Source organism: Haloarchaeobius litoreus (genome assembly GCF_024495425.1).
In the GTDB taxonomy this organism is placed as follows: Archaea; Halobacteriota; Halobacteria; order Halobacteriales; family Natrialbaceae; genus Haloarchaeobius; species Haloarchaeobius litoreus.
Genome location: NZ_JANHJR010000004.1, coordinates 283,751 through 338,509 on the forward strand (window position 1 = coordinate 283,751; position 54,759 = coordinate 338,509).

The window sequence follows — 54,759 nt, forward strand, 5'->3', positions numbered from 1 at the left end:
CAGCCTCCAGCGAGAGATCGAGGACGCCCGGGCGGTCATCGACTCGGTCGACGGCGAACCGGTCGTATTCGGTCACTCGTTCGGCGGCCTCCAGGCCATCGAGGCGGCCCGAGACCGAGCCGTTCGGGCAGTCGTAGCGTACGAGCCCGCAATCCTCGTCGGCGAGTACCGCGAGCAGGCAGACCTCGCAGCACGGATGCAGGAACGACTCGACGCCGGGGACCCCGAGGGCGCGATGAAGCGCCACGTGAAGGAGGTCATCCACGGCGGCGAGCTCGAAGGTGCGGCGCTCGACGAGTGGCTGGAGGAGTGGCCGGTCTGGCCGGAGTACGTCACGTTCGTCGAGGACTCGGTGCGGATGAACCGGGCACTCGAGAGCTACGAACTCCCGGAACGGATCGACCTCGAAGCGCCCACGCTGCTCCTGACCGGGACCGAGGCACCGTCGCACCTCCGCGACGGGGTCCGGGCGGCACACGAGTCGCTCGTGGACAGTCGGCTGGTCGAGTTCGACGGCCTCAGCCATATGGGACCGAACGAGGCCCCCGAGCAGGTCGTCGAGACGGTCCGGTCGTTCCTCGCAGCCACCGACGCCGAGGCGACGACCGACTGAGCGGGTTCGACGGCTCCGTCTCGGGGGAGGTGCGCACCCGGCGGGTGACGTTCGCGTCGGGGGACGGGTCCGACGGGGACGGCGGCGAGTGACTCTCTCCGGGTGAGAATCGCGGGCCTGCTATATCTCCGCTGGGAGCGTACTAGAGGACGGTGACCAGCGATGACCAGAACGACCACCTACACCGAACCCACTGCGAACCGCTCGCTCACGGAGTACGACGACCGCACCGTCGCGGGCCTGCTGCTGTTCGTACTGGGTGCCGGGTTCATGACCGCACTCATGCTCGCCGCGGCCCTCGTCCCGGGCTACGACTTCCGTGGCGGAGTCATCAGCGACCTCGGCGTGTTCAGCGAGTCCGCACTGCTGTTCAACGGCGGCCTCCTCGTGGTCGGCGTGTTGAACCTCGCTGGCGGCTATCTGCTGTACCGTCGCCACGGCAAGACCTGGCTGCTCGCCATCTACGCCCTCGCGAGCGTCGGCGCCGTCGGCACGGGGCTGTTCCCGCTCAACACCGGTGACGCGCACTCGCTGTTCGCGCTCCTGGCCTTCCTGTTCTTCAACCTGGAGGCGATCGGGACCGCGACCCTGCTCCGCGGCGCGATGCGCGCGCTCTCCGTCCTCGCGGGCGTCCTGGGCATCGTCTTCCTCGTCCTCATGGCGGTCGGGGACGGTGGAAACACCGCCGCCTTCGGCCCCATCGGCCACGGTGGCACCGAGCGCATGATCGTCTACCCAGTGATGCTCTGGCTGGTCGCCTTCGGCGGCTCCCTGCTCGGGGGCGGCGCAGTCGGGGAGTAACCGCGGCTTACTGCGCGGAAAGACGTTCGTTCTCCGACCGAAATCTGGGAACCGGATGGCTCCGTAGCAAGTCGTCAGATGACGGACCCCGTCGGCCTGGATGGACGCGACGAACCGGCACGGTACGGCGAGGACCACTCGGAGCTACTACACCGTCGAGTTCACCAGCGAGGACTGCACGTACGTCGGCTTCGCGGTCGACAAGACCGTGAACTCGGAGTACGCCGACCGGGACGTGGTCGCGGCCTATCGCGTCCCCGAAGGCACGGTGGAACTGGAGGACCTGATGGGTGCCTATCGGCGACGCCACCCGTCTCGGTAGCCGGTCAGGCCCCGGTTCTCGTGCCCAACTCCACGTCGAGCGGGTCCTCTATCTCCCCCATCACCGCCTCCAGCGCGTCGGTGGCGGTGATGAGCCCGACCGTCGTGCCGTCCTCGACCACGAGCGCCAGCTCCTGGTGCTCGCGCTGGAAGGTGTCTACCGCGTCGCTGATCTTCGTCCCCGCGTCGATGACCAGCGGCTCGGCGGCCACGTCCTCCCAGCTCGCAGTCCCCGCCCGGAGGTCGTCGATGTGGTCGACGACCGCGGGGACGTAGACGATGCCGAGGAACTCGTCGGGGCCGTCACCGACGAGCGGGAACCGGGTGTGGGGGCTCGACCCGATCCGGCCGAGGTTCTCCTCGACGGTGGCGGTCCGCGAGAGGAACACGACCTCGTCCACGTCGGTCATCACCTCCCGGACCGACCGGCCACCGACGGTGAAGGCGTTGAGTATCTCCTGCTTGCGCTCGTCGCTGAGCCCGCCACGGTCCAGCAGCGAGCCGAGACGGTTCCGCAGTTCCGCGCGCGACTCCACCCGGTCGGACTCGGTCTCCAGCCACGCGCCGGTCATCTCGACGCCGAACAGACCGAGCGTCCACTTCGCGACACCGTCACCGACGTAGATGGCGGGCGAGACGAGCGTGGCGAACCAGTACAGTGGTCTCGCCCCGTACCGCGCCACGAACTTCGTCCGCTCGACGCCGAGGTAGGTCGGTGTCTGCTCGCCGTGGGTCAGGTGGAGCAGGTTGATGATGAGGAACGCGAGTGCGCCACCCGCACCGACCGAAGCCAGCGCGGTGTTCTCGAGGAACGGCTCGAAGAGGGCCGCGAGTGCGGGCTCGGCGACGATGCCGACCGCGATGCTCGACGCCGTGATACCGACCTGACAGCTCGTCAGGTAGATCTCCAGGTCGTTCGTCATCTCCCACGCACGGCGGAGTCCGGGGGTGTCGAACTCCGATTCGGGGTACTGTCGGACCCTCGTGAGCGCGAACTCGATAGCGACGAAGAAGCCGTTCGCGAGGATGAGCAGCAGGCCGGCGACGAGACGGCCCACCAGCTCGAACTCGTTCATGGTCGACGCTTCTCGTGCGGCCATCAAGGTTCTGCTGACAGTTCCCAGGTTCTGGGGTCGACGCGGGAACGGGTGGCGGGCTCCCAGCAGTCGGGAATCGACCGAAGTGGCTTATTTCCACGACACCTACATCCACACGATGTACGACAGAATCCTTCTTCCGACGGACGGTGACACCAGCACGACGGACGCCACCCGTCACGCCATCGACCTCGCTGCGGCCACCGGCGCGACGCTCTCGGTGCTGTACGTCGTCGACGAGGACATCTACGGTGCCTATCCGGGTGACGAGTACGTCCACGACCACGAGGGAGCCGAGGCCGGACTCGAGGAGGCCGGGCAGGCCGAACTCGACGCTGTTCGAGAGCGGGCCGAGGACGTCGGCGTGGCAGTCGAGACGGCGATGCGCTACGGCCACCCGCACGAGGAGATCCTGGACTTCGTCGCCGAGAGCGGAACCGACCTCGTGGTGATGGGGACGAAATCCCGTTCCGGCGAGTACCGACAGCTGCTCGGCAGCGTCACCGACCGCGTCGTCCGTCTCTCCGACGTGCCGGTGACCGTCGTCAAGACCGAGGCCGAGTAAACCCCGTCGAGAGGTCGGGTGACCCCTGTCGACGGTTCGGGTGGCGCAGCAGTCGGAGACCGGTCGTCCTGCGAACTGATTTTCTAGAGGCCTCGGGACCGATGACAAAACGATTATTACGAACCATCTCGAATCGAGATGCACCCCTTGGGGACGTTCGTATCCGTCGCTCGCTCCGGCAGCGACCCGGGCACAGTCCGCTGCCGAACGTGTGCGGAACTCTGGGCGGTGTTGCCGCCCCACGAACGCTCGCATGACACGGGGAGCATGGGGAAATAGGTGTCAGCTAATGCAAGACGATAGCCAAACGAACACGGGCAATACCGAACGCCAGCAGTACGATTTCGAGGGGACCAATCCTGCAGTGGCAGTCATCCAGACACTGGCCGACGCGACGGGCGAGGAGCCGACCGAACTGGAGTCGCTGTTCGACCACATCGATCCGGACGCCCTGAACACACTTCTGCTATCGAGCAACGGCTCGGGGCCAGTCACGACGGTCTCGTTCACCGTCGCGGACCGACGCGTGAAGGTCGGATGCGACGGCTTCGTCGTCGTCACGGAGACGGATTGAGAACGGTGTCCAGGTACCAGTGCGGGCTGCGTCCGGGAGCGGCCGCGCTACCGGGACGGAAGCGCCAGTACGGACCCGGCTAGCGGCCCGTCCGTCGGGCAGCCGCGACCAGTGCCACCGCGAGCACTGCGACCAGACCGAGGAGTACACCGAAGCCCGGCGAGCCGCCGTTTCCGTCAGTCGGGGTGGCGGTCGGTGCCGCGGTGGTCGAGGCGGGTCCGTCCGTCCCGGGCCCCGAGGTCTGCGTCGACGTTGGCGTCGGAGTGGCCGTCGCCGTGGGCGTCGGAGTCTCCGTGTTCGGGGAGGAGCCGGCGACCATGCTCTCGTTCACGACCACGAGATCGCTGACGGTCGTGGTCGAACCATCCTCGGCGAACGCGGTGACCGTGACACTCCGGAGGCCGGTCTGTTCGAACTCGTGGACGACGGTATCGGACATGGTCCGCTGGTCCGTCTGCCCGTCGCCGTTCCAGTCCCACTCGTACGCGGTGACGGAGCCGTTCGCGTGGCTCGCGTCGACCTGGAACTCCATCGCACCGCCGTTCTGGACGACCGTCCGGTCCATGGTGGCCATGGGTGAGACACCGTCCGGACAGCCACCGGCGCGCACGCGGACGTCGTTGTTCATACTGAGCTGCTGGACGCCGCCGTCGGCGGAGCGCAGGTACCAGGTCTCGGTCCGGTTCTCGCCGCGCGCCCAGCTCCAGCTCTCCCACTTGTCGGCAGCCTCGTTGAAACCGGGGTCGATGGTCAACCAGGAGCCGTTCGTGGCAGCTATCCCCCGGAAGGCTGCGCCGTCGTTGCGCTCGCCCGACCACTTCCAGTCGATGCTGGCCTCGGTGCCGTTCGCGAAGTAGTCGAAGTTGTCCTCGCTGCCCGGGTACCCGTCGTCCTCGACCGCCCACTCACCGCTCTGGGGCAGCCCGTAGATGTCGAACGTGATGGTACCGCCGTGGGCACCACCGATCCTGTCGTGGACCATGACCATGCTCGTTCCCTGGCTCCCCTCGTAGAACGCCAGAAGGGAGTCCTGGTTGTCCTGCATCGACCGGGTGCCGTAGGAGCCCCACTCGTCGCCGGGTGGGGTCGTGTTCGGGGTGCGGTAGTCGTAGAACTCGGACACTGTGGAACTGCCGTCACCGTAGGTCGAGACCTCCCAGCACTGGTCGCCCTGCGCGACCGCGACGGTCTCGCCGGGGGGTGCCGTGGCGACGGCGGCGACTGATACGCTCGTCATGACCATCGCACAGGTGAGCGCGACGGTCACGACGAATCGGCGTTTCGTTGGATCGTTCGGGGACATTCGCCTCGCACTTTCCCGAACGAAGGGTTTGTAATCGTGCGGTTACCTCGCTCCTCGCTGAACCTGGTCGAACCGCGACCGTCCCACTCGGAGGATAGGAGTCGACTAACCCGTTGTCGGTGGGGTCTCGCGAGGGAAGTCGGATGGATGCCACATCATGGCAGAAATTCAGTAATATTCTCGTGCGGGGGAGCAGCACCCTCCTCCTGCGGTTCGGTCGCCCAACAGTGCTTTATTTATGCGGTGTGTTTACTTATCATATGCGAGGACCGGAGAATCCAGCGGATGAGCATCGAGGGGATGACGGTCCCGGAGTGATACGAACGACGTTCGACTGGTCAGAGACACCGCCAGCGATAGCGGTGGTCGAGACCATCGCGGTCGCCACCGACACCGAGATCCTCGGTGTCGAACCCCTGCTCGACCATCTGGACCCGGACGCGCTGAACACGCTCATCGCCGACGAGCAGCGGGCCGACGCCGGGACGGTCGTGGTCTTCGCGATAGCCGGTCACGAGGTGGCCGTCCACGCCGACGGACGACTCGTACTCGTGCCGCTGGACGCCGACCGCTGACCGGTTGGACCGGCTTACTTCCGCATACGTATACGGCATCCGACAGTGGTACGGCTGTTCTCCTGGGAGCCCTGGAGTCCGAGCCGAGGGATATCCAACCGTCCCTGTATCCTCCGTATACCCCATTAGGAGCCTCCTATACGACCGTCCAGCGCTCGAAACGGACTCGCGCCTTTATGGTCGTCAGCGGGAATCCAGATGCTGATGGTTCCGAGCCAGCAGCCCAAGTCAGAGGAACGCACGAAACGACTAGCACTGCCCGACCAGTTGTCGACGGCACACTCGAAGCTGGTGTACCTCACGCTCGCGCAGGAGGGCGAACACACCGTTCGCCAGCTGTCGAACCGGCTGCAACTCGGGGCGAGCGAGATATATCCGGTGCTGCGCGTGCTGCGCGAGGGGGATCTCGTCACCCGGCAGGGGAAGCACTACGCGCTGAAGGGGGCCTGACGATGCCGGTCTGTAACAACTGCGAACGGTACGTCTCCCACGACTTCGTCCGCGTCTTCGGACGGGAGGGCGAGGTCGAGCACTGCATCGACTGCGCGAGGAACGCCGACCTCCACGCCGGGGCGGCCGCGCGCTGAGTACAGCCCACCTGACCGCCGCCGCCGACCGAACCCCGGTAGGTGGTCAATAGCAATGAGACGACAGCGTCACCCCGGAGTGCATGCAGACCGTCATCCTTGCCGCCGGTGACGGGACCCGTCTCAACCCGTTGACCGACGCGACGCCGAAGCCCCTGTTGCCGGTGGGGCCCGGCTCGCTCCTCGCCGAGACCGCACGGACTGCGGTCGAGGCGGGTGCTTCGGCCCTCTACATCGCCGTGCCACCCGACTACAGACGGTTCCACGACGAGCTGGGTGACACCATCGACGGGGTGCCCGTGACGTTCGCGGTGCAGCCCAGACCAGTCGGCACGGCCGACGCCGTCCAGCGAGCCACCAAGTACTTCGACGGACCGTTCGCGGTGCTTCCGGGTGATGCCCTGCTCGACCGGGCCTCCATCCGGACGCTGTTCGAGCGTGCCCCGGCGGTCGGTGTCGACCCGGAGAGCGAGCCCGTGACCACAGCTGTCGGCGACGGCGGGCAGCCGGACGCGATGCATCGGAGTCGGGAGTGGAACCTTCCAGGACGGCCCACCGGTGCCTGTGCGCTGCCTGCGCCAGCACACGACCGCCTCGAGGTCGGAATCTGCGAGACCGGCGAGCGGGAGTTCGCAGACGTGCTGTCGCGGCTGGTCGGCGAGGTCGACATGGAGCCGGTCGAACACCGCTACGTCGTCGATGTCGACCGACCCTGGGACCTCCTCTCGGCGGCCGAGGTCGGCCTCGAGACCTGGGCTGCAGAGACCCGGGAACCGCCACACGCGGGCACCGTCAGCGAGCGAGCGCGACTGACGGGGGCGGTCCGTGTCGCCACTGGTGCCCGGGTCGGCGACGGCGTCGTCGTCGACGGGCCCGTCATCATCGACGCGGGGACGACCGTCGCACCGAACGCCATTATCCGGGGGCCGAGCTACATCGGACCGGACGTCGAGATCGGACACGCCGCCGAGGTGACCCGAAGCGTCCTCCAGCGCGGTTCGAGCGTCGGCCACGCCGCCTTCGTCGCGGACAGCATCGTCGGTGCGAACGCGAGTCTGGCGCCCGGCACGACCGTCGCGAACCGTCGCCACGACGGCGAGACCGTCGTCGCACGTGCCGGCCAGGAGCGCGTACCCACCGGACGTGCAGCGTTCGGTGCCGTCGTCGGGCCGCGCGTCAGCACCGGCATCGACACGAGCATCGACGCGGGCGTCACGCTGTCGACCGGGAGCCACACGGAGCCCGACGAGTGCGTCCTGACCGACCGGTAAGCGGCCGCATGGTCGGCAGTCGCCCCCGAATGGTACACATAACAAAACGCTCGACACTGCGTCGTACCACACTATGCGCAGGACCACCAACTCGTTGCAGGAACTGGAACAGTTCGTCGACCGGATGTGGGAGCGCCTCGAGTCACAGGGCGCGTACCGGATGGAGTCCCTCCCGGTCGATATCGCAGAGACGGATGACGCCTTCGTCGTCACCGCCGACGTTCCAGGCTGCGAACGGGACGACCTCGAGGTGCGACTGCTCGATCCGCAGACGCTCCAGATCACCATGGACCACAGCGAGCACGTCGACGAGCGAGACGACCGGTACATCCGTCAGGAGCGACGGCATCGCACCGCCAGTCGCACACTGGAGCTACCGGGCATGATCGACGAGGACGAGGTGACCGCCGAGTTCAGACACGGGGTACTCACGGTTCGGCTCCCGCGCTCCGCCGCGCACGAAACGGGAACCGACATCGAGATCTCGGAGTGACGATGTACCGACACCTTCTCCTGGCGACCGACGGCAGCGACCGGGCGGACGACGCGGTCGCCCACGGACTGGACCTGGCCGAGCGAGACGACGCGACGGTCCACGTCATCCACGTCGTCGACACGTCACGTGATGGCGAGCCGGCGCTCTCCAGCGCGGAGCTCGTGCTCGACGACCTCGAAGACGAAGGATGGGAACACGTCGACGAGATCGAGCAGCTCGCCACGGACCGTGGACTCGAGGCGGTCACGAAGCTCTGTCACGGCCGACCGCACGAAGAGATACTGCGGTACGCCGACGAGGCCGACGTGGACCTGCTCGTCCTCGGATACAGCGGCGCCACCCACACCCGGACCGACAACATCGGTCACGTCTCCGAACGGGTGGTCAAGGCGTCCAACCGACCGGTACTGCTCGTCTGAGTCGGGTTCATCCGAGCCTAGTAACCGCACGTTCTCCATAACAAAGCCCGAACCTCGCCCAGATGCTCGCGTTACGACCCCGGACCGACCCCGGGAGAGCAGGGCAGACACATGCAGCTAACCGTCAAAGAACTTCGAGACGACACCGCTCGGAAGGGCCGGGCGACTGTCGACCTCGCCGCGATGTCCCGCCTCGGCCTGATGAGCGGCGAGCACGTCGAGGTCCGCGGGCCGGACGGAGTGGTACACCCCAGGGTGTGGCCGGCTCACGTCGAGGACGAGGGGACGAAGGTGATCCACCTCGGGGCGGCACACCGCCACGCAGTCGGGGTGTCCGTCGAGGACACCGTGGAACTCCACCCGACCGACGTCGACGAGGCCGAGGCACTCCTCCTCGGTATCCCCGAGAGCTGCGACCTGACGGAGCCACTCGCACGCGCCATCAAGGACCACCTCGTCGGCTGTGTCGTCGAGACGGGCGATACGGTCGCTACACCGACTAACGGGGAGGTCGCACAGGACCGCATCCCCGTCCGTGTCGCGGGGACCCGGCCCGGGAGCCCCGTCGCTGTCGTCGACTCCACCGGGATGAAGCTCCAGACCTACTGCGACCGGACCGAGTCGGTCGACGACGGGCCGACGTACGCCGATGTCGGTGGACTCGACGAGGCGCTCCACCGAGTCCGAGAGCTCGTCGAGCTCCCCCTCCGAAACCCGTCGCCGTTCGACGAGCTGGGTGTCGACCCGCCGACCGGTGTCCTCCTGCACGGGCCGCCGGGGACCGGGAAGACGCTCATCGCCGAGGCCGTCGCGAACGAGACGGAGGCGAGCTTCGTCTCGCTCTCCGGCCCGGAGATCGTCTCACGGTACTACGGCGAGAGCGAGGAACAGCTCCGTGAAGTGTTCGAGCACGCCGCCGAGAACGCACCAAGCGTGGTGTTCATCGACGAGATCGACGCAATCGCCCCGAAGCGCGGCGAGGCCAGCGGCGACGTCGAGCGCCGGATCGTCGCCCAGCTGCTCACGCTGATGGACGGCATGGAGGCGGCCGACGACGTCGTCGTCCTCGGCGCGACCAACCGACTGAACGCCGTCGACCCGGCGCTCAGGCGTGGCGGCCGCTTCGACCGGGAGGTGGAGGTGTCGGTTCCCTCGGCCGAGGAACGCCGCGACATCCTGGAGATTCACGCTCGCGGGATGCCACTTGCCGACGACGTGGACCTCGAGCGCTACGCGGAGCGGACACACGGCTTCGTCGGCGCGGACATCGCCGCCTTCACCCGTGAAGCCGCGATGCACGCACTGGAGCGTATCGACGGCGGTCCGGGAAGCGCCCTCGGAGCGACCATCCTCGGGACGCTCGAGGTGACCGACGAGGACCTCGACGCCGCACTGGCCGCCGTGGACCCGTCGGCGCTGCGCGAGCTCTCGGTCGAGGTCCCCGACGTCAGCTGGTCCGACGTGGGCGGCCTCGACCGCGTGAAGCGCGACCTTCGGGAGGCCGTGGAGTGGCCGCTGAGACACCCGGACGTGCTCACGCGCGCCGGGATCGACGGCGGACAGGGCCTTCTGCTGTACGGCGCACCCGGCACCGGGAAGACACTGCTGGCCAGGGCGGTTGCGAGCGAGTCCGACTGCAACCTGCTGTCGGTCCGCGGCCCGGAGCTGCTCTCGAAGTGGGTCGGGGAGTCCGAGCAGCGCGTCAGGGAGCTGTTCGAGCGCGCACGGGACAACGCACCCGCCATCGTCCTCTTCGACGAAATCGACGCCATCGCGGCTCAGCGGGGCCGAGCGACGGGTTCCGGCGTCGGCGAGCGGGTCGTCGGGCAGCTACTGACCGAGCTCGACGGCGTCGAACCGCTGTCCGACGTGCTGGTCCTGGCGACCACGAACCGGCCTGACCTCGTCGACGACGCGCTGGTCAGGCCGGGGCGACTCGACCGGGAGGTCCACGTTCCCCTCCCCGACAAGGCGGCTCGGCGGGAGATCTTCGCGGTCCACGCGGCTGACTCGCCGGTCGACCCGGCCGTCGACTTCGACCGCCTCGCGGGGCGGACCGCTGGCTACGTCGGCGCAGACATCGCGGCCATCTGCCGACGAGCCGCGACGTACGCGACCCGGGAGTACCTCCACGAGGGGCGGGAGTCACTCGTGATCGACATCGGGGACTTCGAACGTGCGCTCGATGCTGTCGACCCGAGTGTACGGTCGTCCACAGTTGACCAGTACGAGACCCGGTCCCAGGAGCGACCGACCACACAGGAGGGACCGAGTGGGTTCGAGTGACCGGTCGGGAACCGCGCAGTCTCAGTCGCCCTGCCTCGTCTTCACGACGAGTTCGTGGAGAATTGCCGCCGCCCGTTTGATGTCTGCCGTGAGCTCGTCCGCAGAGCCGGCGAGAGTGACTGACTGATTCTCGGGGTCGTACTCCACCAGCCCGGCGGCTTCGAGTTTCGGCAGGTGCGTGTGGTGGAGTTCGAGCCGCGCGCGCTCGACCTGGGTCTCGTCCACGTCCGACAACAGTTCGGAGAGTTCGTCGACGGTGAGTGGCTCGCTCGCGCCTGCGAGTGTGACGAGCACCTGTCGACGGTGGCGGTCGGCGAGCAGATCGAGCAGCCGGTCATTTCCAGCTCCCTCTCGAAGGTGCGTGTCGTCCATATACCAGGACAACTGTCATGCTGGACTAAGGTTAGGAAGTTCATGTCGTGTGGGTTGCGAGAACCCGACGTGGGGTACACGGTCCGCGACACGGTCCGTCCAGAGAACGCCACCGTCTGGCGTGTAACACGCTCCTACCCGGGTAAGAACGGCCGTACCACCCTGAACCGTTCTCGGGGTTTATATTGAGTTCCGGCATTGGCACCGTTCGCGGACGAACGCCGGTCACGTGACCGGGCGTCCGCGAAGCACCCATGGTTCGAAACTTCGAATCCGGCGACCGAGGAAGCGAGGTACACTCAGCAGACGGTGACATGATCGGCACAGTCACCGCTGTGAAAGGCAACCGTCTCCACGTCAAGCCGGACACCGGTCTGACGGGCAACATCCGTCAGATGCTCGGCTGGGAGGGGGACGAGGAGGAGTACGAGCTCCGACACGACGCAGTCGACAAGATCTCGGGCAACGAGATACACCTCAAGAAGAACATCTAGGGGGGACGACGGCGACGTCCACGTCAAGGGGGACGACAGCGACGAATCTGGCCGGCGGGCGTGCCGGAATCACGATTCGTGGACCCGTTTTTCGACCGCATCCAGGTGGTCCTGACCGAGTATCGCGACGACGGAGCCCTCCGAGCGGAGCGACCGGAGTCGAGCGGCCATCGTCGCCTCCCTGAGCCGGTCCAGCTCGGCCACGTCCGGCGGGAGCTCCACCGCACTCAACAGCGAGCGACTCCGCGAGAGCTGTCTGTACTCGTCCGCCGCCTGTTCGGCCGGTGGGTCGTCCACGGAGACGTCGAACTCCGTGGGCACGTCCGGCACCAGTCTGAGGTGCGTTCGGGCGTCGAGCATGGCCGCGATACGGTACCGGAGTGCGTGCCGGAGGATCGGCGTCGCACCGGCGAGCACGCCCGCCACCCTCTCCCAGGGCGGCCGCTCCGACCGGACGTAGGCGGTGAGCTCGCGCACGAAGTGACGATTGGGTGCGTCGATGCCGACGACGCGGCTCTCCCCCCGTTCGGCAAGCGCGGCGGCCATCTCGCCGCCGTACCGCGGCGGGGAGTCGGCCCGGTCGGCGTGGCGCTCGAACAGTGGAATCCCGAGCTGTGGCAGTTCGAGTGCGAGTACCGATGGTTCGAGGCGGCGCACCGTTTCGGCAGCGCGGTGCAGGCTCGACGGGTGGTCGTGGACGACCCCGACCAGCAGGACCCAGCCATCGCCGTCGCTGGCTGGGATGTACCTGAACCAACGGTCGTGGAACCGCGGGTCGGTCTCTGATGACGGCAACGAGGGAGTCGGGTCGGACGCGAACATCGGTGAAGTGGGGTAGTTCTTTGCTACCCTTCTCTATCACGGATATGGGATGACTACGTATCAATGTGTCGTGGGGGACGGTGGCCAGTTGCAATGTTGGCAGGGTATCAGGTCGATAGCGGAGGTCGGGCGAAAACCACCGCCTACCGTGCCTAACGGTCGCATACTAAAACCGGTCCTCCGTGACCCCGGCGTATGGACATCCGAGACGCACACGGCATCGCGGAGGACGTTCTCGACGAGGTGACCGCGGCGGTCATCGCGGACCGGCAGGTGCTCCGAACCACCCTTACGGGGCTGTTCGCGCGGGGGCACGTGCTTCTGGAGGACGTCCCGGGGACCGGGAAGACGCTCACCGCGCGGAGCTTCGCGAACGCACTGGGGCTCTCGTTCAACCGCATCCAGTTCACCCCTGACCTGCTCCCCTCCGACGTGACGGGGACCTCCATCTTCAACGAGCAGGCGCGTGACTTCGAGTTCAGCGAGGGACCCATCTTCGCAAACGTCGTGCTCGCCGACGAGATCAACCGTGCCTCGCCGAAGACCCAGGCCGCCCTCCTCGAGGCGATGGACGAGAAGCAGGTCACCGTCGACGGGGAGACCCACGAGCTGCCGACGCCGTTCTTCGTCATCGCGACGCAGAACCCCGTCGAGCAGGGACAGGGGACGTTCTCGCTGCCGGAGGCCCAGAAGGACCGCTTCCTCGTCAAGCAGAGCCTCGGCTACCCCGGCAGGGAGGGCGAACTGGAGCTGCTGAACCGGCGGGAGGCGCGGTCGACGCCGCTCCCGGAGGTCGACTGCGTGGTCGACGCCGCCGACGTGCCACAGCTCCGGGAGGTGCCCGAGACCGTCCGCATCGACCCCGACCTCAAGGAGTACATCGTCGACATCGTGCACGCGACGCGGAACGACAGGCGTGTCGAGGTCGGCGTGTCGCCGCGTGGCTGTCAACGGCTCTTCGAGGCGGCCAGGGCGTACGCGGTGCTCGACGGACGGGGGTACGTCGTCCCCGACGACGTGAAGAGCCTCGGGCAGGCGGTACTCGCCCACCGCATCATGCTCACCCCTGACGCGATGGTGGACAACGTGAAGAAGCGCGACGTCGTCGAGGAGGTGTTCGAGGAGGTCGGGGTGCCGACCGTGAACCGTGCGGCGAAGACCAAGCAGTAGCCCCTTCTCAGTCGTGGTTCTCAGTCGTGGAGCGCGGCCGTCAACACGAGTACCGCGAGGACCAGCAGGACGAACGACGGCAGCGACGACTCGGGTGCCCGAACCCCGGCGACCTCCCTGCTGAGCCGGATGGCGATCCAGGCGACGACGACCGTCGCGACACCGTGCATCGCCTCGATGCTCCAGGTTCGCGCCCGACGACCGAGCTGCTTCCCGACGGAGACGGCGTTCTCGCCGAGGTCCCACGCGACGATGCAGAGCGTGCCCGCGACCACCTGCTCCGCACCGGTCGTCTCCTGGAGGACCGAGCTCGCGAGCACGGCGACGAACACCAGTCCGACGCCGACGCGCAGCGACCACCGCGAGCCCTTGCCGCGGACGGGTGCGAGCGCCAGCCCGACGAGGGCGACCCCGAAGAAGCCAGGCGCGACGTCGAGGAACGCCGGCGGCCGACCGAGCGAGGCAAGCGCGTAGCCGATGCCGGCGAGCGCGAGCGCGAGCCCGGTAGCGCCGACGGTGAACCCGGTCAGACGCCACCCGCGCCGCCAGAGCGACGCGCCGGCCGCCACGACGACGAGTCCGCCGACCTCCACGGCGAGGCCGGTCCCGACGACCGCCTCCTGGCCGACCAGCGACACTGTGTAGGCGACGACCAGCACCGCGAGCAGGCTGCTCACCCACGCCGGCCGCTTCGAGACGGTGACGGCGTCGGTCACGACAGCCACCTCGTCTGGGTCGCGGCGACCGAGCGCCCGAGCGGCACCTCGGGGTCCCACTCGACGACCGGGACGTCGCCGGCACGGAGCATCGTGACGCGGTTCGTCCGCTCGATGGCCGCGAGCTGCCGGCCGAGCGTGTCGGTCTGGACCACGTCGGGGCTGACGACGCTCACCGGGTAGCCGTAGGCGTCGAGCCGACGGACGGTCGTGACGATCCAGTCGTCACACAACGGCGAGAGCAGGATGATCTGTGCCCCGTCGGGCAACCGCTCGCGGAGCGTCTGGAACTGTCGGTCCTGGTCGTCGTCGTCCGACGGGGGCACGGGGTGGAACGCCGGATTCGTCGCGAGTGCCTGCTGGGCCCGGACGAGGTGCTCCCGACCGTTGCCGGTCGGGACCCAGCAGAGTTCCCGGCCGAAGGCCGCGACCCCGGCCTGGTTGCGGTCGCCGAGCAGCTGGACGAGCAGCTGTTCGGCGGCGGAGACACAGAGCCCGACGGCGTGGATGTCGTCGGTCGTGGCGTGGTACGCACTCGAGCGGGCGTCGACCAGCACGACGACGTTCACCGAACGCTCGGTCCGGAACTCGATTGTCGCCAGCTCGTTCGTCCGCGCGTAGCGCTTCCAGTCGACCCGGTTCTTCGCGTCGCCGTGTTTGTACTCGCGGGTCCGGTCGAACTCGATGCCCTGACCGACCTGCGCCGAGAGCACGCGCCCGACGTAGTCGAGCGTCTGGGGACGTAGTGGCGAGGAGTCCAGGTCCGTGGTGCAGTCGATCTCGGTCTCGCCCACCACCGTCGTCTCCAGCTCGTGCTCGCCGCTGAGGTCCCTGACGACGGCCGTCGCCGGCTGGAACCGGTGCTTGCCCCGCTTGGCCTCGACGGTGTAGGAGTACGTCGTCTCGGCCCCGGGGCGCAACACCGCACCACGCCGTGGCGAGTCCGCGACGACCGAGAGTGCCGGCGGGACGCCGTCGACGAACCGGAGGTCGAACAGCGGCCGGTCGCCCTCGTTCCGGATCGTCGTCTCCACCTCGACGTACTCGCCGTTCTTCGGCGTGGTCTCGCTGAGCTGCCGCGAGACGGTCAGCTCGGGTTCCCACGCGGGGCTCACCTCCGGGTAGACCGCGTAGACGACGCCGACGGCCGCGAGGACGAGCAGCGACGGCCGATTCGCCGCCAGCCCGACGACGAGCGCGAGCGCGGAGAACACGAGGACGCCGCGCCAGCGGTTCGTGTCCTCGAACCGGCTCACGAACGGCTCACCCCGGACTGCCGCCGGTCCGCGGGGCCGGAGTCGGCCGGCCTCGCGGCGGTCGGACCGACCTCCTCGCTGGCGTCGACGAGCGCGCGGGCGGTCCGGTGGGCTCCGACCTGGACCCACGGCCGGAGCCGGAGCCACGACCGGAGTATCGCGCTCGCCCGCGCTCGCCTGCTCGGTCGGTCCGCAAGGAACAGCGCCGCGTCGCGGTCGTCCGTCCAGTCTCCGGTCGCGACGCGCAGCTCCGCCTCGGTCCGGCTGCAGTTCTCCGACCGCATCAGCCAGTGGACCACGTCGCTGTGCAGGCGCTCGCGGATGCCGGCCCGGTCCGTCCCGCCGACGAGGGGCAGCAGCGCGAGACGGCTCCCCATCGCGTCGTCGAAATCGTCCCCGGGAACCGGCAGTGAGATGGCCCGCTCCGGGTCGGGCGTAGTCACCTCGTCGACGTTGCCGGGGCGTCCCGAGAGGACGAGCAGGAGGGCGAGCGCGAAGCCCGTGGCCGCGACCGCGGCGACGACCAGATAGTCGTTGCCGAGCAACTCGACGGCCGCGTCGACCGGGAGCAGGCTCGCGATGTTCCCGCCCGTAAGCAGGAAGCCAGCGATGGCAGCGATGCCGACTAGTCCGAGGCCCGCCCGGCGGAGCTTCATGTCACACCACCGTACTGGCGCTTGAACTCCTCGACCGTCTCACGAGCCCGGCGGGACCGTTCCTCGGTGACCGGCTGGCCCGCGTAGCGGACCTGCTCGTAGAGGTCGGTGAGCGTCCGGGCTAGCGACGGGTCGGCCCCGGCGGCTCGGGCGGCCTCCTCGCACTCGCGCGGTGTCTTCGAGACGTCCTGGTCGAGACCGAGCGTGCGTACCATCTCGTACCAGGCCGCGCTCACCTCGTCCTCCGGGTCGGCGACGTAGGTGACCGACTGGGACTGCGTCGCGCGTTCGGCGTCGCGACCATCGAAGAGGCCGGTGAGCCGGTGACGGAACACGTACAGCAGGGCGAGTGCACCGAGGAGCAGCACGAACGGCAGGAGCTGCCCGAGGAGGGCGAGGAGCCGGTCGAGCAGTGAGCGTTCTGGCTCGGTCGGCGTCGACCCCTGACCCTGCTCGTCACCGGGTGCCTCCTGGTCGCCGTCGACGTCCGGATTCGCGCCCGCCTCATCCTGCGGTTCGCCCCCCATGTCCCGGGGGATCTCACGGCGCTCGTCGCCCTCACCGTCGTCGAGTTGCTGGCCCCCACCCGGACCGCTTCTTTCAGGTTCCACCGACTCCGACTCGCCCTCATCCTCCGGGACGACCCGCTGACCGCTGGTACCGGGTTCGGTGCTCGGTCCCCCCTCGTCCTCGCCGGTCACCGCGTCGCGCAGCTCGCCCGCGTCGTCCTCGCTGAACGGTAGCGACGAGTAGTCGACGTCGATGACCTCGTCGGGCTCCGTCGTCACTGCGTCGCCGAGCGCGTTCGAACTCGCTCCGAGTGCGAACAGCAGACATATCGCGAGCCCGACGCTCAGTACGTTTCCTCGTTCCATGCTGGAACTGTCTCGTCTCCCGACTCGGACGTGGCTCTGTTAACTATGCAGTACATAGTCGATGTAAGCGGTCTCTGACGCCACAGCGGCCGTGCTGAGGGCGCTCTAAGCGGCACCTTCCCGCCGGGTTCGGCATCCCCTGTGGCGCAGTAGCTCACAGCCTTCGGCCCGGTAGCACTGTGCTGCCATATCGCACGGGTTCGTACGTCCACTATTACTATTCCCCGCTCCGCGGTCCCATCGAGTATGTCCGGACGACTGTCCGAGGACGACTGGAGGAGAATCGAACGCTTCGCAAAAACCCCGGCATACAAACGACAGCCCGAACAGTTACTGCCCGAAGGCGAGGAGGAAGCCGACGCCGAGTAACTCACTCGACGAGGTTCTGTGCCTCGATCTGCTCCCAGATACGCTCCCCTTTCTCAGTGATTCCGTAGACGCGACCCTTGCGTCGGTTCTCGGGGACCAACAGCTCCACGAGGTCACGGTCGCGCAGCTCGTTCAGTGCCCGCGAGACATGCGTGATGGCGACGTCCCACTCACCCGCGATCTGTGAGGGCGTCGCCGGCCCCTCGTCGAGCCGCCGAAGCACCGTCACGCGGTAGTTCGAACTGATGACGAAGCCGATGTCGTTCCACTCGTCGCTCACGCCGACCACCTCGTAGTGCTCGGATAACAAAGCGCCGAGACTGTCTCGGAGTAACCGAGCCATGGAACACGTACATCCCGACGGACGCACCGACCCGACGACCTGCGAGAACTGCGGGACGCACGTCTCCGCCAGCTTCGTCCGGGTCTTCGGAGACAACGAGGGGACGCTGCACCGCTGCTCTGAGTGCACCACGGTGAGCGAGCTGATGGACGGGCTGGGGAGCGACCCCCAGCGGTGAGAGCCAGCCGGTGGAACCGACGCCGCATCAGCTCTCACCTCGCTGGACGGGGATGCTATCCATCTCCTTGTTGCGACGACGGTTCGTGACGAAGTGTACTGTGGACAACATGGCGAACGCGACGACGATGACGATGCCCGCGACCGGTGTGCTCAGTGCACCCAGAACGGAGACGTTGGCGACGACGAGCAGGAAGAAGGCGGCCGACAGGCCCGCGAGCGCGATGTAGTATCGGTGCCACGGTACCTCTTGCTCGTCGTCGTCCGGCATGTACCGGTCGATCTCGCGGGCCTGGTCGGAGAGCTCGATGAGGCCGGTGTCGGGGTCGTAGGTGATGAGCCCGACCGACTCCAGTTTCGGGACGTGTGTCTGGTACACCGAGACGTACACCCGCTTGCTCTGTTTGTCGGTGAGTTCGTCCACGGTCGTATCGTTCTCCCACGCGGCGATCTGGTTGGCGAGGTCCATCAGCTCGATCGGATCATCCCGCTTCTGCAATCGTGAGAGGATGAACCGGCGACGCGAGTTGCTGAGGATGTCGAACACGACGTCCTGGGTCAGCTCCTCTCCCTCTGTTTCTGACATTACTGGGGATTGCGCCGCCACGTGTTATGTGGCCGGATAGAACGGTGTACGGTTGAAGTCGGCTTAGTTATCAAGCAGCTAGTTACCGTATGACTGTGATACTCGACTTCGACCACCCTGACTTGCATCGTTCGAGTACTCATCCGTTCACTCCACCGTGACGCTCTTGGCGAGGTTTCGTGGCTTGTCGATGTCGCGCCCGAGGGCGTCGGCGACGTGGTACGACACGAGCTGGAGCTGGACGTTCGCGAGCAGGCCGCGCAGACACGGTGCTGCCGCCGGAATCGGGAGCACGTCGTCGACGACGGCCGTCACCTTGTCGTGGTCCTGGTGGGTGATGCCGATGACCGGTGCGCCCCTGGCTTTCACCTCCTGGACGTTGCCGAGGGTCTTCTCGACGTTGCGGCCGGTGAAGACGGCGAACACCGGGGTCTTCGGCCCCACGAGCGCGAGCGGACCGTGTTTCAGCTCGCCCGCCGCGAACCCCTCCGCGTGCTCGTAGGTGATCTCCTTGAACTTCAGCGCGCCCTCCAGCGCGACGGGGTAGCCCTCGGCGCGGCCGATGAAGAAGTACGCGTCCTGGCCGCGGTAGCTCTCGAGCAGGTGCGAGACCTCGTTGGTCCCGAGGAGCGACTCGAACTGGTCCGGAAGCGCCTGGAGCCCCGCGAGGAGCGTGTCGAGCTGGTCGCTGTAGGAGCCAGTGCGGTCCCGGGTGAGGACCTCCGAGAGCAGCGCGAGCGTCACCACCTGGGACGAGAACGTCTTGGTCGCCGCGACACCGATCTCCGGGCCGGCGCGGATGAACAGCGCGTCGTCGAACTCGCGGGCCGCGGTCGAGCCGACCACGTTCGTCACCGCGAGTGTGCGCGCGCCGGCGGCCTGTGCGTACCTGAGCGACGCGAGCGTATCCGCGGTCTCGCCGCTCTGAGTGACACCGATGACCAGGGTATCCTCCTCCAGCGGCGGCGGGTTCGTCGCGTACTCGCCGGCACTGTGGACGTTCGACGGAATGCCACGGTCGAGGAGGAACTGCCGCGCGTAGAGCGCGGCGTGGTACGACGTGCCGCAGGCGACGAACTGCACGTCGCGGACGTCGTCGAACTCCCCGGGCTCGAACTCGTCGAGCGCGACGTACTCCCGGCTATCCGGGATGCGCCCCTGGATGCTCTGTCTGACCGCGTGGGGCTGTTCGTGGATCTCCTTCAGCATGAAGTGGTCGTAGCCCCGCTTGGTCGCGTCCTCGGGGTTCCAGTCCACGGTCTTCCGGTCCGGCGTCACGTTCTCTCCCAGCGGACTGCTGACCGTCGGACCGTTGCGGGAGAGCACGACCACGTCGCCGTCCTCGATGTACACGACGTCGTTCGTGTGTTCGAGGAACGCCGGGACGTCGCTCGCGAGGTAGAACTCGTCGCCGTCCAGCCCGAGGACGAGCGGCGACCCCTCTCGGGTCGCGAACAGCCGGTCGTCGTCCGCGAACAGGGCGACCAGCGCGAAGCTCCCCTCCAGTCTGTCGACGGCGCGTCTGAACGCGGTCTCGTGGTCGTCTCCCGCTCGCCTCGCCGCCTCGATGAGGTGGGGAATCACCTCGGTGTCGGTGTCGCTCGTGAACTCGTGGCCCGCGGCCTCCAGCTCACCGCGCAGCTCGTCGTGGTTCTCCACGATGCCGTTGTGGACGACGGCCACGCGCCCGCGACAGTCGGTGTGCGGGTGTGCGTTGCGGTCGCTCGGCTCGCCGTGGGTGCTCCAGCGGGTGTGGCCGACACCGAGGGTGCCCTTCAGTGACCGGCCATCCAGGGCAGCCTCCAGCGCCGAGATATCTCCCTCGCGTTTGCAGACGGTGATGTCGCTATCGCGGACGGCGACACCTGCGGAGTCGTAGCCACGGTACTCCAGATTGGCGAGGCCGCCGAGCAACGTGCCCACGGCGTCGTCCGTTCCGACGTACCCGATGATACCACACATCAGTCGACCCCACGACCCGCGCGACGGTCGGCCGGTCCGTGCTGTAGTAATGCGAGTGTGTACATGGTAGGGTATCCCCCGCAGTTTCACGGGGAACACGATACCGTAGCGTCCGCCAGTATCCGTTTAGTTATACGTCAGTTGGTGCGCTACAGTAACTAGCTATGTCGGGTAGCACGTTCCTAGAAGGAGCCCCGGACTGGCGGTCCGTGGTCACGGACAACTGATGGCGGTGCGTGCCGGGAGCCGCCGCCGAATCTCCCACACCGTCGGTGATTGGCGGCAGAGACCTGTCACTCCGACTGTCCTTGCGACAGCCGGCTGCCGTTGCTCAGCGCCAGCACCAGTAACGATGTGAAGATGACGACACCGCCCGCGACGACGCCCGGGAAACCGCCGAACGCGGCGAGCGCGTAGCCGACGACCGCCACGCTGCCGAGGACGACCGCCTCCCGGGACCCGTCGTTCTTGCTCGTATCGACGTTGAGGTAGGGTTCGAGCTGGTCGACGTTCGGTCCCTGCGAGATTGTACCGCGGTTCTTGTTGAACTCGACGATGCCCGAGTCCGCCATCTTCGGCAGGTGACACTGGTACAGGCCGACGTAGACGCGCTTGCGCTGCTGCGCCGACAGGGCCTGCTCGGTCGTGTCGTTCTCGATGGCCGCGATGTGCTCGGCGAGTTCCCCCAGTGCGACCGTCTCCTCGTCCGTCTCCTCGAGGTACTGCAGCACCAGTCGGCGTCGTTCGTTCCGGATGATCTCGAAGACGATGTCGAGCGGTAGCTCGCGCGCCGCTGAGGTAGACGCAGACTCCGCCTCGCCCGTGTTCAGCTCGTCCCCCGTTTTGGTCTCGGTAGCCGATTCTCCACCGTCTGTCGGAATCGTATCGTTCTGGGCGCTCATTTCCGTTGTTTCGTGGCCTCGTATCGTTCGAACTCCCTGTCAAATCGCACTAAATCTGCATTACACGGTCGCCTACCGCAAAGGGTGCGAGGCGATATTGCCACCGTTCGCCAGCGCTCCCAACCATGCGTACTATTGACAAGGGCACTTATAAAATTAATTCCACGAATCTTACCATAACCGCGTCCAACTGCTTCCGTCAGTGGCGGATTAATAGGGGCGATGCGGTGAATTACACCGTCGCGCCGCCCGCCCCCAATCACCGTAGTAAACGTGTTGGCAATAATCCATTATTGCCGGCGCTTTTATCAAAGACGCGTAATCTCGATGGTTCCATCTCCGGAGATGAAGATCCGGCATTGCTCGTAGAGAAAGGAGACGGAGAGTGTGGACTCCGCGGACCGTACTAGCGAGTCGAGCGCCTCGCAATCGACCGACGACCCGAGTGGGCCAAGTTCCATCACGTCCTGCCCCGTTGCTTCGGCGACCGCGACCGCCACCGTCGTCGCGACAGATTCGTCGCCGTGCTGTTCGAACCGAGTCTCGTACTCCTGCATGGTGCCCGCGTCACCGTTCGTAGTGCTTCCCTGGTTCATAGTTAGTCCCCGAGTGTCGCCGATGCCAACCACCACCCGCTCTTACTGTCAACGAACTCTACTGATACCGTGCCCGGTGGCGAATGCTCGGATACCTGCTATAGACTGTCCCCATACCTTAAATCACTCGGAATCCTTCTTGGAAGGTTCAGAGTTTATATCGTCGAGGTGACCGTTCCGTGCGCGGTCGAGAAGCATCGCGAGCACCAGCGCCATCATCGAGTTTCGGGCCAGTCTCCCCGTGCGCTCTGACCGTCCCAGCCCCCGGGCCAGGGCCGCGAGGACGATGCCACAGCATCCGAGCACATATAGGCCCGGGACGTCCCGCACGCGTCTGTCGAGGTACCGGACCTTGAGTCGCCAGATGAAGCTCCGGAGCAGCATCGCCGACACCCTGGGCACGTACGAGCCGAGCGAGATACCGCTCTGTTCCTCCCCGTAGGTGACGGGACGCGGAACGTCGACCACCCTGAACTCGCGGGCGTTCAGTCGAACGAGCAGTTCGTTGCAGTAGCCGTAGTACTCGTACAGGTTATCGATGTCGACCGTGTCGAGTGCCTCGAGCGAGATGGCCGTGTAGCCACTCTGGGGGTCACCCGTCGACCAGTAGCCGCTCGCGATCCGAGTGAGGAACTCGAGCACCCGGTTTCCGAACCGTCTGAGGCGTGGCATCCGGCGGATGTCGTCGTCCGAGGCGAACCGGTTCGCCTTCACGTACGCTGCATCCCCCGAGACGATGGGGTCCAGCAACCGGTCGAAGATCTCGACCTCCATCTGCCCGTCGCCCGCCATCACGACCGTGACGTCGGTCCGGTCCTGGCGTGCCCGCAGGTAGCCGGTCTTGATCGCACCGCCGACCCCACGGTTCCGCTCGTGGCGTATCGTGTCCACGGTCGGCCCGTCCTCGCGCTCGTTCCAGGTCGCCGCCGCCTCCCGCATCTCACGGAAGGTCCCATCGGTGGAGTGGTCGTCGACGGCGTACACCCTGTCGACACTGGTCGGAACCGATTCGATCACGTCGCCGACGAACCCCTCCTCGTCGTACGCCGGGACGACGACGCCGATTGTCTGGCCTTCGTACATGGTAGTTGCGGGACTCGTGGAAGGGGAGTCAGCCTGCGGCCATTGTTAGCCGGCGGTTGTCGGTGCAGGTCGCAACGGGGAGGACGGTCGACGACCCCGACACGGTGCAGAGGCGGCCCGCGCACGCGGAGCATAACAATGCACCGACTCCCCGCAGACCACTGCGATGTTCGAACCGGACACGTCCGCGGGTGACGAAGGGCGGGTCGAGGGGCACGGGCCGGCGGTGCGCCGGAGCCTTCCCCTGCTGGCCTCGCTCGCCCTCGTCCTCGTGGTCCTCCTGAGTGCGACGGTCGTCGGCGCGACGGCTGGCGGCGGCGCGACCGCACCGCCACCGAACACCTACGCCGTCGTCCAGGGGGACCGTTGCGTCGACGTCTCCCCCGTCACCGGTGGCCAGTCCGTCGAATCGGCGTACGACTACCGGAACCCGTACTCGAACCGGACCGCGAACGACTACAGCGCACACGGCTTCCGGCAGTACCAGCGCGACCGCACCAGCACGCTGTTCGTCTACCGGGGGCCAGGCGGGGACAGCCTGGTCGCCCTCCACGGCGAGCTCGACAGCGGCGGTGGGGGCGGCAGCACCGCCGCCTTCGAGTTCCAGAACCTCCCGGCGGCCGGCTCCTGGGCGGTCCAGGACGACGATTACCCCGGGCGCGACGACGTCTGGGACGTCGGGACGACCGAGACGACCGTCGACTGGAAGTGGGGTCCCGAGCGGACCGACGGTGGCGCGTTCCGCGGCATCGCGTCGGCCACGGAGCCGATCGTCGTCCGGCCCGCGTTCAACGAACGCGCACCCGCCTGGGGTCAGTGGGAGCACTCCGGCGCACCGAACCACCGCGTCCAGCGGTGGCTGCTGGTCGGCGACGGCGGCCAGTCCGTCAGCCTCGATATGACCGAACCGATACTCGTCGCCCCGGGGAGCTGTGCGGGGTTCTCGCTTCCGACACCGTCGGTCGGGGCGACACCCGCCGAGGTGCCTCGAAACCGGCCGGTGACGCTCAGTGCGAACACGGACGGTGGTGTGCCGGCCACCAGCTATCGCTGGGACTTCGACGGCGACGGCGCGGTCGACCGCGTCACGGACACCGCGACGACCGAGGTCAGCTACGGGAGCGCGGGGACGTACACGCCGACGGTCGTCGCCGCCAGCGCCGTCGGCACCAGCGAACCCGCGTCGATGAGGGTCCGGGTCGGCCAGTCGAACGAGCCCGCCATCAGCGTCCGCGGCGCGGACGCGGAGTCGGCGGTGGCCGGCGAGCCGACGCCTGTCCGGGTGGACCTCGTCAACGACGGTGGTGGCGAGGGCAGCATCCGGGTCGACCTGGTCGCGGACGACGAGCGGGTCGGTTCCCGGGAGGTGACCGTCCCGGCGCTCTCGAACGAGAGCGTGACGGTGAACGCGACGTTCCCCGAGCCCGGCGAGTACACCGTCGAGGTCGGCGGCGCGCGAACCGATGTCGAGGTGGCGGAGGCCCAGCCGGAGCTCGCGGTGTCGGACGTCGCGGTCGACGATCCGGTGCGGGTGGACGAGTCGTTCACGGTCACCGCGACCGTCGAGAACGTGGGCAACGCGGAGGGCGAGTTCGACGTTGGCCTCCAGCTGTTCGGGGAGGTCGTCGAGAGTCAGGAGGTCGTCCTGCCGGACGGCGAGCGCCGCGACGTGGCGTTCGACGTGACGGTCAGTGCAGCGGGCACCTACACCGCACAGGTCGGCGACCAGCGCGCAGAGGTCGTCGTGCGCGAGAGCGGCGAGTCCACCGACAGGCGGACGACGACCCCTGGCGGTGACGACGGTGGCACACCCGGCTACGGCGTCCTCGCCGGCCTGTTCGCACTCGCAGCCGTGCTGACCCACCTGCTCCATCGGGCCAGCAGGTGACTCCCCGCGTGGTGAAGCGATAGGAGTCGCCTGCAGGACCCGATAGCAGGCTGTTACCCCGTACAGTTACTCGGTAACAAAGCGACGAGCATCGGAACGCCGGCGTATGCAACTCAGACACCTGAAGTCGTCGAGCGTCGTCGTCGAGGAGGGCGACACCCGCGTCCTCTGTGACCCCTGGCTCGTCGACGGAGCGTTCTACGGCTCGTGGGCGCACTACCCGCCGCTGTCGTTCGAGCCCGAGGACTACGCGGACGTGGACTACATCTACGTCTCGCACATCCACCCGGACCACTGTCATCCGGAGACACTCCAGCGCCTCGACACCGACACGCCTGTCATCGTCCACGACTACCAGTGGGACTTCCTCGCGGACAACCTCCGCCGGTGGGGGTTCGACGTCATCGAACTCCCCCACGACGAGCGGATGCACCTCGGCGACGACCTCCACCTGAACGTGCTGGCATCCGACGACTGCGACCCCGAGGTCTGCGGGAAGTACTTCGGCTGCGGCTGGTTCATGGACGACGTGACCGGCGGCACCGAGGGGTCGACCCAGATCGACTCGATGGGCGTGTTCGATGACGGCGAGCACGTCCTCGTCAACGCGAACGACTGTCGCTGGCCGATGACCGCCGCCGCGTCCCAGCGGGTGCTCGACCGCTACGGCGAGGTCGACATGCTCCTGATGCAGTACGGCGCGGCGAACTTCTACCCGCAGTGCATGCTCGACTACAGCCACGAGGAGCGCCTCGAGGCTGCCGAGGAGGTCGCCGTCGAGATGTGCCAGGACGCCGAATCGTTCGTCCAGGTGTTCGAGCCGGACTACTACATGCCGTTCGCGGGGAGCTACACCCTCGCCGGGCCGCTCTCGGACCTGAACCAGTACGTCGGCGTCATGCGCCGGGCGGAGGCGAAGGAGTACTTCGAGGCGAGCGAGAACGTCCCCGAGGACTCGACCTGCATCCTCCTCAACAGCGAGGAGGCGTTCGACCTGGAGACCGGGACGCAGTCGGCACCGTACACCCCGGTCGACCCCGAACGGAAGCAGGCCTACATCGACGAGGAGCTCGCCGACCGGTCGTTCGACTACCACGACGACGAGATGCCGTCGCTCGCGGAGCTGCAGGAACTGCTCCCGGTGGCGTACGAGCACATGGAGGAGAAGCGCCGTGGCATCGGCTTCGAGAGCGACACGACCGTCCTGCTCGACCTCGTCGAGGACACGACGGCCGCGCTGTCGCTCCAGGGGGACGGCATCGAGTACCGCTCGCGCGACGAGGCCGCCGACGGCGAGGAGTACGTCCGGATGCGCATCGACCCGCGCCTCCTCCACCGCATCCTGCAGGGACCGGCGCACGCCCACTACAACAACGCCCAGATCGGCTCGCACGTCCACTTCGCCAAGGAGCCCGACATCTACGAGCGGCCGGTGTACTACTGCATGAACTACTTCCACGCCTAGGCCGGTCTCCGTCCGGGCCGAAGCGACCGTCCCGGCCGGTTCCGAACCCCTCAGGAGCCGACGCGCCGCCACGTTGGCGGGTCATCGGTCACGGTCCCCCACTCACCGCGACAGTAGGTGAGCGGCGGTGCCGACGCGTCGAGGACGGCGGCGTCGACCACCCGTCCGACGTGGAGTACGTGGTCACCGAGCTCGACCGCCTCGAAGTGCTCGCAGTCGAGGAAGCCGACGGCGTCGTCGAACACCGGCGCGCCAGACCGGCTCGTCCTGTGCGACCGACGGAACGGGTCGCCCAGATCGGTCATGTCCGCGAAGTGCTCGGCGAGGTCCCGCTGGTTTGCGGCGAGCAGGTTGACACAGAAGCCGGTCTCGTCGCCGACGAGGCGTTCGTGGGTTTCGCTCTCGCGGTCGATGCCGACCACCACGAGCGGCGGTTCGAGCGAACCGCTCGCGAAGGAGCTGACGGTGATGCCGTGTGGGTCGGTTCCGTCCGTCCCCGAGACGGTGAGGACCGTTACCGCGGAGGGGCTGTTCGAGAGGGTGGCTTTGAACGTCTCCGGGTCGACTGTCGTCCCTGCCATGAGGAAAAGTCACACACATTGCGGATTGTTATGTGCGCCGTTTAACCGGGGGGTGTGGCCGCTCTCCGATGACAGCGCCGGGTAGGCGTCTCATTACAATGCGACGGTCGCCCCAGGGAGCGAGATAGTGACCCGAATCGATAGCCCCCGCCCCTCATCGGGCAAACCGACGAGCCGCCATCGAGCCCGCCGATGAGCGACGCGCACGTCGGAGAGAACGCGCCCGCACGGGAGCCGACACGGGCCGAATCCGCGCCGCGGTACTCCTACGACCTCGCGCTGCTCGTCGGATTCGTCCTCGTCGCGGCCGTGCTGCTGGCCATCCTCGACAGCGTCCTCCTCCGGACAGTCATCGGCGTCCCGGTTGTCACCTTCGCGCCCGGGTACGCGCTCGTAACGGCGCTGCTGCCTGTGCGTGCGTCGGATGCGACGGACCCCGGGAGCCTCGACCGCATCGAACGCCTGGCCGTCGCCGTCGGCGCGAGCGTCGCGCTGGTGGTGCTCGGAGCGCTGCTTCTCGCACCGCTGTCTCCGGGTGGTCTCGCCGCAGTCCCGTTCCTGGAACTGCTCGTGACGTGGACGGTGCTCGGCGCAGGCGTGGGCTACATCCGCCGGAGAAACTACCCGCCGGAGCGTCGCGACGGCGTCGCAGATCCTCGCACCCTCGTCGCAGAGGGTCGGTTCGACCGCCTCGACGTCGTCCTCGTGCTGGCGATGCTGGTCGCGGTCGCATCGGTCGGTCACGGGCTCGCCGCGCCCGGACCGGACGCCTCGCACACCACCGTCACACTCGTCACCGAGAACGAGTCAGGCGAGTACGTCGCCGCAGACTACCCCCGGTCGGTGACCGTGGGCGAGTCGATAGACACCTCCTTACTCGTCGATAACGGCGAAGGAGAACGCACCAGCTACACCGTCGTCGCGGTGGTGGAGCGAATCGGTCCGTCGGAGCAGGTCGTCCAGCGGAGCCAGCTGGAACGAGTGACACTGACCGTGTCGGCGGACCAGCGAGTGGTACGCGAGCTCTCGGTGGCCCCCGACCTGCTCGGCGAGTCGCTGCGACTGAGCTTCTACGTCTACGAAGGCGAGGCCCCCACGAACCCGAGTCCGGAGGCTGCGGCCCATCATCTCTACCTCTGGTTGTCGGTCGAGGAGACCGGTGACGCTGCGGACGAGGCCGGTGACGCTGCGGACGAGGGCGTCGACCGGGACGACGAGGAAGGAGGTGACGAGGAAAGGGACGAAGCTGGAGAGGACGACGACGAGGAACGAATCGCTCGTCGAACCACCGACCTCGACACGACTGCGTTCGGCTCGGAGGGCCGCTGACCATGTGGCCCTGGGAGCACATCGCGGTCGCGTACCTGACGTACAGTCTGGGGAGCCGACTGGTCGGTCGCAGACCGGCTGCGACCGCCGCAGCCGCGGTGGCCGTCGGTGCCCTGTTCCCGGACCTGGTCGACAAGCCGCTGTCGTGGGTTTTCGGGGTGCTGCCGGGCGGTCGCTCGCTCGCGCATTCGCTGCTCGTCGCGGTCCCGGTGGTCCTCCTGGTCGGTCTGGTCGCCCGCGACCGCCGGGCGGGGGCGCTCGGCGTCGCGTTCAGCGTCGGCTACCTCAGCCACCTGCCGCTGGACGTGCTGGCGTCGGGGGTCTTCGGCGGCGAGTTCGACACCGGCTTCCTGCTCTGGCCACTGACGCCGACCGCGACGAGACAGCCCGACAGCCCGGCGTTCGTCCACCTGCTCGAGCAACACCGCGAGTTCCTCGCGTTCCTCACCAGCCCGGTCGGACGGCGGTACCTCGCGTTCGAGCTCCTGTTGCTGCTCCTGGCGTCACTCGTCTGGTGGCTCGACGGCGCCCCCGGACTCGGCTGGCTCCGGCGTCGTGCCGGTGGGCTCCGCAGACTCGTCCACGGCTCGTAGCGCGTCCCCCACCGCCCGCCAGCTGCTATCCTAGTCCGCCGCTACCGTCGTACTGCCCCCGCATAACGAAAGCCGTGCCACGGTCCATGGCAGGTAGCATGACGCTCACGACCGCAGTCGTCGGTGCCGGGACGGTCTCCGAAACCCACCTCTCCGGCCTCTCGGCCTGTCCGCGTACAGAGCTCGTCGCCATCGCCGACCTCGACAGCGAGGCGGCGCGGGCGGCAGCCCGGCGCCACAGCATCACGCCCTACACCGACCTGGACCACATGCTCGACACCGAGGACCTCGACTGGCTGCACGTCTGCACGCCGGTTCGGACCCACCGGGACATCGCCGTCACCGCCATCGAACGGGGGATCCCGGTGCTCATCGAGAAACCCGTGACCGAGACGGTGCGGGCCGTCGAGGACATCGCCGACGCCGCGAAAGCCCACGATGTGCCGGCGTCGGTCGTCCACAACCACCTGTTCGGGCCGGCGGTTCGGGCTGCCCGTGACCGCATCCAGGCCGGCGCGCTGGGGAGCGTCCGGGGTGTCGATCTGCTGTACACCGGCTCGACCCGCCCGGACGTCCCGAACCGGGGCGAGTGGAGCTTCGAGCTGGTCGGCGGCGAGTTCGAGGAGGGGCTGCCACACCCGCTGTACATCCTGCTCAACGTCGGCGGCTATCCCCGGAACGAGGAGGACGTGCAGGCCACGACCACGCTCGGCGGCGAGTACGAGATGGACTTCGGCTACGACGGCGCGACCATCCAGTACCCGACGGCCGACGGACGGCTCTGCTCGGCGACGATGCTCTCCGGGACCGTTCCGCACCGCTCGCTGTACGTCCACGGCGAGGAGGGGTCGCTCGTCGTCGACCTCGTCTCGCAGTCGCTGGTCCCACTGGAGCGCGACTACAAGGCCTCCTCGAGGGCCCGCGCGATGAAGAACGCCGACGAGGTCCTCGCCCGGGGGCGGTCGACGCTCGGGAACCTGCGGTCGGTCGCCCGACGCGCCCGGGACGGCGGCTGGGAGTCCGAGAAGGAGCTCAACGGCCACTACTACCAGTACGACGAGACCGCCAGAGCCATCGAAGAGGGCGAGCCGATGCCCGTGCCGCTCTCCGAGGGACAGTGGACGGTCCGGCTCCAGCAGTCGATCCGCGACGCCGCAACCGCGTCTCCGGAGAGCACCACCGAACACACCCTCGTCGACGACGAGTGACCGTGCAGCCCGCTGCTCGTGCGCCGGACGGAGGGACGTCTCGAAACGTGAGGACCGCAGGAAAGGGGGTGGCGAAGCGGATGATGGTGATGGATCCCCGCCGGGCGTGGGCGGAACGTGAACCCCGGAGTCGGTGGATGGGTAGTGACGACGTTCAGTCGCAGGGGGTTTGGGGGGTGAGAGACTGGTGACTCTCGACCACGGAGCGCCGCTTCACGGCCACCCCAGACTCTGCTTGGGGAGCGACCCGGATTGTTATAGAGTTGTTTTAGAGTGTCGCCAGAATAACATGACGAAAAACACGATGTTACTCCCGCTCCATGAGTGCACGGATTGAACGGGCGGTCAGGGCACTCGGCCGCCGGACGATCTCCGCGTACCCGTGGACTGCCCGGCCCCTCGGCCACGCTCGTTCGGTCTACGCCGGCGCGTACCTGGCGTGGGTCAGGGGCCGGTCGTACCTGTCATACGACGCACCTATCGACCCGTTCCGCGTGGACCGGATTCCACCGTCGGCGATCGAGCGCACCGCCGAGTTCTTCGACGATGCACCGAAGTACCGACGCGCTGGGCGCGTCGTCGGCGGGAACTGGGACCGGCATCCGGAACGGTTCACCGACCGGACGCTCTACCGGTCGTTCCGGGCGCACTTCGAGGACGGTGTGCCCTGGGAGGAGACGAGGTTCTTCGCGGAGATCCTCGACAGGATGGAGGACGGCGAACGCTGGTGGGGGTGTCGCTGTCGGGCCGACTTCGAGCGCCGGTGTGCGGAGCTCGACGAACTGTACGAGAACATCGCCCGCAATGGCGTCCGGTCCCAGGCCGAACTGCTGGGAAGCGACGGCCCGGAACCAGCCCGGAAGGACCGACCGAACGGGCTCGCGCGCCGCATCGAGGACGACATCGCCGTCCACGTCGGCCGCGACGGCGAGTTCCTGTTCTGCGACGGACGGAACCGGCTCGCCATCGCGAAGCTGCTCGACGTCCAGTCCGTCCCGGTCCGCATCATGGTGAGACACGAGGGCTGGCAGTCGTTCCGCGACGATGTGGCAGCGGGCCGTGTCGAACCGGGCCAGCACGCCGACCATCCCGACATCCGTCCCTTGCTCGGCTGAGTTCGACCCGCGGTCAGCTGTCCGGACCGTCGACGAGGCGCTGGAGCCCCTCCTCCAGCTCGAGCTCGGCCTCGAACCCGAGCTGCTCGCGGGCCTTCCGGACGTCCGCGCAGCTGTGTTCGATGTCGGCCGGCCGCGGGTCGTCGTGCAGCACGTCGACCCCACCGGGGACCGTCTCCTGGACGAGTCGTGCGAGCTCCCGCACAGTCGTCGTCTCGCCGGTCCCCACGTTGAACGCCTCGCCCGTGGCGTCGGTCCTCGCGGCGGCGAGCAGTGCCCGGACCACGTCGTCGACGTGGACGAAGTCGCGCGTCTGAGAGCCGTCACCGTGAATCACGAGTGGGTCGCCCTGCCGGGCGCGAGAGAGGAACGTCGCGAGGACACCGTTCCGATGCCCGGGGCCGTACACGTTGAAGAACCGCAGGGCGACGGCCGGAACGTCGTACCAGTCCTCGTACCGACGTGCGTAGCGGTCGGCGGCCAGCTTGCCGACCCCGTACGGACTGCGCGGTCTGAGCGGGGCATCCTCGGGGATCGGCGTCTCGGCGGGCCGACCGTACACCGCCGCACTCGACGCGACGACGACCCTGGCGTCCTGCGTCCGTGCCCGGTCGAGGACCGCCGCGGTGCCGACGGCGTTCACGTCGAGCGACCGCGTCGGATGGTCGAGCGTCGCCGGCACCGAGGAGTACGCCGCGAGGTGGAAGACGACATCCACCCCGGCCATCGCCGCCGCGAGGTCCGCTGGATTCGTCACGTCCCCTTCGAGCACCGCTGTTTCGTCGGGCAGCCCGGCTCGACGGTCGCTCGTCCCGGAGTCGAGCACTCTGGTCTCGACGCCCGGCGAGAGCGTCTGGACGAGCTGGCGTCCGATGAAGCCCGCTCCACCGGTGACGAGCACCGTCGCGTCCGCGAGGTCGGCTGTTCCCTCTGGCGACGATTCCTCCGCGTGTCGGCCCGCGCTGACGGCGGGGTCGTGACTCGACGGCATCCCCCGCACTGGCGAGGGCGGCGGGGTTTGTTATGCACCTTATTAGTGCTGTAACGAGTCGCATTCCAGGGTGAACGGTCCATCGGGTTTAGGCGTCCCGCGCGTCGGTCTTCAGACGACCGACCGAGTCGGTCAGACCCCTACCCACCATGCGCCCGAACGAACTGGAACCCTACCTCGGCTTCGCACTCGACTATCCCGTCGCCGACGACGAGGTCCGCCGACGCATCGGACTCGTCGAGGTGAGCGCCCCTGGCGTCGACGCGACAACGACCATCGACGACCTGCTGGCCCCCGCTGACGGCGCGTCGTTCGACAGCGCCACGGCCCTGTACGAACACCTCGTGTGCAACCTCGACGAGCGCCACGTCGGGCGGAAGTTCTACGACGACCGGGGTGGAGAGTCCCCCTCGTCGGGCGGGCCCCGCGACGAACGCAACACCTCCTTCTGAGCGGGCCGACCGTCGCCGGCACTCACCGGACGAACGTCCGGAGCTGCTCCACGTCGAGCAGCCCCGAGCCCACCCCGAGCACCACCCACACTCCGGCACCGACGCCGACGACTCCGAACAGCGTCGCGAGCCCACCGACGAGCGGCAGTGCGAGCGTGACGACGACGCCCATCCCGACAGCGATGACACAGACGACCGCCGCTCGCCGAACGAGCCGCAGCGGGCGGAGCCCGAGCTCGGTGTGGATGACGTACACGTTCGTCCCCGTGTAGACGGTGTAGGTGAAGACAGTCGCGGCCGCCGCGCCGACCGCGCCGTACACCGGGATGAGCAGGACGTTCAGGCCGGCGTTCGAGACGGCCATCGCGGTCTTGACGGTCGCCCTGGCGCGAGCGCGGCCCATGTAGTCGAGCGCGTCGCTCGTGATCTTGTTGACGGCGTTGACGAGGATGAACCCGCTGAACACCTGGACGACCGGAACTGCCGGCGCGTAGGCCGAGCCGAAGACGTAGACGACGGTCGGCCGGGCGACGAGCACCAGCCCTACACACGCCGGCACGTAACAGAGCAGGACGTACGTGAGCGACTGCTCGTAGAGCCGGGCCGCGCGCTCCCGGTCGCCCGTCCCCGACTGTTCGCCCAGCACCGGCGAGAGCGCGAAGCCGAACGACGCCGCCGGCATCGACACGATGTCCGAGAGCTGCTTGGCCACCGTGTAGTAGCCGGCCGCCGCGAGGCTCGCCAACGAGCCGACCAGCACAACGTCGACCTTCTTGTCGAGGACGTTCGCGCCACGCGTCGCCGTCAGCGGGACGGCGTACTCGACGAGGCGTCGGCTCAGCCCGGGCTCCATCTCGCTCGCGGAATCGGTCGGGATGTAGACACGCCCGATGAGCAGGACGGCACCGACCACCACAGCGAGGCTGTAGCCCGCGACGTAGCCAAGGAACGCCCCGTAGGTACCGAGTCCGAGGACGACCAGCCCCACCGCGAACGTCACACGAGCGACGCCGTTGACCCCGGCGGTGAGCGCGCTGAGGTCGACCCGGTTCAGCCCTTGGAACACGGCGTTGATGAACTTGAAGCCGGCCCGGACGACGACATACAGCGTCCCCACGAGCAGGAACGGGGCGACGCTGGGCTGCCCGAGCAGGTCGGCGAGATGGCGGTGGAAGACGGCGAGCGCGATGGCCACGACGAGCGTCGTCAGGCCGACGGCTTTCGCGCCGGTCCGGAGGACGTGGGGGACCTGTCCCGACTCACCGTCCAGGTACTCGTTCACGTACCGGGCCGTCGACTTCGGCAGTCCGAGCGTCGCGAGGATGGAGACGACCGAGAGCGCGGCGATGGCAACGTTGAGCAGGCCGTACTCCGCAGGTGTGAGGAGCACCCGGGCGAGCAGGACGACCAGGGCGACGTTGGCGACCTTGTCGAGAACGCTCGCCGCGAGCGAGGCGCTCGCGCCGCGCCGGATCGTCGCGATGGGGTCGTCCGACACGTCAGGCACACCCGCCGGCGTCCGGCGCTCCCTCAGCTCGTGGCCGGTCCGTCCGCGCGTCCGGTCCCGGGCAGTCGAGCGAGGCCGTCCCCGATTCACCGTCGTCCTCGCCGTCGCCGTAGAGGTAGTACAGCTCGAGGCCGCCGTTGCTCGACACCCGGTTCACGCCAGGGTCGGTCCCGAGCTTCTGGAAGCCTGTCGCGTTGTACCGAAGGCCGTCGAAGAGGCCCACCTCCCGTTCGTACGCGCCGCCGCCGACGGTGAAGTAGCGGTCCCTGTTGAACTCGTAACCCAGTCCGCGCTCGAACGTCGGCCCCGCGACGGCGTCCTCGTAGCCGGGGAATTCGAGCCGGTTCCGGGCCTGCTCGGTCCCGTACACGGCGTCGACGTATCGCTCTGGCCCGCCACGGATGCCGGTGAACTCGATGCCCTCCGCCCGCACGTCGAAGGCGTGTTCGTAGCCCTCGTACTCGAGTTCGACCACCTGCGAGTTCGACTGGTAGACGTACGGGGAGCCGAACAGCGCGGGCACCCCGAGCGGCACCATCGCGAGCAGCAGGCAGACCATGAGCACCCGTGCCGGGATGGGGAAGCGCCCGCCTGCGCCGTCGTCCCCGAGCCAGCGCACCAGCCCCACTCCACCGAGGATGGTGACCGGGACCATCAGCAGCCCCTGGTAACGGAAGTACATGTCACCGGGACCGCCGACGAACATCATCAGGAACAGGCCCGAGAGCGGCACGAGCGCCAGCCCGAGGTAGCGGACGAACTGGGAGCGTGCCGTCTCCGCTTCGGTCAGCCGGCCGAGGAACGCCAGCACGAGGACCGAGGCGGCGAGGATGGAGAGCACCACGTCGGTCAGGAACAGCTTCACGAACAGTTCGGGGACGGAACCGCCGACGGCGGTCAGCGAGGTCGACTTCTGGGTCACGACCTCGGAGCCACCACCGGAGCCGTACACGATGTTGTACGCGATGGCGCTGGTGTTGCCACCGACGCGCTGGAACCGCGGGGCCCAGACGAGAAAGGCGAGGGCGAAGATGGCGGTCTGGACGTACACCGGTCGCTGCCTCGCGGCCCTGCTCTCGGGGAACAGCACCCGGGCGACGAGCTGGATGCCGGCCACCGTCGCGAACACGACGAGGAGGTTCGCCGCCTGCTGTGGATGCACCAGAATCGCCGACAGCGACGCGAGCCCGAGCAACACCCCCACGGCGGTCGGCGGGTTCCTGACCGGCCGCCAGCCGTCCTGCTCGAGGAAGACGAACAGGAGGAACAGGACGAACGGTGCGTACAGCACCGCCTGGCTGGACGTGTGGGGGAGCATGTGCATGGCGATGACGTTGATGGGGACGAACAGGAGTCCGAGGAACGCCCCGACGAGGAGCCCCTCGCGTCGCCCCGAGAGGAGACGGACGGAGAGCGCGACGAACAGCAGGAACAGCGTCGCGAAGACGAGGACCGCCCAGAGCATCGTCAGCCGGAGGGTGGCCCCCGTGACGCTCCCGAGGACAACGGTGAGCTCGTGGACCCCGGGATAGAGGAGCTGGGTGGGCGAGAGCGAACCACCGGCCAGCTCGCGCGCCCAGCCGAGGTGGCTCAACGAGTCGCCGGAGCCGTAGAAGTAGTAGTTCCGGAGCAGTGGTAGCCCCGCAATCGTGACACCGGAGAGCCCGACCAGTCCGGTGGCCGCGAGCCGACGGCTCCGGGAGACACCAGGGGTGAGGCCGGCGACGGCCGCTGTCAGGAGAGCCGTGGCGATGCCGAGCCAGAGGGCAGCGGGCGTCGCGCCGTAGATCGAGAGCTCGTACCCACGGGCGGGGGAGCCGTGCGCGACGGCAGCCCCGAGTGCGAGTGCGAGGTAGCCGATGGCGAGCAGCGCGGTCCGCACGGTTCGATGGCTCGTCATCGTGCTGTTCCGACCCCGGTCCTGCGGCCGTTCGTCTCGCGTTTCTCCCCCCGACAGCCCGGCCGTGACCGTCGCGTGGCACTCGTCGCGACGAAGCGTAGCATACTGTCCCGCCCGTCGGCGAGTCCGACCTTTGTTATGCGACCGGTACGGTCCTCACGCCCCAGAGCAGGGGGCGAGAACCGGGCCAGGAGTCGACCTGCAGCTCGGTCGTGTCCCGAACGGAATCGGGCCCACGTGAGCGACGACTGGACGGTACCAGCCGCCTACCCCTGGCGGGCGGTCGCTAACAAACATCCCCCCTCGTGCAACTCGCGCACATGGTCGAACACGTCCCGTTCACCGAGATACACGTCAGCGACGACATCGTCGACCGGACGGCGTCCGTCGTGCGAAGCGGCAGGTACGTCGACGGACCAGAGCTGGAAGCCTTCGAATCCGAGTTCGCCGACGCGTTCGACGTCGAACACGCCGTCGGCGTCAGCAGCGGCACGTCGGCACTCTCGCTCGCGCTCCGGGCGGCCGGCGTCGATGAGGGCGACGCGGTGCTGATGCCCGCACACACCTTCTTCGCGACCGCGAGCGCCGCGATGAATCTCGACGCGAAGCCCGTCTTCGTCGACGTCGACCCCGAGACGTACGCCATCGACGTCGACGACCTGGAGGCGAAGGCCTCGTTCGCGGCACGACCGGCGGCGGTCGTCCCGGTCCACATCTACGGCCAGCCGGCCGACATGGAGGGCGTCCGCCGCGTCGCCGACGAGTACGGACTCACCGTCATCGAGGACAGTTGTCAGGCACACGCGGCCCGGTACGACGGCGAGTACGCCGGCACCATCGGCGACCTCGGCTGTTTCAGCTTCTACCCGTCGAAAAACATGACCGTCGGCGGCGACGGCGGGATGCTCGTCACCGACGACGCCGAGCTGGCCGACGCGGCACGACGACTGCGGAACCAGGGCCGGAACCCGGCGGGCGTCCACGTCGACCTCGGGCTCAACTACCGGCTCGACGAGTTCAAGGCCGCGTTCGGCCGGGAGCACCTCCAGCACGTCGAGGACTGGGGCCGGATGCGCCGCGAGAACGCCGCCCTGTACGACGAACGGCTCGCCGACGTCCCCCAGATAACGACCCCGACCGTCGCGGAGGAGTGCGAGCACGTCTACCACCTCTACGTCGTGCAGGCGGACGAACGGGACGCGCTCCGGTCGTTCCTCTCCGACCGCGGCGTCGAGACCGGTATCCACTACGAGCACGCGCTCCACCAGCACCCGGTGATCGTCGAGGAGGTGGATTCGACGCCCCGGCTCCCGGTCGTCGAGCGGCTCGTCGACCAGATCGTCTCGTTGCCGATGCATCCGTGGCTCGACGAGCGCGAGGTCGAACACGTCTGTGCTGCAATCGAGGACTTCTACGGGGGTGAGCGGCCGTGAAGCTCGCCGTCGTCGGCACCGGCTACTGGGGGTCGAACCACGCGCGCATCGCCGGCGAGTTCGTGGACGAGGGAGTCGTCGACGACGCCATCGTCTGTGAGGCCGACCCGGACCGGGCAGCGAGCGTCGCGAGCGAGCACGGGCTCGACTACGTCACCAACCACCGAACCGTCGCCGACCACGACGTCGACGCCGCCATCGTCGCCACGCCGTCGCCGACCCACGAACCCGTCGTGACCGACCTGCTCGCCGACGGCGTCCACGCGATGGTCGAGAAGCCCCTCGCGCTGTCGGTCGACGCCGCGAACCGCATCGTCCGGGTTGCGGACGACCACGACTGCATCCTCGGCGTCGGTCACGTGTTCCGGCACCACCCGGCGCTGGACGCCGTCCGCGAGCTTGTTCGACGGGGGGAGCTCGGCACCGTCTCGCACCTCCGGACCGCACGGCACGCCTGCCAGCCGGCCCGGCCGGTGGGAGCGCTCCACTCGCTCGCCGTCCACGAGGTCGACATCTACCGGTACCTGCTGGAGCGCAACCCCGACACCGTGTACTGCCGGCTCGACCAGGCCGTCGCGGCGGAGACCCACGACACCGTGACGCTCGTGCTCGACTTCGGCGACGTTACGGGCGTCGTCAGCGAGTCCTGGTCCATCCCGGTCGACGGCAAGCGGCGCGAACTCGTCGTCGTCGGAAGCGAGGCCGTCGCGGCAGTCGACTACCTCGACGATACCGTCGTCGAGCTGTACGACGTCCCGCCGTCGAGCCAGCCCGCCGGGACGCGCCAGAGCCACATCGTCGAGAGCGAGGCACCGGCCGAGGTCATCGACGTGGACGGTGACGAGCCGCTGAAGACCGAGGACCGCGACTTCGTTGAGGCGGTCCGCGACGGCCGCGAACCCGTGACGACCGGTGTCGACGGCACCTGGGCGGTGAAGCTCCTCGCCGACGCCGAACGATCCGCCGAACGCAACGCGGTCGTCGACGTGCGAGGGGACGCGATGGTCGAGCCACGACGCTCGGTCCGGTCGCAGAACTAGCCGACTGCGGTTCGCTCGTCTGCAGAGAGGAGACTGCTGGCGGGGCTGCCGGGCGGGTCAGTCCCGGTAGCCGATTATCTCGGCGGGGTTGCCGGCGACGATGGCGTTCGCGGGCACGTCGTCCGTGACGACCGCACCGGCACCGACGAGCGCGTTCTCGCCGACTTCGACGGGGAGGAGCGTCGCGTTCGTGCCGATGACCGCACCGTCGCCGACGGTGGTCGACTCCCACTCGTCCGGGTCGCAGCTCGGAGGGTGGCGGTCGTTGATGAACTTCGCGCCGTGGCTGACGAACACGTCGTCGCCGAGCTCCACCTGGGAACAGACGAACGCGTGGGTCTGGAGCCGGCACCGCTCACCGACGACGGCGTCGGACTGCACCTCGACGAACGAGCCGACCATCGACTCGTCGCCGATCTCGCAGCCGTAGAGGTTGACGTACCGCCAGATCCGGCAGTCGAGACCGATGCGACAGTCGACGATGCTCGAGTACGGCGCGATGCTCGTGCCGTCGCCGACCTGACTGTCTCGCACGTAGCCACCTGGCTCGCGGGACACCTGCTGGGACATACCCGAACCTCCGGAGAGGTGACTGCTAAGAATGGGGGTCCTACCGTTGTGAGCCACACCGTACCCGCCTGGTTACAATGCCAGCACAGTTCCCGATTCTGGCTGTCATGGAAGCTATCGTACTCGCGGCGGGTCGTGGGAGCCGGCTCCAGCCGCTCACCGACGACCGGCCGAAGGGACTCGTCCAGGTCGGCGGCCGGCCGCTGCTCGTCGACTGCCTCGACCAGTTGCTCTCGGTCGGCGTCGACCGGTTCGTCCTCGTCGTCGGCTACGAGGCCGGCCAGATAATCGATCACTTCGGCGACGAGCACCGCGGCAGACCCATCACCTACGCGCACCAGTCGGAGCGTGACGGCGTCGCCTCGGCGCTCCTCGCCGCCGAGGAGTCCGTCAGCGACGAGGAGTTCCTCGTCATGCTCGGGGACAACGTGTTCCGGGCGAACATCGGTGCCGTGGTGGGCGCGCTCGAGGCCGACGGCACGGACGGCGCGGTGCTCGTCGAGGAGGTCGCCGCCGCCGAGGCGAGCCGCTACGGCGTCTGCCAGCTCGACGAGGCCGGGCAGATCGACTCCATCGTGGAGAAACCGGACGACCCGCCCTCGACGCTCGTCGCGACCGGGCTCTACGCGTTCACCGACGGTATCTTCGACGCCTGTCGCCGAATCGAACCCTCGGGTCGCGGCGAGTACGAGATCAGCGACGCCATCGACGAGTACGCAACCGAGCACAACGTCGAGGCGGTCTCGCTCGCGGGCTGGCGCGTCGACGTCGGCTACCCGCGGGACAGGAACGAGGCGAACCGCAGACTCGTCGGCGACTCGCCGACCCCACACGAGCGGGCCGGGGCGTCGGAGTCGTTCGACTGAGTTCCCGGATTCCTCCCCCGCGGCTACTCCGCGAGCACCGACCTGTACACCGACTCGATACGTTCTGCCATCCGGTCCAGCCCGAGGTCGGTGACGGCCCGTCGCTCGCCGCCGGGCTCGCCCTCGCTGGGCAGCACCTCGGCGAGCCCGGTGACCAGCTCCTCGTCGGACCGACAGACCCGCGAGCGCTCGGTGCCCGCGAGGCGCTCCGCGACATCACCGACGTCGACCGACACGACCGGCGTATCGCAGGCCAGCGCCTCCTTCACCGCGTTGGTCGACCCCTCGTGCCGCGAGGTGAGCACGAGCGCGTCGCTGGCGGCGTAGTACCTGACCATGTCGTGGTGATCGACGCCACTGACGGTCGCGAGTTCGACCGGGCGGTCGAGGTACCTGGCCGCCTCGTCGACGACCCGGCGAGCGCGGGGGTAGTTCTTGACGGCCCGCTCCTTCGAGTACGGGAACAGCACGTAGTACCGGTCGGACCGCCAGCCGAGACGGTCGCGGGCTGCATCCTGTGGCATGGGTTCGAACACGTCCAGGTCGACACCGTGGGGGATGACGTGGGCGTCGGTATCGAGTGCCGCAGCCATCCCCTCGGTCATCACGATGACGGCATCCGCCCGGCCGGCCGTCACCCGGGAGACCGCCCCGAAACGTCCGAACAGGTCGGTACCCCACAGCGAGACGACGACCGGGAGCCGTACCTGTGCCAGCGCGGCCGGTGTGGTCAGTCCGTTGTTCGCGTGCACGAGGTCGAACCCGTCCCGGGCCCGGCGCAGCGTCCGTGGGACGAGTCTGGCGTAGGAGATCGGTGACCGCTGCCCGTCCGCTGACCAGCTCTCCGGCACCGCGACCGTCTCCTGTTCGATGCCCCGCTCGGCAAGCGCACTGCACTGCTTCTGGTAGAACGTCGCCTCCGCGGTGGTGACGAGGTTGAGTACCTGCACGGTCATCGTCTCACGTACTCGTAGACGCGCTTGGCCATGGCTGTCGGTGCACCCTTCGACTCGACGACGTGGTAGGGTACGAGGTCGGCTCCGAACTTGCTCTTGTACCTCGAGAGGCGCTCCGTGTCGGCCCCCATCAGGTCGTAGCCGGTGAGCGAGTCGAGCGGCCTCCCGGCCGCGACGTCCTCGACGATGCGCCAGTGCAGGAGCGCGTTGACGCTCGTCCCATCGTAGTCGGCCCGGGTCCCGCCCAGCCAGTACAGCGCGTCGTCGTTCGAGAAGAGCGCGACGATGCCGCTGAGGAACTCGTCGTCGGGCCCACGCACCACGTACACACGAGCACGTTCGTCGAGCCAGGTAACCAGGTCCTTCACGTACGGCCAGCTCAGGGTGAAGGAACGCCCCTGCTCCTCGTACCGCTCCTTCGTCTGGTCGAACACCCGACGAGCGGCCTCGACTCCCTCGACGGACACCGACACGTCGAGGTCGCGACCGTCGCGGACCGAACGCCTGAGGCTCTTGCTGGCCGCCGTGAGTGCCTCGTCCGGCGACCGGTCGGCGAGGTCGAGCCGGTAGGTGAACGACACCGAGACGGCGTCGTCGTCCCAGATGTACGGCCGCGGGTCACCGTAGGCAGGCGAGCAGAGGAACCGGAAGACGGTCCTCGAGTCGTCGAGGTCCAGTTCGTCGCGGACCCCACGGACGAACTCCTTGTTCGTCTGCTCCTGTTTGCGTCGTTTCGGACTGGGCGAGCTGACGAGCGGTCCGAGTTTGGGGACGTTCATCGAGGGTGGGGGTGACGTGACGGTCCGACCGACCGTGCGGTCGGTCACCATCGCTGGAAAGAACGCGACCGCCTGGCTGCCGTTGTACCCCACGAACAGCTGCAGTTCGCCGTCGGTGTGGTCGTCCAGCACCCGGAGCGCCCCGGGCAGGTGGAACACCTCGAAACCGCTATCTGGCAGTGCGTCCCCCCACTCCGAAAGACCGACTCGTTCGATGTCCATGATGGTGCCGGTGAAATGCGTGAGTGGGCCATTGTTACCGTCCAGTTACCCCCCGTCGTGAGGGCCGCGCATTCGAGGTGGCCTCGGGCCACTCGAGCTGTTCGTACAGCCGCCCGGGTGGGCCGACCCAGGCACCCATGTCGAGCGCTGTCTCGACGAGCTGGCGGTAGAGCCGAACGTGCCCGGGGAAGTCCTCCCCGGCGAAGAACCGTGGATGCCAGAGCACGTTCATCACGGCGTCGTTCGCGGCGGCTTCGTCCAGCAGTCCTTCGAGCGCGGTCCAGGCACGGTCGAACCTCTCATCCGGGTCCGGGAGGGTCGTCTCCATCACGGTCAGCGGGAAGACGACGAACTCGTCGTCGAACGGACGGCGGATGCCGTACTCGCCGTCGAACCCGAACGTCGTGGACGACCCCGGAGTGCCGTCGTACCGCAGTCCGACCGCTCGCTGATGTTCCCACGTCGCCGGCTCGTCGAGGTTCAGGTAGTGCTGGCGGCCACCCAGCACGGGCCTGTCGAGTATCGACTCCAGTCTCAGCTTCTCGCGTTCGAGCCGGTGTCGGTCCCGGTAGGAGTGGTACGAGCCATGCAGGCCGATTTCCCAGTCGTCCGCCGCGAGCGACCGGATCAGCGCGACGATATCGTGGTCGTTCAGGGAGTACCGACCAGCGAACAGACGCCAGCTCTCCGGGTCGAACCACTGCCAGACTGGCAGGTCGGTCAGCGAACGCTCGTCCATGAAGTAGAACGCCGACCGCACCCCGAGGTCGTCCTCGAGGTCCCGCAGTGCGTCGAACGTCCAGAACGGGTTCTCGCCGTACAGGAACTCGAGGAGCTGTTTCGGCTCGCGGTTCTGGAGCGCGTAGTACAGCGACTGGTAGGTCTTGTACGGGCGATCCACGTCGTGGGTCAACAGCAGCGCGAACTCGTGGTCGTCGGGGACCGCGCTCATCGTCGCACCTCCAGTTCCAGCAGGTCGAGCATGTAGCCCGTCACGTCGACCTTGTCGGCGAGCAGGTGGTTCCGCGCCTCGCGCCAGCGCTTCGCCGCCGCGTCCGGCTGTCTCGCGACGCCCGTCACGAGTTCGAGCAGCCGCTCGCCGTTCTCGGTCGACTGGACGAGCCCGTACTCGGACTCCAGTTCGACGAAGTTCTGCAACGCGCCAGCACCGAACGTGTCGTAGCGCAGTGCGGGCGTCCCGAGCAGTCCGGCCTCGACGGCGGTGGTGTTCGAGTCGCCCACGTAGCAGTCCGCGAACGCGAGCAGGTCGTGCAGGCGCTCGGGGGGGACCGGCAGCGGCTCGGTCCCCGGAGGCGTCCCGCCGTCGGCCTCGACCGACGCGTAGACGGGACCGAGGTCGGAGAGGGTGTCGATGACCTGTGCCCGGACGTCGGCCGGCAGGGAGTCGTTACCGTAGTCGTGATGGGCGTCCCCCGCGACCAGCCGGAGAACCGAGTACCGCTCGTCGACCGCGACACCGTCCTCGCGGAGGGCCTGCGGGTTCGGGTCGAACCGGGATGGGTGGAGGTACGCGAGCTCCTGGTAGCCCTGGTAGCGACGCTGGCCGGACCAGCGCTCTTCGAACCCGGCCGGCGTACACACCACGTCGGCGAGCGGGAGCGTCCAGCTCGCGAGCCATCCGGCCGGCTCAGTGTCGTGGAACACGATGCTGGGCGTGTCAGTCAGCCGTGCGGCGTGGACCGCCGCCGGGTTCAGCCGGCTCACGACGAGGTCGGGGTCGAAGCGGCGGACCTCCCGGAGCACCCGGAGTTCTCGGCCGAGCCACTCGCGGGCCAGCCCCAGCGGCGATTCGGCCTTCCGGGAGAGCGGTCGGTGGTCGATGCCAGCGGCGTCGAGCAGCGCCGTCGTCACCTCCTTCTCGCGGGAGAGCACGCGGACGTCGTGGTCGTCGCGCTCGAGCTCGCAGATGGCGTGTTTGAACAGGTGCACGTGGGCCGGGTGGGTCACGTCGAAGAGCGCACGCATCGTGAGTCACTCCAGGTAGCCCAGGTCGGCCAGCCGGCGCTCCACACCCGCGCGGTCGCCACCGCCCCCCTCGTGCTTCTCTGGGAGTGGCTCCCGCGTCCGGACCGGTGTCTTCCCCGGGACGGACTCCGGTTCGAACACGTCCAGCACCCGGCCGTCCATGTCCGACGGCACGGTCATGCCCATCGTGTGGAGCAGCGTCGGCGCGAGGTCGACGATACGCGCGTCGAGTGTCAGTCCCTCGGACCGGAACGACGGCCCGGAGAACAGGAACAGCCCCTCTGGCTCGTTGCCACCACGCCAGACGCCCTCGTCCGCGTACCACGGACCCGCGCCGACGGCGTCGCTCGTGTGGACGTTCGGCCCCTGGTCGAGGATGAGGTCCGGCGCGTTCTCCGCGTAGGGGCCCTCGTAGTGCTCCTCGCCGCGGTGGACCGCCTCGACCAACTGTTCGCCCGTCTCGGGGTGCGTGAGGCCCGAGAGCTTCTCGATGAGCTCCTGACGGGTGGTCTCGTACCCGGGGTCGTCCGCGGACATCGTGAGGTAGATCGGGCCCTGGTTGCTCGCGACGGCCGTCGTCCGCTCCCAGTTCACCGCGGAGAGGACGCGGTCGCGCTTGACGCCCTCCTCCCACGGGACGACCTTCTGGACGGCTTCGGGGACGACCTTCCGCAGGGTACCGACCATCCCGAGCTTCTTCGCGACGGTCAGCGCCCGCTCGCGGGTCACCCCCGCCCGGCGGAACAGCTGGTCGACCGTCGTCCCGAGCGAGAGGTAGCCCTCCTCGGCCAGCCAGCGGTTGATGTAGAACACCGTGTCGACGCGCTGGGTTCCGTGGTCGGACATCACGAGGATATCGTGGTCCTGCTCGGTGAACCGGGTCAGGTTCTCGTCGATGCGCCGCCACGCCCGTTCGACGGGCTCGTCCTGCCAGAAGTAGTGCTGGAGCGCCATCGAGTAGAACACCGTGAGGTGGAGGAAGTCGGGGTCTTCTCGGTCGAGCAGTCGCTCGGCCGCCTCGAACCGCATGTCGATGAGCTCGAGGATGGCCTCGACCTCGTCCTCACCGGTGTCGGACGGCGAGATCATCGGCGTCGGGTGGACCCGGTAGTCGAGCTCCTCGTCGAGGTACTGCTCCACGTCGTCGGGCGTCGCGTAGCCGCTCTGGAGCGACCGGTACTCCGACTCGGAGGCGTCGGGGCCACCGGCGACCATGAACCCGCCCATCTCCTTCGGTGGGTAGGTCGACGGGACGTTGAGGACGCCGGCACGGAGCCCCTCGTCCTCGACGTAGTCCCAGAGCTCCGAGCTCCGGAAGTCCGTCGCGTCGTGGAACACGTGCTCTCGCTCGGCGGTGTCGATGCGGTCGAACCGGAACACGTCGAGCTTGCCCGGGTTCTTCCCGGTCGCGTAGCACTTCCAGTTCGGGACGGTCAGCGGCGGAAGACAGCTCCGCGAGGTGCCGCCGATGCCCTCGTCGATGAGTCGTTGCAGGTTGGGAAGCCGGCCCTCGTCGAGCCACTCCCGCAACAGGTGCCAGTTCGCGCCGTCGAGTCCGATCACGATGGTGGTCATGGTAACTGATGAAGTCCGTGTTTGACGATGTTCGTCGCGGTGTCTTTCGTGCGCTCGACCAGCAGTTCGACGACGTCGCCCGCCCACCGGTTGGGGTGAGAGAGGACGCAGGCACGGGAGACCCGATGGTCCCGGAACAGGGTGGCGAGCTCGTGGGTCGAATCCGCGGAGACGCGCTTGTCGCCCTCGCCCATGGTGTGGTCCTTGACCTTCAGCGCGCCGTCGCGCCAGGTCCGGCCCGTGTCCGAGAAGTAGACCACGTCCTCGAAGTCCATCGAGAGGTACGCCTCCCCCAGCAGGTCGAACTCGGCGAAGCCGGCGTGGTCCCAGAGGTCGCGGTTGTCGTGCGGCGTCAGCGGATTGCCGTGCATGCAGACCGTGTCGACCGACACGAGACTCCGGAGCATCGCCAGATTCCGGCCGAAGACGTCCCGGGCGAGCGTCGGGTCGCCGTCGGCCCGGTCGACCGACTCGTAGTGCAGGCCGACCTCGTGGCCGAGCGCCTCCAGCCGCCGGATGAGATCGGGCTGGAAAACCTCGTCGGTGGTCCGCACGTAGTACGTCGACTGGATTCCCCGGTCCGCCTCCAGCTCGGCGAAGACGAGCGAGTTCGCCGGCTTGCGGTCGACGTCGTGGCGGTGGACGACGAAGGAGTCCGGCAGTCGGTCGCGCTCCAGGTACTCCCGCATCGTCAGGCTCTCGTAGCCGCAGGCGTCGAGCGTGTCCAGCAGCAGCCGGTACGCGTCGAACGTGAAGTCCGACGGCGGATCGCGCACCACGGTCAGCCACCCCCCACGGTGTAGACGCTGTGGTCGGTTTCGGCGAGGTCGAGCGCCTGTCGGCCGTCGACCACCGCCAGACGGTCGAACGCCCCCCAGTCCAGTTCCGAGAACACGTCGTGGTCGGTGACGAGGACCGCCCCGTCGAGTTCGCGGTCGTACAGCTCGTACGGGTCGAGCACCTCGTGGTCGAAGCCCGGGACGTAGTCGACGAGGGGGTCGACGCCCAGCACGGTCACGCCAGCGTCGGCGAGACGGTCCGCGAGCGGTTTCGCGGGCGTCGCTCGAACCTCCGCCACCCCCGGCCGGTAGGTCAGCCCGAGGACGGCGACCGTGGCGTCAGCCGGCGTGGTGCCGACCGCGCGCAGCTCGTCGAGCAGTCGCTCGGCGACGAACACCGGCATGCGGTCGTTCACCGCCCGGGCGGTCCGCAGCAGCGGGGCGTCCGGCTCGAACTCCCCCATGACGAAGTGGGGGTAGTACGGGATGCAGTGCCCGCCGACGCCCGCACCGGGCGTGTGGATGTCACAGAACGGCTGCGTGTTCGCCGTCTCGATGGCTTCGGTCACGTCGATACCGAACGCGTCGGCGAACTGTGCGAGCTCGTTCGCCAGCGCGATGTTCACGTCCCGGTACAGTCCCTCGAACACCTTCACCGCCTCCGCGGTGGTGGCGTCGCGGACGGTGTGGACGCCGGCGTCGTTGACCTCCCGGTAGACGCGCCGGGCGAGCTCGGTGCTCGCCGGGTCGACGCCGCCGACGACCTTCGGGTAGCTGCCCCGGATGTCCTCGATGGCCCGGCCGCTCATCGTCCGCTCCGGGCAGAACGCCAGGCCGAACTCGTCGGGGTCGAGGCCGCTCTCCGAGACGAGCGCCGGCTGGACACGGTCGACGCAGGTCCGGGGCGGCACCGTGCACTCGACGAACACCGCGTCGCCGGGGTCGAGTCCGGCGGCGATGTCCTCGATTGCGGCGTCGAGTGCCCCGAGTTCCGGCTCGCCGTCGGTGACGAGCGTCGGGACCATCACGACGTGGATGCGGGCCGACTCGGCCGCACGCTCGCCGTCGGTGGTCGCCCGGAGCGCGCCACGTTCGACGGTCTTGGAGACGAGGTCGTCGAGCCCCGGTTCGCCGGCGACGTGACTCTCGCCGGCCTCGATGCCGGCGACGACACCCTCGTCGATATCGACGCCGACCACGTTGCCGGTCTCCTCGGCGAAGACGGCCGCCAGCGGGAGGCCCATCTTGCCGAGCCCGTAGACCGCGACCGGGTACTCGCCGAGACCGAACGCCCAGGGGAACGTCCGCTCGTCGCCGGCGGGCGGGTAGGGCGTCCCCGGGACGGTCTCGCTCACGGTTCGGCCACCTCCGTTCGGCCGAGAGCGCTCTCGATGCGCTGGGCCAGCTCGACCGCCCGAAGCCCGTCCGCGGCGGTCACCTCCGGTTCGGTTTCCTCCCGGGCGGAGCGCGCGAACGACCGGAGTTCGTGTTTCAGCGGCTCGCCGTTGTCGACGATGGGACGCTCGACGACGCTCGCCGTCCGGTGGCGGACCCCCGACGCCCCCGCGACCACCTCCGAGAGCGAGTGCCGGTACACCTCGAGCGACTGTGCCAGGTAGTCGAGCGTGACGTAGCAGTCGCTCGCGGTGAGTGTCAGCTCCCTTACCTTCTGCTGGGTCGCCCGGCTCGCGTCGACCGTCGCGACGGTCCCGTCCGCGAACCGGAGCTGCGCGGAGACGTGCTGGTCGGCGAGCGTGCCGACCGCGGAGACAGTCCTGACCTCGCTGTCGACGATGGACGCCAGCACGTCGAGGTCGTGGACCATCAGGTCGAGCATCACCGAGTCCCGGCCGCCGCCGCTCGGGGGCGGCCCGAGCCGGCGGGCCGACATCGCTACGATGTCGAACTCGTCGACGAACGACTGCAGCGAACGGACCGCGGGGTTGAACCGCTCGACGTGTCCGATCTGGAGTGTCACACCCGCGGCCGCTGCACGCGCCGCGAGGTCGCGTCCGGCCTCGATGTCGTGGACGAACGGTTTCTCGACCAGGATATCGACGCCGGCGTCGATGCAGGCCCAGGCCGTCTCGACGTGGTACTGCGTCGGGACGGCGACCGAGACGATGTCGGCCCGGGCGAGCAACTCGGACTGTGGGAGCGCCGGGACGTCGTGTCGGTCCGCCACGGTCGCGGCCGTCTCCGAGTCCGCGTCGGTCACCCCGATCAGGGTCGTCTCCGCCAGTTCGTCGTACACGCGGGCGTGGTTGGCACCCATGTTGCCGACGCCGAGCACCCCAGCCGCGAGTGTGTCACTCACGGTAGAACCCCCTGACCGCCTCGGCGACGGCCCGGACCTCGCGGTCGTCGAGCCCGGGGTGGACCGGCAGCGAGAGCACCTCGCCGGCGAGCCGGTCGGCGACACGGCAGTCCGCATCGACGGAGCGGAACGCCGGTTCCTGGTGGACCGGTGTGGGGTAGTAGACGCCGGTGTCGACGCCGCGGTGCTCCAGATGGTCGGCGAGCGCATCGCGCCGGTCGGTCAGCACGGTGTACTGGTTGAACACGTGGCGGCGGCCGTCCGGCGTCCTGGGCGTCCGGATCGGCAGGCCGGCGAGGCGTTCGGTCAGCGTCGCCGCGTTGGCACGCCGTCGATGGTTGAACTCGGGGAGTCGCCGGAGCTGTTCCAGGCCGAGGCCCGCCGCGATACTCGTCATCCGGTAGTTGTGCCCGGTCTCGACGAACCGCCCGGTTCCGTCTCGGCCGTGGTCGACGAACCGGCGGATGCGGGCGGCGACCTCGTCGTCGTCCGTCGTCACCATCCCGCCCTCGCCCGTCGTCATGTTCTTCGACGGGTAGAAGCTGAAACACCCCGCGTCGCCGTGGGAGCCCACCGGTTCGCCGTCGACGGTCGCGCCGTGGGCCTGGCAGGCGTCCTCGACGATTGTGAGATCGTGCTCGCCCGCAAGCTCGCGGAGCCGCGGCATGTCCGCCGGCAGGCCGAACAGGTGGACCGGGACCACGGCGTCGACGTCCCGACGACGGACGACCTCCGCGACGCGGTCCACGTCGATGGTGAACGTCGTGGGGTCGACGTCGACGAACATCGGCTCCGCCCCGACGTGTCTGATGGCGTTCGCCGTCGCGATGAACGTGAATGGCGACGTGACGACGGTATCCCCGTCGCCGATGCCACAGGCGACCAGTGCGGCGTGGAGCGCGGTCGTCCCGTTCGACGTGGCGACGGCGTGCTCGGTGCCACAGTAGTCGGCGAAGCGGTCCTCGAACGAGCGTACCGTGGAGCCGTCGGCCAGCTGGCCGTCCGCCAGCACCGACGCGACTCGGTCGTGCTCGGCGTCACCGACGACCGGGTCGACGAGTTCGATCATGACTCCTCGTTCCTCCTGTCGAGTTGGTCAGGCAGCGGGTCGAACGTCGCCGGCACGCCCGTCGCGAGCGTCCGCGGCGGGACGTCCCGGGTGACGACGGCACCAGCCGCGACGAACGACCGTTCGCCGACGGTCAGCCCCGGGAGCACCGTCGCGTTCGCCCCGATGCTCACGTCTGCCTCGAGCTTCGGCCCGACCAGCGTCGCCTCCCGGCGGGTCGGGTACGGGTCGTTCGTCAGCGTCGCGTTCGGCCCGAGGAACACCCGTTTGCCGAGCTCGGAGTTCGTCGGGACGTAGGCGCCGGTCTGGAGGCTCGACCCGGAGCCGATCGTGCTGTGGCCGTCGACGACCGCGCCAGTTCCGACGACCACGTCGTCGCCGAGGGTCGACCCCTCCCGAACCAGCGCGTTGTGACCGGTCTGGAGGTTGTCGCCGACGACGACGTCCGAGTAGATCACTGTCCCCGCCCGCACCCGCGGCGCGTCGCCGAACGTCGGTGGCTCCCCATCCGGTGGCGTGCCGAGCACTGCCGTCGGGTCCACCCGACCTTCCTCGTCGACGGCCGCCTGGGTCCGTTTCTGGTCGCTCATGGCCGGTCCCTCCGTTCACGTCGTCGGTTCCCCGCCGCATCGAGAACGATACTCTGTAGCATGATGGTCGATCACCGGCACGTCGGCCGGAAGTGGTTCGCTGGTCAGTTGGACTACCCTTTGTTATGGTGTAGTTGCGAGTTCGTCGTCACTGTCTAACCGGAGTGACCGATGAACTGTCCGAGAAAAGTCGCTTCTTTCGGGCGGTTTTTCGAGACGACCGTGGCAACATTGAACTGACGCCGACGGTCGCCCACCAGCCGGGGGTACGTCCCTCGGCCCAGCGTCGGCCGCGGACCGTCGCGGTTGGAATCGGATAGTACCTGCATACTAACGGTACGTCCGCACCGGAGCGGGCACATGGGTACTGTCGTACTGTCGGTCGACGCGGAACTCGCCTGGGGATTCCACGACAAGGCGTCTCCGCCGATGGACCGCGTGCAGGCCGGCCGCGAGGGGTGGCGGGCTGCCCTCGAGACGTTCGACGAACACGACCTCCCGGCGACCTGGGCGGTGGTGGGCCATCTGTTCCTGAGCAACTGCGACGGTTCCCATCCCGACATCCCGGCACCGTCGGGCTGGTTCCTCGCGGAGCGCGAGGGCAAGCTGGCGGGACGGGAGCTGTTCTGTGCCCCGGAGCTCGTCGGCGACATCGGCCGGGCGGACGCCGACCACGACCTCGGCATCCACACGTTCTCACACGTTCAGTTCGGCGCGCTGGAGACGACGGCCTCGCTGGCACGGACCGAGATCGAGCTCGCGGTCGACGTCGCCCGGCAGGCGGGCTTCGACCCCGTCTCGTTCGTGTTTCCCCGGAACGACGTGGGACACCGCGCCGAGCTGGCCGACTCCCCGATGCGCTGCTATCGTGGAGTCCGACCGACCAGCCGTGGGGGACTCGAAGGGCGCGGCGGGAAGGTCAGGGCCGCGGCTCTCGGGCCGACCGCGCCGCCGCTCGTCGAGCCGAGAATCGACGAGTTCGGGCTCGTCGACGTTCCCGCGTCGCTCTATCTGTACGGCTTCCAGGGTATCGGTCGACGGGTCGCGGGCCTGTTGCGAGAGGACCCCGTCGTCGGGGCCGTCCGGTCGGGACTCGACGCGGCGGCCGAACGTGACGGCGTGCTCCACCTCTGGCTCCACCCGAACAACCTCGTCACCGACCGTGACCACGAGCGGCTCCGGCAGGTCTGCGAGCTCGTCGCCCGGTACCGCGACGAGAAGGGCGTCGGCGTCGAGACGATGCGGTCGGTCGCCAACCGGACGCTCTCAGCCCGGTCCGACCCGGGCGGTGACGAGCCCACGCCGACCGACCCGCAGTCACCGTGAGTCGTGTTCGCTGAACGTGAGCGCCCAGTTCTCCGGTTCACGGATGTCCAGCCCACCGACACGCCACGCCTGTTCGCCGGCGTCCGCCAGGTCGTAGACGATCTGGCGCGACGGCGAGGCACCGAGCGAGAGCGGCCGCCTGTCGTCCGGCAGGAAGCCGAACCGCCGCAGCAACGATGGGTCGATGGTCCCGCCGGCGACCGCGACGAGGTCCGAGTCACTCAGGTCCTCGACGACGGCCGCCAGGAGCGTCCGCATCGCGTCGGTCTCCCTCCCGTCCGGGGGCAGCGGGACTGGCTCCATGAGGTTCGTCACCGTTCCACGCTCCGTCGTGGCGGTTCCCGCGACGAGTGCGGCCACCTGCGTAGCCCCCCGTTCGAGGATGTAGGTGTCGTACGACCAGCGCGGGTTGGCGAACCGCCAGCGGAAGAACGCCGCGTCCCGGACCGCGTGGACCCGTCGGTCGCTCGACCGACTGGCCAGCTCGGCGAGCCGTTCGGCCGGCGGCTCCTCGTACCGGACGACCGACCCGTCAGGGTCGACCCGGCGAATGGTTCGCTCCGCCGCGCGCGCAGCCGAGACGAGCCGGGTGCCGACATCGGCGAGCCCATCGGAGACGGGCAGGGAACCCTCGCCGAGGACGCTCCCCAGGTCGTGGACGCGATAGTGCGTCACCAGCTCCTGGACGAGCTCACCGCCCACGTTGCGGTAGCCCGGCTCCGACAGCGAGTTCGGGAAGTTGAAAGCGAACCGCGGCTGCTGTCCGGAGTAGTAGTCCATCGCGAAGGCCGTCGTCCGGGTGAACAGGCCACGGCGACGGTGGTCCTCGTGGACGATGGTGTCGCCGAAGCGCAACGCCAGCGTCCGTGTCCCGCCTGCCTGCATCCGGAACGGCACCTGCGGACGCGCCGCGACGACACCGTCGGCCTCGTCCACGGCCACGACAACCGGGACGTGGGCGACGTACGGGTTCTCCTCGTACTTCCAGCGGAACCAGGCCTCCGTCGCCGGCCCCATCACGGACCGGTAGAGCCCGAGGAACCCGTCTCTTTCCGACGGTTCGTAGAATCGGATGGTGTAGTCGTCGCCCCCGGACTCGCCGTCACCCATCAGTCTGTGGCTGGCCCGTCGGACTCGACGAGCCTTCCGGCGACGGACTCGGCCGTTGCCTCCGCTTCCACCTCGGCGTGTGACTGGAACACCGGACAGTCCTCGGCGTGGTGGAACTCGAATCGGTCGTTGCAGATGTCCGCCCGCATCGGCGAGACGAACGAGCCCTGGATGGCGCAGTACGGCCGCTCGTGGTCGAACTCGACGTCGTCGTCAGCACGGCGGTATTCGAGGTACGGACACGTCATACTCCTTCCATCCGGAGGTGATGCCAATGTAATAGCACCGTTATCGGCACTAAGGGTTCGCTTCGGTCCAGCCGGCACCGCCGCCCGCCGCGGCGGCGGTCAAACGAGCCGTTCGGTCCGGTTAGCAAGTGAATGCGGCCGCAGTGGGTCACGTACGGACCATATAACGAGAAGGTGCTCCCAGTAAGCTGACCGTGATGAAACCGACCGTACACCACCGGACAGTCGCCATCGACGGAGGTGCGCCCCCGTGAGCGACGACCTCGACGTCAGCGTGGTCGACAGCGTCCACGAGGTCAACGAGAACCAGTGGAACAACCTCGTCGAACAGGCCGACCTTGGCTCGGTGTTCCACCGACACGAGTGGCTCGCCCTCGTCGAGGAGTACGTCCCGGAGTGCCGGCCGCTGCACGTCGTCGTCTCGAAGAAGGGCAATCCGGTCGGGTTGCTGCCGAACTTCGCCGGACCGATTTACCTCCCCACGGCGACCCGGCTCGGAAACCGGCTTCCACTGCGGGAGGTCGTGAGCGTCGATCCAGGGTTCGGCGGGCCGGTCGTCTCCACGAGCGAGCGCGACTGTCTGGAGCTGCTGTTCGACGCCCTCGACGAGGAGACCGGCATGGGGACACTGTACCACGCCATCAGGACGAACGACCTCGGCTACGTCCGCTACGGCAAGTGGCTCGCGAAGCGGGGCTACGAGCCGACGCTCGTGAACTGCCGGTTCCGCATCACGCTCGACGAGGAATGGCCCGAAATCAAGTCGTCGATGCAGAGCGGGCGACGGCGGGCGCTCCGCCAGGCCGACGAGGAGGGCGTCGAGGTCGTCGAACGGTCACTCGACCGGTCGGCCGCGACGGAGCTCTACGACGACTATGTCGCGAACGTCGAACGCGTCGGCGGCGTCCCCTACGAACGGCCGTTCTTCGAGGCGATGCTGACCGAGTTCTCCGACCGGGTCCGCGTGTTCAGTGCGGTCCACGACGGCGAACGGGTCGGATCCTACGTCAACATCCTCGACGACGAACAGGAGACCGTCCACTTCTACTTCTCCGCCCTCCCCGACGAGGACTGCTTCTCGCACCACCCCTCGGAGGTGCTCCACCGGCGGGGGATCAGGTGGGCGCTCGACAACGGCTACCGGTACTACGACTTCGGAGCGACGGGCGCGCACTTCGACGAGACCGTGTTCCAGTACAAGTCCCGGTACGGCGGCGAGGCGGTACCGACGCTCCAGTGGCGGAAGGGCCACTCCCGGGTCGGCTGGCCGGCGTTCAAGCTCGGCCGGAACGTCTACCAGAAGGCGACCTACTGAACGACCGTCGGTCGCTCGAACGGGTCAGGCGATGCCGAGAATCTCGCGCGCCTCGTCCGGCGTCGCCAGGTCCCGCCCGAGGTCGCCGATGATGTCGACGGTCCGGCGAACGAGCTGCTGGTTGCTCTCGGCCTGCGCGCCACGCTCGTAGTAGAGGTTGTCCTCCATGCCCACCCGCACGTGTCCGCCGAGGATGGTCGCGAACAGGGTGAGTGGGAGCTGGTGGCGGCCGGTCGCGAGGATGTTGAACTCCGAGTTCTCG

General features: G+C 68.2%; 59 protein-coding genes and 1 pseudogene (2 of these 60 only partly in view). 28 read left to right on the plus strand and 32 right to left on the minus strand.

Annotated elements, in window-relative coordinates; translation table 11 throughout:
• The 3 genes from NOW55_RS19035 to NOW55_RS19045 form a co-directional block, all read left to right on the plus strand.
• A protein-coding gene (locus NOW55_RS19035; RefSeq protein WP_256401705.1) for an alpha/beta fold hydrolase crosses the window boundary here: on the plus strand, nt 1–613 show its 3' portion. Its footprint begins 197 nt before the window's first position; only the last 613 of its 810 coding nucleotides appear in the window; the start codon falls outside the window, past its left edge; the stop codon is at nt 611–613.
• 162 nt (nt 614–775) lie between these two features.
• Nucleotides 776–1,414 carry a DUF998 domain-containing protein gene (locus NOW55_RS19040; protein WP_256401706.1) on the plus strand — a complete coding sequence of 213 codons (639 nt, stop codon included), beginning with the start codon at nt 776–778 and terminating at the stop codon, nt 1,412–1,414.
• A gap of 100 nt (nt 1,415–1,514) precedes the next feature.
• Complete coding sequence (locus NOW55_RS19045; protein ID WP_256401707.1) at nt 1,515–1,736, plus strand: hypothetical protein; 222 nt, start codon at nt 1,515–1,517, stop codon at nt 1,734–1,736.
• Between the two features lie 4 nt (nt 1,737–1,740).
• On the opposite strand, the gene NOW55_RS19050 is transcribed toward NOW55_RS19045, so the two are convergent.
• Complete coding sequence (locus NOW55_RS19050; protein ID WP_256401708.1) at nt 1,741–2,811, minus strand: hemolysin family protein; 1,071 nt, start codon at nt 2,809–2,811, stop codon at nt 1,741–1,743.
• A 139-nt stretch (nt 2,812–2,950) separates the two neighbouring features.
• Between NOW55_RS19050 and NOW55_RS19055 the strand changes: the two genes are divergently transcribed.
• Both NOW55_RS19055 and NOW55_RS19060 read left to right on the plus strand, forming a co-directional pair.
• Complete coding sequence (locus NOW55_RS19055) at nt 2,951–3,397, plus strand: universal stress protein (RefSeq protein ID WP_256401709.1); 447 nt, start codon at nt 2,951–2,953, stop codon at nt 3,395–3,397.
• Nucleotides 3,398–3,686: 289 nt separating this feature from the next.
• Entirely contained in the window at nt 3,687–3,971 is a 285-nt protein-coding gene (locus NOW55_RS19060) for a HalOD1 output domain-containing protein (RefSeq protein WP_256401710.1), read from the plus strand.
• 79 nt (nt 3,972–4,050) lie between these two features.
• On the opposite strand, the gene NOW55_RS20670 is transcribed toward NOW55_RS19060, so the two are convergent.
• Entirely contained in the window at nt 4,051–5,274 is a 1,224-nt protein-coding gene (locus NOW55_RS20670; protein WP_303648826.1) for a PKD domain-containing protein, read from the minus strand.
• Nucleotides 5,275–5,588: 314 nt separating this feature from the next.
• Here NOW55_RS20670 and NOW55_RS19070 point away from each other — a divergent pair, with 314 nt between their 5' ends.
• The 7 genes from NOW55_RS19070 (at nt 5,589) to NOW55_RS19100 (ending at nt 10,908) form a co-directional block, all read left to right on the plus strand.
• Nucleotides 5,589–5,849: a HalOD1 output domain-containing protein gene (locus NOW55_RS19070; protein WP_256401711.1), complete on the plus strand. Its 261-nt coding sequence runs from the start codon at nt 5,589–5,591 to the stop codon at nt 5,847–5,849.
• A 204-nt stretch (nt 5,850–6,053) separates the two neighbouring features.
• Nucleotides 6,054–6,299 (plus strand): helix-turn-helix domain-containing protein, encoded by a 246-nt coding sequence (locus NOW55_RS19075; protein ID WP_256401712.1) that lies wholly within the window; start codon nt 6,054–6,056, stop codon nt 6,297–6,299.
• Nucleotides 6,300–6,301: 2 nt separating this feature from the next.
• Nucleotides 6,302–6,436 carry a DUF7563 family protein gene (locus tag NOW55_RS19080; protein ID WP_256401713.1) on the plus strand — a complete coding sequence of 45 codons (135 nt, stop codon included), beginning with the start codon at nt 6,302–6,304 and terminating at the stop codon, nt 6,434–6,436.
• An 83-nt stretch (nt 6,437–6,519) separates the two neighbouring features.
• Nucleotides 6,520–7,707 carry a sugar phosphate nucleotidyltransferase gene (locus NOW55_RS19085; protein WP_256401714.1) on the plus strand — a complete coding sequence of 396 codons (1,188 nt, stop codon included), beginning with the start codon at nt 6,520–6,522 and terminating at the stop codon, nt 7,705–7,707.
• Nucleotides 7,708–7,780: 73 nt separating this feature from the next.
• Complete coding sequence (locus NOW55_RS19090; protein WP_256401715.1) at nt 7,781–8,200, plus strand: Hsp20/alpha crystallin family protein; 420 nt, start codon at nt 7,781–7,783, stop codon at nt 8,198–8,200.
• A 2-nt stretch (nt 8,201–8,202) separates the two neighbouring features.
• On the plus strand, nt 8,203–8,622 hold the full coding sequence (locus NOW55_RS19095; RefSeq protein ID WP_256401716.1) for a universal stress protein: 420 nt from the start codon (nt 8,203–8,205) through the stop codon (nt 8,620–8,622).
• Between the two features lie 111 nt (nt 8,623–8,733).
• Nucleotides 8,734–10,908 carry a CDC48 family AAA ATPase gene (locus NOW55_RS19100; RefSeq protein ID WP_256401717.1) on the plus strand — a complete coding sequence of 725 codons (2,175 nt, stop codon included), beginning with the start codon at nt 8,734–8,736 and terminating at the stop codon, nt 10,906–10,908.
• 21 nt (nt 10,909–10,929) lie between these two features.
• Here the strand turns inward: NOW55_RS19100 and NOW55_RS19105 are convergent, their stop codons facing one another.
• On the minus strand, nt 10,930–11,280 hold the full coding sequence (locus tag NOW55_RS19105; RefSeq protein WP_256401718.1) for a DUF7344 domain-containing protein: 351 nt from the start codon (nt 11,278–11,280) through the stop codon (nt 10,930–10,932).
• A 254-nt stretch (nt 11,281–11,534) separates the two neighbouring features.
• Here NOW55_RS19105 and NOW55_RS19110 point away from each other — a divergent pair, with 254 nt between their 5' ends.
• Nucleotides 11,535–11,774 carry a DUF8593 domain-containing protein gene (locus NOW55_RS19110; RefSeq protein WP_497007275.1) on the plus strand — a complete coding sequence of 80 codons (240 nt, stop codon included), beginning with the start codon at nt 11,535–11,537 and terminating at the stop codon, nt 11,772–11,774.
• A gap of 69 nt (nt 11,775–11,843) precedes the next feature.
• On the opposite strand, the gene NOW55_RS19115 is transcribed toward NOW55_RS19110, so the two are convergent.
• Nucleotides 11,844–12,596: a hypothetical protein gene (locus NOW55_RS19115; RefSeq protein WP_256401720.1), complete on the minus strand. Its 753-nt coding sequence runs from the start codon at nt 12,594–12,596 to the stop codon at nt 11,844–11,846.
• A gap of 195 nt (nt 12,597–12,791) precedes the next feature.
• Between NOW55_RS19115 and NOW55_RS19120 the strand changes: the two genes are divergently transcribed.
• Nucleotides 12,792–13,766, plus strand: coding sequence for an AAA family ATPase (locus tag NOW55_RS19120; RefSeq protein WP_256401721.1), 975 nt, complete (start codon nt 12,792–12,794; stop codon nt 13,764–13,766).
• A 20-nt stretch (nt 13,767–13,786) separates the two neighbouring features.
• Here the strand turns inward: NOW55_RS19120 and NOW55_RS19125 are convergent, their stop codons facing one another.
• Genes NOW55_RS19125 through NOW55_RS19140 form a run of 4 tightly spaced genes read right to left on the minus strand, consistent with a single transcriptional unit; the run spans nt 13,787 to nt 17,269 of the window.
• Nucleotides 13,787–14,482 (minus strand): DUF7519 family protein, encoded by a 696-nt coding sequence (locus NOW55_RS19125; protein ID WP_256401722.1) that lies wholly within the window; start codon nt 14,480–14,482, stop codon nt 13,787–13,789.
• A complete protein-coding gene (locus tag NOW55_RS19130; RefSeq protein WP_256401723.1) occupies nt 14,479–15,738 on the minus strand; it encodes a DUF58 domain-containing protein in 1,260 nt (419 codons plus the stop codon). The genes NOW55_RS19125 and NOW55_RS19130 overlap by 4 nt, the downstream gene beginning before the upstream one ends.
• Nucleotides 15,735–16,394: a DUF7269 family protein gene (locus NOW55_RS19135; RefSeq protein WP_256401725.1), complete on the minus strand. Its 660-nt coding sequence runs from the start codon at nt 16,392–16,394 to the stop codon at nt 15,735–15,737. Before NOW55_RS19135 ends, NOW55_RS19130 begins: the two co-directional genes overlap by 4 nt.
• Entirely contained in the window at nt 16,391–17,269 is an 879-nt protein-coding gene (locus NOW55_RS19140) for a DUF4129 domain-containing protein (protein WP_256401726.1), read from the minus strand. Before NOW55_RS19140 ends, NOW55_RS19135 begins: the two co-directional genes overlap by 4 nt.
• Before the next feature lie 246 nt (nt 17,270–17,515).
• Here NOW55_RS19140 and NOW55_RS19145 point away from each other — a divergent pair, with 246 nt between their 5' ends.
• Nucleotides 17,516–17,638: a hypothetical protein gene (locus tag NOW55_RS19145; protein WP_256401727.1), complete on the plus strand. Its 123-nt coding sequence runs from the start codon at nt 17,516–17,518 to the stop codon at nt 17,636–17,638.
• Nucleotide 17,639: 1 nt separating this feature from the next.
• Here the strand turns inward: NOW55_RS19145 and NOW55_RS19150 are convergent, their stop codons facing one another.
• Nucleotides 17,640–17,918 (minus strand): winged helix-turn-helix domain-containing protein, encoded by a 279-nt coding sequence (locus NOW55_RS19150; protein WP_256301069.1) that lies wholly within the window; start codon nt 17,916–17,918, stop codon nt 17,640–17,642.
• A 61-nt stretch (nt 17,919–17,979) separates the two neighbouring features.
• Here NOW55_RS19150 and NOW55_RS19155 point away from each other — a divergent pair, with 61 nt between their 5' ends.
• Nucleotides 17,980–18,159, plus strand: a complete 180-nt coding sequence (locus NOW55_RS19155) for a DUF7563 family protein (protein WP_256401728.1) — start codon at nt 17,980–17,982, stop codon at nt 18,157–18,159.
• A 27-nt stretch (nt 18,160–18,186) separates the two neighbouring features.
• On the opposite strand, the gene NOW55_RS19160 is transcribed toward NOW55_RS19155, so the two are convergent.
• From NOW55_RS19160 to NOW55_RS19180, 5 genes are all read right to left on the minus strand, one after another.
• Nucleotides 18,187–18,744 carry a DUF7344 domain-containing protein gene (locus NOW55_RS19160; RefSeq protein ID WP_256401729.1) on the minus strand — a complete coding sequence of 186 codons (558 nt, stop codon included), beginning with the start codon at nt 18,742–18,744 and terminating at the stop codon, nt 18,187–18,189.
• 147 nt (nt 18,745–18,891) lie between these two features.
• The gene (gene glmS, locus NOW55_RS19165; protein WP_256401730.1) at nt 18,892–20,706 is read right to left on the minus strand and encodes a glutamine--fructose-6-phosphate transaminase (isomerizing); all 1,815 of its coding nucleotides are present in this window, start codon (nt 20,704–20,706) and stop codon (nt 18,892–18,894) included.
• Between the two features lie 293 nt (nt 20,707–20,999).
• Complete coding sequence (locus NOW55_RS19170) at nt 21,000–21,608, minus strand: DUF7344 domain-containing protein (protein ID WP_256401731.1); 609 nt, start codon at nt 21,606–21,608, stop codon at nt 21,000–21,002.
• A 308-nt stretch (nt 21,609–21,916) separates the two neighbouring features.
• A complete protein-coding gene (locus NOW55_RS19175; protein ID WP_256401732.1) occupies nt 21,917–22,165 on the minus strand; it encodes a HalOD1 output domain-containing protein in 249 nt (82 codons plus the stop codon).
• 162 nt (nt 22,166–22,327) lie between these two features.
• On the minus strand, nt 22,328–23,287 hold the full coding sequence (locus NOW55_RS19180) for a glycosyltransferase family 2 protein (protein ID WP_256401733.1): 960 nt from the start codon (nt 23,285–23,287) through the stop codon (nt 22,328–22,330).
• Between the two features lie 166 nt (nt 23,288–23,453).
• On the opposite strand from NOW55_RS19180, the gene NOW55_RS19185 reads away from it, so the two are divergent.
• Both NOW55_RS19185 and NOW55_RS19190 read left to right on the plus strand, forming a co-directional pair.
• The gene (locus NOW55_RS19185) at nt 23,454–25,175 is read left to right on the plus strand and encodes a CARDB domain-containing protein (protein WP_256401734.1); all 1,722 of its coding nucleotides are present in this window, start codon (nt 23,454–23,456) and stop codon (nt 25,173–25,175) included.
• Nucleotides 25,176–25,281: 106 nt separating this feature from the next.
• Nucleotides 25,282–26,640, plus strand: a complete 1,359-nt coding sequence (locus NOW55_RS19190; protein WP_256401735.1) for an MBL fold metallo-hydrolase — start codon at nt 25,282–25,284, stop codon at nt 26,638–26,640.
• A 50-nt stretch (nt 26,641–26,690) separates the two neighbouring features.
• Here the strand turns inward: NOW55_RS19190 and NOW55_RS19195 are convergent, their stop codons facing one another.
• Nucleotides 26,691–27,221 carry a flavin reductase family protein gene (locus NOW55_RS19195; protein WP_256401736.1) on the minus strand — a complete coding sequence of 177 codons (531 nt, stop codon included), beginning with the start codon at nt 27,219–27,221 and terminating at the stop codon, nt 26,691–26,693.
• Between the two features lie 192 nt (nt 27,222–27,413).
• On the opposite strand from NOW55_RS19195, the gene NOW55_RS19200 reads away from it, so the two are divergent.
• The 4 genes from NOW55_RS19200 to NOW55_RS19215 all read left to right on the plus strand — a co-directional run bounded on the left by NOW55_RS19200 (nt 27,414) and on the right by NOW55_RS19215 (nt 31,466).
• The gene (locus NOW55_RS19200; RefSeq protein ID WP_256401737.1) at nt 27,414–28,550 is read left to right on the plus strand and encodes a DUF1616 domain-containing protein; all 1,137 of its coding nucleotides are present in this window, start codon (nt 27,414–27,416) and stop codon (nt 28,548–28,550) included.
• 2 nt (nt 28,551–28,552) lie between these two features.
• Nucleotides 28,553–29,143 (plus strand): metal-dependent hydrolase, encoded by a 591-nt coding sequence (locus NOW55_RS19205; RefSeq protein WP_256401738.1) that lies wholly within the window; start codon nt 28,553–28,555, stop codon nt 29,141–29,143.
• Nucleotides 29,144–29,241: 98 nt separating this feature from the next.
• Nucleotides 29,242–30,351, plus strand: coding sequence for a Gfo/Idh/MocA family protein (locus NOW55_RS19210; protein ID WP_256401739.1), 1,110 nt, complete (start codon nt 29,242–29,244; stop codon nt 30,349–30,351).
• A gap of 320 nt (nt 30,352–30,671) precedes the next feature.
• The gene (locus NOW55_RS19215) at nt 30,672–31,466 is read left to right on the plus strand and encodes a ParB N-terminal domain-containing protein (RefSeq protein WP_256401740.1); all 795 of its coding nucleotides are present in this window, start codon (nt 30,672–30,674) and stop codon (nt 31,464–31,466) included.
• A 13-nt stretch (nt 31,467–31,479) separates the two neighbouring features.
• Here the strand turns inward: NOW55_RS19215 and NOW55_RS19220 are convergent, their stop codons facing one another.
• Nucleotides 31,480–32,457, minus strand: coding sequence for an NAD-dependent epimerase/dehydratase family protein (locus tag NOW55_RS19220; RefSeq protein WP_256401741.1), 978 nt, complete (start codon nt 32,455–32,457; stop codon nt 31,480–31,482).
• 149 nt (nt 32,458–32,606) lie between these two features.
• On the opposite strand from NOW55_RS19220, the gene NOW55_RS19225 reads away from it, so the two are divergent.
• Nucleotides 32,607–32,909: a DUF5789 family protein gene (locus tag NOW55_RS19225; RefSeq protein ID WP_256401742.1), complete on the plus strand. Its 303-nt coding sequence runs from the start codon at nt 32,607–32,609 to the stop codon at nt 32,907–32,909.
• A 22-nt stretch (nt 32,910–32,931) separates the two neighbouring features.
• Here the strand turns inward: NOW55_RS19225 and NOW55_RS19230 are convergent, their stop codons facing one another.
• Both NOW55_RS19230 and NOW55_RS19235 read right to left on the minus strand, forming a co-directional pair.
• Nucleotides 32,932–34,506 (minus strand): flippase, encoded by a 1,575-nt coding sequence (locus NOW55_RS19230; protein WP_438266589.1) that lies wholly within the window; start codon nt 34,504–34,506, stop codon nt 32,932–32,934.
• Nucleotides 34,409–36,316: a hypothetical protein gene (locus tag NOW55_RS19235; RefSeq protein ID WP_256401744.1), complete on the minus strand. Its 1,908-nt coding sequence runs from the start codon at nt 36,314–36,316 to the stop codon at nt 34,409–34,411. Before NOW55_RS19235 ends, NOW55_RS19230 begins: the two co-directional genes overlap by 98 nt.
• A gap of 320 nt (nt 36,317–36,636) precedes the next feature.
• Here NOW55_RS19235 and NOW55_RS19240 point away from each other — a divergent pair, with 320 nt between their 5' ends.
• Nucleotides 36,637–37,749 carry a DegT/DnrJ/EryC1/StrS family aminotransferase gene (locus tag NOW55_RS19240; protein WP_256401745.1) on the plus strand — a complete coding sequence of 371 codons (1,113 nt, stop codon included), beginning with the start codon at nt 36,637–36,639 and terminating at the stop codon, nt 37,747–37,749.
• On the plus strand, nt 37,746–38,789 hold the full coding sequence (locus tag NOW55_RS20900) for a Gfo/Idh/MocA family protein (RefSeq protein ID WP_256401746.1): 1,044 nt from the start codon (nt 37,746–37,748) through the stop codon (nt 38,787–38,789). The genes NOW55_RS19240 and NOW55_RS20900 overlap by 4 nt, the downstream gene beginning before the upstream one ends.
• Before the next feature lie 63 nt (nt 38,790–38,852).
• Here NOW55_RS20900 and NOW55_RS20995 read toward each other — a convergent pair.
• Nucleotides 38,853–39,008: pseudogene (locus NOW55_RS20995) on the minus strand (acyltransferase); the annotation flags it as partial.
• Nucleotides 39,009–39,436: 428 nt separating this feature from the next.
• On the opposite strand from NOW55_RS20995, the gene NOW55_RS19255 reads away from it, so the two are divergent.
• Nucleotides 39,437–40,225, plus strand: a complete 789-nt coding sequence (locus NOW55_RS19255; protein WP_368407789.1) for a sugar phosphate nucleotidyltransferase — start codon at nt 39,437–39,439, stop codon at nt 40,223–40,225.
• Nucleotides 40,226–40,248: 23 nt separating this feature from the next.
• Here NOW55_RS19255 and NOW55_RS19260 read toward each other — a convergent pair whose 3' ends face one another.
• The 10 genes from NOW55_RS19260 to NOW55_RS19305 are packed head-to-tail and all read right to left on the minus strand — an operon-like array spanning nt 40,249 to nt 50,498.
• Nucleotides 40,249–41,181, minus strand: a complete 933-nt coding sequence (locus tag NOW55_RS19260; protein WP_256401748.1) for a glycosyltransferase — start codon at nt 41,179–41,181, stop codon at nt 40,249–40,251.
• On the minus strand, nt 41,178–42,182 hold the full coding sequence (locus tag NOW55_RS19265; RefSeq protein WP_256401749.1) for a GNAT family N-acetyltransferase: 1,005 nt from the start codon (nt 42,180–42,182) through the stop codon (nt 41,178–41,180). The genes NOW55_RS19260 and NOW55_RS19265 overlap by 4 nt, the downstream gene beginning before the upstream one ends.
• A gap of 34 nt (nt 42,183–42,216) precedes the next feature.
• Nucleotides 42,217–43,134 carry a polysaccharide deacetylase family protein gene (locus NOW55_RS19270; protein WP_256401750.1) on the minus strand — a complete coding sequence of 306 codons (918 nt, stop codon included), beginning with the start codon at nt 43,132–43,134 and terminating at the stop codon, nt 42,217–42,219.
• Nucleotides 43,131–44,168: a hypothetical protein gene (locus NOW55_RS19275; protein WP_256401751.1), complete on the minus strand. Its 1,038-nt coding sequence runs from the start codon at nt 44,166–44,168 to the stop codon at nt 43,131–43,133. Before NOW55_RS19275 ends, NOW55_RS19270 begins: the two co-directional genes overlap by 4 nt.
• Nucleotides 44,169–44,174: 6 nt before the next feature.
• The gene (locus NOW55_RS19280) at nt 44,175–45,743 is read right to left on the minus strand and encodes an alkaline phosphatase family protein (protein WP_256401752.1); all 1,569 of its coding nucleotides are present in this window, start codon (nt 45,741–45,743) and stop codon (nt 44,175–44,177) included.
• On the minus strand, nt 45,740–46,519 hold the full coding sequence (locus tag NOW55_RS19285) for a polysaccharide deacetylase family protein (RefSeq protein ID WP_256401753.1): 780 nt from the start codon (nt 46,517–46,519) through the stop codon (nt 45,740–45,742). The genes NOW55_RS19280 and NOW55_RS19285 overlap by 4 nt, the downstream gene beginning before the upstream one ends.
• Before the next feature lie 5 nt (nt 46,520–46,524).
• Nucleotides 46,525–47,877, minus strand: coding sequence for a nucleotide sugar dehydrogenase (locus NOW55_RS19290; RefSeq protein WP_256401754.1), 1,353 nt, complete (start codon nt 47,875–47,877; stop codon nt 46,525–46,527).
• On the minus strand, nt 47,874–48,839 hold the full coding sequence (locus tag NOW55_RS19295; protein ID WP_256401755.1) for a Gfo/Idh/MocA family protein: 966 nt from the start codon (nt 48,837–48,839) through the stop codon (nt 47,874–47,876). The genes NOW55_RS19290 and NOW55_RS19295 overlap by 4 nt, the downstream gene beginning before the upstream one ends.
• Nucleotides 48,832–49,908 (minus strand): DegT/DnrJ/EryC1/StrS family aminotransferase, encoded by a 1,077-nt coding sequence (locus tag NOW55_RS19300; RefSeq protein WP_256401756.1) that lies wholly within the window; start codon nt 49,906–49,908, stop codon nt 48,832–48,834. Before NOW55_RS19300 ends, NOW55_RS19295 begins: the two co-directional genes overlap by 8 nt.
• Nucleotides 49,905–50,498 carry an acyltransferase gene (locus tag NOW55_RS19305; protein ID WP_256401757.1) on the minus strand — a complete coding sequence of 198 codons (594 nt, stop codon included), beginning with the start codon at nt 50,496–50,498 and terminating at the stop codon, nt 49,905–49,907. The genes NOW55_RS19300 and NOW55_RS19305 overlap by 4 nt, the downstream gene beginning before the upstream one ends.
• A 360-nt stretch (nt 50,499–50,858) precedes the next feature.
• Here NOW55_RS19305 and NOW55_RS19310 point away from each other — a divergent pair, with 360 nt between their 5' ends.
• A complete protein-coding gene (locus tag NOW55_RS19310) occupies nt 50,859–51,824 on the plus strand; it encodes a polysaccharide deacetylase family protein (RefSeq protein ID WP_256401758.1) in 966 nt (321 codons plus the stop codon).
• Here NOW55_RS19310 and NOW55_RS19315 read toward each other — a convergent pair.
• Nucleotides 51,816–52,934 (minus strand): GNAT family N-acetyltransferase, encoded by a 1,119-nt coding sequence (locus NOW55_RS19315; RefSeq protein ID WP_256401759.1) that lies wholly within the window; start codon nt 52,932–52,934, stop codon nt 51,816–51,818. The genes NOW55_RS19310 and NOW55_RS19315 overlap by 9 nt on opposite strands.
• A complete protein-coding gene (locus NOW55_RS19320; RefSeq protein ID WP_256401760.1) occupies nt 52,934–53,182 on the minus strand; it encodes a hypothetical protein in 249 nt (82 codons plus the stop codon). Before NOW55_RS19320 ends, NOW55_RS19315 begins: the two co-directional genes overlap by 1 nt.
• A 250-nt stretch (nt 53,183–53,432) precedes the next feature.
• Here NOW55_RS19320 and NOW55_RS20905 point away from each other — a divergent pair, with 250 nt between their 5' ends.
• Nucleotides 53,433–54,497 (plus strand): GNAT family N-acetyltransferase, encoded by a 1,065-nt coding sequence (locus tag NOW55_RS20905; RefSeq protein WP_256401761.1) that lies wholly within the window; start codon nt 53,433–53,435, stop codon nt 54,495–54,497.
• Nucleotides 54,498–54,521: 24 nt separating this feature from the next.
• On the opposite strand, the gene NOW55_RS19330 is transcribed toward NOW55_RS20905, so the two are convergent.
• Nucleotides 54,522–54,759, minus strand: partial view of a beta-keto acid cleavage family enzyme gene (locus NOW55_RS19330; protein WP_256401762.1) — the 3' portion only. 599 nt of this gene lie beyond the right edge of the window; 238 of the gene's 837 nt are visible here — the last part of the coding sequence; the start codon falls outside the window, past its right edge; the stop codon is at nt 54,522–54,524.

Coding starts and splice junctions, on each gene's coding strand:
- NOW55_RS19275 (WP_256401751.1), bottom strand. CDS start 44,168: ATGCGTGCGCTCTTCGACGTGACCCACCCGGCCCACGTGCACCTGTTC.
- NOW55_RS19155 (WP_256401728.1), top strand. CDS start 17,980: ATGGAACACGTACATCCCGACGGACGCACCGACCCGACGACCTGCGAG.
- NOW55_RS19315 (WP_256401759.1), bottom strand. CDS start 52,934: ATGGGTGACGGCGAGTCCGGGGGCGACGACTACACCATCCGATTCTAC.
- NOW55_RS19310 (WP_256401758.1), top strand. CDS start 50,859: ATGGGTACTGTCGTACTGTCGGTCGACGCGGAACTCGCCTGGGGATTC.
- NOW55_RS19255 (WP_368407789.1), top strand. CDS start 39,437: ATGCCAGCACAGTTCCCGATTCTGGCTGTCATGGAAGCTATCGTACTC.
- NOW55_RS19160 (WP_256401729.1), bottom strand. CDS start 18,744: ATGTCAGAAACAGAGGGAGAGGAGCTGACCCAGGACGTCGTGTTCGAC.
- NOW55_RS19185 (WP_256401734.1), top strand. CDS start 23,454: ATGTTCGAACCGGACACGTCCGCGGGTGACGAAGGGCGGGTCGAGGGG.
- NOW55_RS19105 (WP_256401718.1), bottom strand. CDS start 11,280: ATGGACGACACGCACCTTCGAGAGGGAGCTGGAAATGACCGGCTGCTC.
- NOW55_RS19195 (WP_256401736.1), bottom strand. CDS start 27,221: ATGGCAGGGACGACAGTCGACCCGGAGACGTTCAAAGCCACCCTCTCG.
- NOW55_RS19055 (WP_256401709.1), top strand. CDS start 2,951: ATGTACGACAGAATCCTTCTTCCGACGGACGGTGACACCAGCACGACG.
- NOW55_RS19095 (WP_256401716.1), top strand. CDS start 8,203: ATGTACCGACACCTTCTCCTGGCGACCGACGGCAGCGACCGGGCGGAC.
- NOW55_RS19270 (WP_256401750.1), bottom strand. CDS start 43,134: ATGAGCGCGGTCCCCGACGACCACGAGTTCGCGCTGCTGTTGACCCAC.
- NOW55_RS19135 (WP_256401725.1), bottom strand. CDS start 16,394: ATGAAGCTCCGCCGGGCGGGCCTCGGACTAGTCGGCATCGCTGCCATC.
- NOW55_RS19120 (WP_256401721.1), top strand. CDS start 12,792: ATGGACATCCGAGACGCACACGGCATCGCGGAGGACGTTCTCGACGAG.
- NOW55_RS19225 (WP_256401742.1), top strand. CDS start 32,607: ATGCGCCCGAACGAACTGGAACCCTACCTCGGCTTCGCACTCGACTAT.
- NOW55_RS19060 (WP_256401710.1), top strand. CDS start 3,687: ATGCAAGACGATAGCCAAACGAACACGGGCAATACCGAACGCCAGCAG.
- NOW55_RS19215 (WP_256401740.1), top strand. CDS start 30,672: ATGAGTGCACGGATTGAACGGGCGGTCAGGGCACTCGGCCGCCGGACG.
- NOW55_RS19090 (WP_256401715.1), top strand. CDS start 7,781: ATGCGCAGGACCACCAACTCGTTGCAGGAACTGGAACAGTTCGTCGAC.
- NOW55_RS19235 (WP_256401744.1), bottom strand. CDS start 36,316: ATGACGAGCCATCGAACCGTGCGGACCGCGCTGCTCGCCATCGGCTAC.
- NOW55_RS19040 (WP_256401706.1), top strand. CDS start 776: ATGACCAGAACGACCACCTACACCGAACCCACTGCGAACCGCTCGCTC.
- NOW55_RS19260 (WP_256401748.1), bottom strand. CDS start 41,181: ATGACCGTGCAGGTACTCAACCTCGTCACCACCGCGGAGGCGACGTTC.
- NOW55_RS19180 (WP_256401733.1), bottom strand. CDS start 23,287: ATGTACGAAGGCCAGACAATCGGCGTCGTCGTCCCGGCGTACGACGAG.
- glmS (WP_256401730.1), bottom strand. CDS start 20,706: ATGTGTGGTATCATCGGGTACGTCGGAACGGACGACGCCGTGGGCACG.
- NOW55_RS19140 (WP_256401726.1), bottom strand. CDS start 17,269: ATGGAACGAGGAAACGTACTGAGCGTCGGGCTCGCGATATGTCTGCTG.
- NOW55_RS19320 (WP_256401760.1), bottom strand. CDS start 53,182: ATGACGTGTCCGTACCTCGAATACCGCCGTGCTGACGACGACGTCGAG.
- NOW55_RS19050 (WP_256401708.1), bottom strand. CDS start 2,811: ATGAACGAGTTCGAGCTGGTGGGCCGTCTCGTCGCCGGCCTGCTGCTC.
- NOW55_RS19190 (WP_256401735.1), top strand. CDS start 25,282: ATGCAACTCAGACACCTGAAGTCGTCGAGCGTCGTCGTCGAGGAGGGC.
- NOW55_RS19240 (WP_256401745.1), top strand. CDS start 36,637: ATGGTCGAACACGTCCCGTTCACCGAGATACACGTCAGCGACGACATC.
- NOW55_RS19080 (WP_256401713.1), top strand. CDS start 6,302: ATGCCGGTCTGTAACAACTGCGAACGGTACGTCTCCCACGACTTCGTC.
- NOW55_RS19305 (WP_256401757.1), bottom strand. CDS start 50,498: ATGAGCGACCAGAAACGGACCCAGGCGGCCGTCGACGAGGAAGGTCGG.
- NOW55_RS19205 (WP_256401738.1), top strand. CDS start 28,553: ATGTGGCCCTGGGAGCACATCGCGGTCGCGTACCTGACGTACAGTCTG.
- NOW55_RS19300 (WP_256401756.1), bottom strand. CDS start 49,908: ATGATCGAACTCGTCGACCCGGTCGTCGGTGACGCCGAGCACGACCGA.
- NOW55_RS19220 (WP_256401741.1), bottom strand. CDS start 32,457: ATGCCGTCGAGTCACGACCCCGCCGTCAGCGCGGGCCGACACGCGGAG.
- NOW55_RS19100 (WP_256401717.1), top strand. CDS start 8,734: ATGCAGCTAACCGTCAAAGAACTTCGAGACGACACCGCTCGGAAGGGC.
- NOW55_RS19145 (WP_256401727.1), top strand. CDS start 17,516: ATGTCCGGACGACTGTCCGAGGACGACTGGAGGAGAATCGAACGCTTC.
- NOW55_RS19110 (WP_497007275.1), top strand. CDS start 11,535: ATGGTTCGAAACTTCGAATCCGGCGACCGAGGAAGCGAGGTACACTCA.
- NOW55_RS19265 (WP_256401749.1), bottom strand. CDS start 42,182: ATGGACATCGAACGAGTCGGTCTTTCGGAGTGGGGGGACGCACTGCCA.
- NOW55_RS19045 (WP_256401707.1), top strand. CDS start 1,515: ATGGACGCGACGAACCGGCACGGTACGGCGAGGACCACTCGGAGCTAC.
- NOW55_RS19175 (WP_256401732.1), bottom strand. CDS start 22,165: ATGCAGGAGTACGAGACTCGGTTCGAACAGCACGGCGACGAATCTGTC.
- NOW55_RS19075 (WP_256401712.1), top strand. CDS start 6,054: ATGGTTCCGAGCCAGCAGCCCAAGTCAGAGGAACGCACGAAACGACTA.
- NOW55_RS19115 (WP_256401720.1), bottom strand. CDS start 12,596: ATGTTCGCGTCCGACCCGACTCCCTCGTTGCCGTCATCAGAGACCGAC.
- NOW55_RS19200 (WP_256401737.1), top strand. CDS start 27,414: ATGAGCGACGCGCACGTCGGAGAGAACGCGCCCGCACGGGAGCCGACA.
- NOW55_RS20670 (WP_303648826.1), bottom strand. CDS start 5,274: ATGTCCCCGAACGATCCAACGAAACGCCGATTCGTCGTGACCGTCGCG.
- NOW55_RS19170 (WP_256401731.1), bottom strand. CDS start 21,608: ATGAGCGCCCAGAACGATACGATTCCGACAGACGGTGGAGAATCGGCT.
- NOW55_RS19210 (WP_256401739.1), top strand. CDS start 29,242: ATGACGCTCACGACCGCAGTCGTCGGTGCCGGGACGGTCTCCGAAACC.
- NOW55_RS19085 (WP_256401714.1), top strand. CDS start 6,520: ATGCAGACCGTCATCCTTGCCGCCGGTGACGGGACCCGTCTCAACCCG.
- NOW55_RS19280 (WP_256401752.1), bottom strand. CDS start 45,743: ATGACCACCATCGTGATCGGACTCGACGGCGCGAACTGGCACCTGTTG.